69 protein-coding genes and 1 pseudogene are annotated in these 44,919 nt (G+C 35.1%); 13 read left to right on the top strand and 57 right to left on the bottom strand.

The features are described 5' to 3' along the window. Window positions 1–234 precede the first annotated feature (234 nt). The 24 genes from C231_RS08630 to C231_RS0106910 form a co-directional block, all read right to left on the bottom strand. On the bottom strand, window positions 235–378 hold the full coding sequence (locus C231_RS08630) for a hypothetical protein (protein WP_018659921.1): 144 nt from the start codon (window positions 376–378) through the stop codon (window positions 235–237). A 232-nt stretch (window positions 379–610) separates the two neighbouring features. Beyond that, the gene (locus C231_RS08345) at window positions 611–1,618 is read right to left on the bottom strand and encodes a peptidoglycan recognition protein family protein (RefSeq protein WP_018659920.1); all 1,008 of its coding nucleotides are present in this window, start codon (window positions 1,616–1,618) and stop codon (window positions 611–613) included. A gap of 6 nt (window positions 1,619–1,624) precedes the next feature. Then, complete coding sequence (locus tag C231_RS0107020) at window positions 1,625–1,879, bottom strand: phage holin family protein (protein WP_026314406.1); 255 nt, start codon at window positions 1,877–1,879, stop codon at window positions 1,625–1,627. Window position 1,880: 1 nt separating this feature from the next. Beyond that, a complete protein-coding gene (locus tag C231_RS0107015) occupies window positions 1,881–2,162 on the bottom strand; it encodes a hypothetical protein (RefSeq protein WP_018659918.1) in 282 nt (93 codons plus the stop codon). Between the two features lie 15 nt (window positions 2,163–2,177). After that, on the bottom strand, window positions 2,178–2,462 hold the full coding sequence (locus tag C231_RS0107010) for a hypothetical protein (RefSeq protein WP_018659917.1): 285 nt from the start codon (window positions 2,460–2,462) through the stop codon (window positions 2,178–2,180). Between the two features lie 2 nt (window positions 2,463–2,464). Further along, window positions 2,465–2,764, bottom strand: coding sequence for a hypothetical protein (locus C231_RS0107005; protein WP_018659916.1), 300 nt, complete (start codon window positions 2,762–2,764; stop codon window positions 2,465–2,467). After that, complete coding sequence (locus C231_RS08340; RefSeq protein WP_018659915.1) at window positions 2,761–5,691, bottom strand: phage tail spike protein; 2,931 nt, start codon at window positions 5,689–5,691, stop codon at window positions 2,761–2,763. The genes C231_RS0107005 and C231_RS08340 overlap by 4 nt, the downstream gene beginning before the upstream one ends. Then, window positions 5,688–6,455: a distal tail protein Dit gene (locus tag C231_RS0106995; RefSeq protein ID WP_018659914.1), complete on the bottom strand. Its 768-nt coding sequence runs from the start codon at window positions 6,453–6,455 to the stop codon at window positions 5,688–5,690. Before C231_RS0106995 ends, C231_RS08340 begins: the two co-directional genes overlap by 4 nt. Before the next feature lie 11 nt (window positions 6,456–6,466). Then, on the bottom strand, window positions 6,467–8,776 hold the full coding sequence (locus tag C231_RS08335; protein ID WP_018659913.1) for a phage tail protein: 2,310 nt from the start codon (window positions 8,774–8,776) through the stop codon (window positions 6,467–6,469). Window position 8,777: 1 nt separating this feature from the next. Continuing rightward, a complete protein-coding gene (locus tag C231_RS0106985; protein WP_018659912.1) occupies window positions 8,778–9,041 on the bottom strand; it encodes a hypothetical protein in 264 nt (87 codons plus the stop codon). Window positions 9,042–9,121: 80 nt separating this feature from the next. Further along, complete coding sequence (locus C231_RS0106980) at window positions 9,122–9,463, bottom strand: tail assembly chaperone (RefSeq protein WP_018659911.1); 342 nt, start codon at window positions 9,461–9,463, stop codon at window positions 9,122–9,124. Window positions 9,464–9,504: 41 nt separating this feature from the next. After that, window positions 9,505–9,999 (bottom strand): phage major tail protein, TP901-1 family, encoded by a 495-nt coding sequence (locus C231_RS0106975; RefSeq protein ID WP_018659910.1) that lies wholly within the window; start codon window positions 9,997–9,999, stop codon window positions 9,505–9,507. Between the two features lie 13 nt (window positions 10,000–10,012). Further along, entirely contained in the window at window positions 10,013–10,387 is a 375-nt protein-coding gene (locus C231_RS08330) for a hypothetical protein (protein WP_018659909.1), read from the bottom strand. A gap of 2 nt (window positions 10,388–10,389) precedes the next feature. After that, window positions 10,390–10,722 (bottom strand): HK97-gp10 family putative phage morphogenesis protein, encoded by a 333-nt coding sequence (locus tag C231_RS0106965; protein WP_018659908.1) that lies wholly within the window; start codon window positions 10,720–10,722, stop codon window positions 10,390–10,392. Continuing rightward, a complete protein-coding gene (locus C231_RS0106960; RefSeq protein ID WP_018659907.1) occupies window positions 10,719–11,021 on the bottom strand; it encodes a hypothetical protein in 303 nt (100 codons plus the stop codon). The genes C231_RS0106965 and C231_RS0106960 overlap by 4 nt, the downstream gene beginning before the upstream one ends. Continuing rightward, the gene (locus tag C231_RS08050) at window positions 11,018–11,353 is read right to left on the bottom strand and encodes a head-tail connector protein (protein WP_018659906.1); all 336 of its coding nucleotides are present in this window, start codon (window positions 11,351–11,353) and stop codon (window positions 11,018–11,020) included. The genes C231_RS0106960 and C231_RS08050 overlap by 4 nt, the downstream gene beginning before the upstream one ends. 8 nt (window positions 11,354–11,361) lie before the next feature. Next, window positions 11,362–11,631, bottom strand: a complete 270-nt coding sequence (locus C231_RS0106950) for a hypothetical protein (RefSeq protein ID WP_018659905.1) — start codon at window positions 11,629–11,631, stop codon at window positions 11,362–11,364. Between the two features lie 12 nt (window positions 11,632–11,643). Then, window positions 11,644–12,510 carry a hypothetical protein gene (locus C231_RS0106945; RefSeq protein WP_018659904.1) on the bottom strand — a complete coding sequence of 289 codons (867 nt, stop codon included), beginning with the start codon at window positions 12,508–12,510 and terminating at the stop codon, window positions 11,644–11,646. Window positions 12,511–12,525: 15 nt separating this feature from the next. Next, window positions 12,526–13,122 (bottom strand): DUF4355 domain-containing protein, encoded by a 597-nt coding sequence (locus C231_RS08045; RefSeq protein WP_018659903.1) that lies wholly within the window; start codon window positions 13,120–13,122, stop codon window positions 12,526–12,528. Between the two features lie 396 nt (window positions 13,123–13,518). After that, window positions 13,519–13,743: a hypothetical protein gene (locus C231_RS0106930; RefSeq protein ID WP_156808124.1), complete on the bottom strand. Its 225-nt coding sequence runs from the start codon at window positions 13,741–13,743 to the stop codon at window positions 13,519–13,521. After that, entirely contained in the window at window positions 13,740–15,185 is a 1,446-nt protein-coding gene (locus C231_RS08325) for a minor capsid protein (RefSeq protein ID WP_018659900.1), read from the bottom strand. Before C231_RS08325 ends, C231_RS0106930 begins: the two co-directional genes overlap by 4 nt. Window positions 15,186–15,187: 2 nt before the next feature. Next, on the bottom strand, window positions 15,188–16,528 hold the full coding sequence (locus tag C231_RS0106920; RefSeq protein ID WP_018659899.1) for a phage portal protein: 1,341 nt from the start codon (window positions 16,526–16,528) through the stop codon (window positions 15,188–15,190). Next, window positions 16,529–17,734, bottom strand: coding sequence for a PBSX family phage terminase large subunit (locus C231_RS08035; RefSeq protein ID WP_018659898.1), 1,206 nt, complete (start codon window positions 17,732–17,734; stop codon window positions 16,529–16,531). It lies immediately after the preceding gene. Then, the gene (locus C231_RS0106910) at window positions 17,727–18,095 is read right to left on the bottom strand and encodes a terminase small subunit (RefSeq protein ID WP_018659897.1); all 369 of its coding nucleotides are present in this window, start codon (window positions 18,093–18,095) and stop codon (window positions 17,727–17,729) included. The genes C231_RS08035 and C231_RS0106910 overlap by 8 nt, the downstream gene beginning before the upstream one ends. A gap of 99 nt (window positions 18,096–18,194) precedes the next feature. Here C231_RS0106910 and C231_RS0106905 point away from each other — a divergent pair, with 99 nt between their 5' ends. Together C231_RS0106905 and C231_RS0106900 are read left to right on the top strand one after the other, a co-directional pair. After that, the gene (locus C231_RS0106905; protein ID WP_018659896.1) at window positions 18,195–18,380 is read left to right on the top strand and encodes a type II toxin-antitoxin system HicA family toxin; all 186 of its coding nucleotides are present in this window, start codon (window positions 18,195–18,197) and stop codon (window positions 18,378–18,380) included. A 51-nt stretch (window positions 18,381–18,431) separates the two neighbouring features. Beyond that, window positions 18,432–18,818, top strand: coding sequence for a type II toxin-antitoxin system HicB family antitoxin (locus C231_RS0106900; protein ID WP_018659895.1), 387 nt, complete (start codon window positions 18,432–18,434; stop codon window positions 18,816–18,818). 397 nt (window positions 18,819–19,215) lie between these two features. Here C231_RS0106900 and C231_RS08320 read toward each other — a convergent pair whose 3' ends face one another. The 10 genes from C231_RS08320 to C231_RS0106845 all read right to left on the bottom strand — a co-directional run bounded on the left by C231_RS08320 (window position 19,216) and on the right by C231_RS0106845 (window position 24,689). After that, entirely contained in the window at window positions 19,216–19,623 is a 408-nt protein-coding gene (locus tag C231_RS08320; RefSeq protein ID WP_018659894.1) for a DUF722 domain-containing protein, read from the bottom strand. A 127-nt stretch (window positions 19,624–19,750) separates the two neighbouring features. Further along, the gene (locus C231_RS08315; RefSeq protein ID WP_018659892.1) at window positions 19,751–20,401 is read right to left on the bottom strand and encodes a RusA family crossover junction endodeoxyribonuclease; all 651 of its coding nucleotides are present in this window, start codon (window positions 20,399–20,401) and stop codon (window positions 19,751–19,753) included. A gap of 32 nt (window positions 20,402–20,433) precedes the next feature. Next, window positions 20,434–21,390 (bottom strand): Lin1244/Lin1753 domain-containing protein, encoded by a 957-nt coding sequence (locus C231_RS08020; protein ID WP_018659891.1) that lies wholly within the window; start codon window positions 21,388–21,390, stop codon window positions 20,434–20,436. Between the two features lie 33 nt (window positions 21,391–21,423). Then, window positions 21,424–21,837, bottom strand: a complete 414-nt coding sequence (locus tag C231_RS08015) for a single-stranded DNA-binding protein (RefSeq protein ID WP_018659890.1) — start codon at window positions 21,835–21,837, stop codon at window positions 21,424–21,426. A gap of 11 nt (window positions 21,838–21,848) precedes the next feature. After that, a complete protein-coding gene (locus tag C231_RS08010; RefSeq protein ID WP_156808122.1) occupies window positions 21,849–22,805 on the bottom strand; it encodes a PD-(D/E)XK nuclease-like domain-containing protein in 957 nt (318 codons plus the stop codon). Then, the gene (gene bet / locus C231_RS0106865; protein ID WP_018659888.1) at window positions 22,750–23,505 is read right to left on the bottom strand and encodes a phage recombination protein Bet; all 756 of its coding nucleotides are present in this window, start codon (window positions 23,503–23,505) and stop codon (window positions 22,750–22,752) included. Before bet ends, C231_RS08010 begins: the two co-directional genes overlap by 56 nt. Before the next feature lie 44 nt (window positions 23,506–23,549). Beyond that, a complete protein-coding gene (locus C231_RS08625) occupies window positions 23,550–23,696 on the bottom strand; it encodes a hypothetical protein (RefSeq protein WP_018659887.1) in 147 nt (48 codons plus the stop codon). A 13-nt stretch (window positions 23,697–23,709) separates the two neighbouring features. Continuing rightward, window positions 23,710–23,976: a hypothetical protein gene (locus tag C231_RS0106855; protein WP_018659886.1), complete on the bottom strand. Its 267-nt coding sequence runs from the start codon at window positions 23,974–23,976 to the stop codon at window positions 23,710–23,712. A 77-nt stretch (window positions 23,977–24,053) separates the two neighbouring features. Beyond that, window positions 24,054–24,329, bottom strand: coding sequence for a helix-turn-helix domain-containing protein (locus tag C231_RS0106850; protein WP_018659885.1), 276 nt, complete (start codon window positions 24,327–24,329; stop codon window positions 24,054–24,056). Between the two features lie 129 nt (window positions 24,330–24,458). Further along, on the bottom strand, window positions 24,459–24,689 hold the full coding sequence (locus tag C231_RS0106845; RefSeq protein WP_018659884.1) for a helix-turn-helix domain-containing protein: 231 nt from the start codon (window positions 24,687–24,689) through the stop codon (window positions 24,459–24,461). Window positions 24,690–24,835: 146 nt separating this feature from the next. Here C231_RS0106845 and C231_RS08480 point away from each other — a divergent pair, with 146 nt between their 5' ends. Then, on the top strand, window positions 24,836–25,003 hold the full coding sequence (locus C231_RS08480; protein ID WP_018659883.1) for a YjzC family protein: 168 nt from the start codon (window positions 24,836–24,838) through the stop codon (window positions 25,001–25,003). Here C231_RS08480 and C231_RS08005 read toward each other — a convergent pair. After that, window positions 25,000–25,185 (bottom strand): hypothetical protein, encoded by a 186-nt coding sequence (locus tag C231_RS08005; protein WP_018659882.1) that lies wholly within the window; start codon window positions 25,183–25,185, stop codon window positions 25,000–25,002. The genes C231_RS08480 and C231_RS08005 overlap by 4 nt on opposite strands. A gap of 47 nt (window positions 25,186–25,232) precedes the next feature. Between C231_RS08005 and C231_RS0106830 the strand changes: the two genes are divergently transcribed. Further along, the gene (locus tag C231_RS0106830; protein ID WP_018659881.1) at window positions 25,233–25,481 is read left to right on the top strand and encodes a hypothetical protein; all 249 of its coding nucleotides are present in this window, start codon (window positions 25,233–25,235) and stop codon (window positions 25,479–25,481) included. On the opposite strand, the gene C231_RS08620 is transcribed toward C231_RS0106830, so the two are convergent. Both C231_RS08620 and C231_RS08615 read right to left on the bottom strand, forming a co-directional pair. Next, the gene (locus C231_RS08620) at window positions 25,478–25,615 is read right to left on the bottom strand and encodes a hypothetical protein (RefSeq protein WP_018659880.1); all 138 of its coding nucleotides are present in this window, start codon (window positions 25,613–25,615) and stop codon (window positions 25,478–25,480) included. The genes C231_RS0106830 and C231_RS08620 overlap by 4 nt on opposite strands. 14 nt (window positions 25,616–25,629) lie before the next feature. Further along, window positions 25,630–25,794: a hypothetical protein gene (locus C231_RS08615; RefSeq protein WP_018659879.1), complete on the bottom strand. Its 165-nt coding sequence runs from the start codon at window positions 25,792–25,794 to the stop codon at window positions 25,630–25,632. A gap of 102 nt (window positions 25,795–25,896) precedes the next feature. Between C231_RS08615 and C231_RS0106815 the strand changes: the two genes are divergently transcribed. Next, window positions 25,897–26,064: an Arc family DNA-binding protein gene (locus C231_RS0106815; RefSeq protein WP_018659878.1), complete on the top strand. Its 168-nt coding sequence runs from the start codon at window positions 25,897–25,899 to the stop codon at window positions 26,062–26,064. Between the two features lie 126 nt (window positions 26,065–26,190). On the opposite strand, the gene C231_RS08610 is transcribed toward C231_RS0106815, so the two are convergent. Both C231_RS08610 and C231_RS08795 read right to left on the bottom strand, forming a co-directional pair. Beyond that, entirely contained in the window at window positions 26,191–26,334 is a 144-nt protein-coding gene (locus C231_RS08610) for a hypothetical protein (RefSeq protein ID WP_018659877.1), read from the bottom strand. A gap of 152 nt (window positions 26,335–26,486) precedes the next feature. Further along, entirely contained in the window at window positions 26,487–26,615 is a 129-nt protein-coding gene (locus C231_RS08795; RefSeq protein WP_018659875.1) for a hypothetical protein, read from the bottom strand. A 140-nt stretch (window positions 26,616–26,755) separates the two neighbouring features. On the opposite strand from C231_RS08795, the gene C231_RS0106795 reads away from it, so the two are divergent. Next, on the top strand, window positions 26,756–27,124 hold the full coding sequence (locus tag C231_RS0106795) for a helix-turn-helix domain-containing protein (RefSeq protein ID WP_018659874.1): 369 nt from the start codon (window positions 26,756–26,758) through the stop codon (window positions 27,122–27,124). Window positions 27,125–27,307: 183 nt separating this feature from the next. Here C231_RS0106795 and C231_RS08605 read toward each other — a convergent pair whose 3' ends face one another. Further along, a complete protein-coding gene (locus tag C231_RS08605) occupies window positions 27,308–27,451 on the bottom strand; it encodes a hypothetical protein (protein WP_018659873.1) in 144 nt (47 codons plus the stop codon). Window positions 27,452–27,581: 130 nt separating this feature from the next. Here C231_RS08605 and C231_RS08600 point away from each other — a divergent pair, with 130 nt between their 5' ends. Then, window positions 27,582–27,758 carry a type II toxin-antitoxin system antitoxin gene (locus C231_RS08600; RefSeq protein WP_018659872.1) on the top strand — a complete coding sequence of 59 codons (177 nt, stop codon included), beginning with the start codon at window positions 27,582–27,584 and terminating at the stop codon, window positions 27,756–27,758. 176 nt (window positions 27,759–27,934) lie between these two features. Here C231_RS08600 and C231_RS0106780 read toward each other — a convergent pair whose 3' ends face one another. Both C231_RS0106780 and C231_RS08665 read right to left on the bottom strand, forming a co-directional pair. Further along, window positions 27,935–28,126 (bottom strand): helix-turn-helix domain-containing protein, encoded by a 192-nt coding sequence (locus C231_RS0106780; protein ID WP_018659871.1) that lies wholly within the window; start codon window positions 28,124–28,126, stop codon window positions 27,935–27,937. An 82-nt stretch (window positions 28,127–28,208) separates the two neighbouring features. Next, window positions 28,209–28,358, bottom strand: coding sequence for a hypothetical protein (locus C231_RS08665; RefSeq protein ID WP_018659870.1), 150 nt, complete (start codon window positions 28,356–28,358; stop codon window positions 28,209–28,211). A 379-nt stretch (window positions 28,359–28,737) separates the two neighbouring features. Between C231_RS08665 and C231_RS0106765 the strand changes: the two genes are divergently transcribed. From C231_RS0106765 to C231_RS0106745, 5 genes are all read left to right on the top strand, one after another. Then, window positions 28,738–29,451: a helix-turn-helix domain-containing protein gene (locus C231_RS0106765; protein ID WP_018659868.1), complete on the top strand. Its 714-nt coding sequence runs from the start codon at window positions 28,738–28,740 to the stop codon at window positions 29,449–29,451. Window positions 29,452–29,471: 20 nt separating this feature from the next. Beyond that, the gene (locus tag C231_RS0106760) at window positions 29,472–29,681 is read left to right on the top strand and encodes a DUF4177 domain-containing protein (RefSeq protein WP_018659867.1); all 210 of its coding nucleotides are present in this window, start codon (window positions 29,472–29,474) and stop codon (window positions 29,679–29,681) included. 47 nt (window positions 29,682–29,728) lie between these two features. Then, complete coding sequence (locus tag C231_RS0106755) at window positions 29,729–30,205, top strand: DUF6978 family protein (protein WP_018659866.1); 477 nt, start codon at window positions 29,729–29,731, stop codon at window positions 30,203–30,205. Between the two features lie 59 nt (window positions 30,206–30,264). Continuing rightward, a complete protein-coding gene (locus C231_RS0106750; RefSeq protein WP_018659865.1) occupies window positions 30,265–31,047 on the top strand; it encodes a DUF1829 domain-containing protein in 783 nt (260 codons plus the stop codon). A gap of 428 nt (window positions 31,048–31,475) precedes the next feature. After that, a complete protein-coding gene (locus C231_RS0106745; protein WP_018659864.1) occupies window positions 31,476–32,603 on the top strand; it encodes a site-specific integrase in 1,128 nt (375 codons plus the stop codon). 206 nt (window positions 32,604–32,809) lie between these two features. On the opposite strand, the gene C231_RS0106740 is transcribed toward C231_RS0106745, so the two are convergent. The 13 genes from C231_RS0106740 to C231_RS0106680 form a co-directional block, all read right to left on the bottom strand. Further along, the gene (locus C231_RS0106740) at window positions 32,810–34,657 is read right to left on the bottom strand and encodes a BglG family transcription antiterminator (RefSeq protein WP_018659863.1); all 1,848 of its coding nucleotides are present in this window, start codon (window positions 34,655–34,657) and stop codon (window positions 32,810–32,812) included. An 18-nt stretch (window positions 34,658–34,675) separates the two neighbouring features. Further along, the gene (locus C231_RS0106735; RefSeq protein WP_040408088.1) at window positions 34,676–35,482 is read right to left on the bottom strand and encodes a PTS system mannose/fructose/sorbose family transporter subunit IID; all 807 of its coding nucleotides are present in this window, start codon (window positions 35,480–35,482) and stop codon (window positions 34,676–34,678) included. A gap of 7 nt (window positions 35,483–35,489) precedes the next feature. Next, window positions 35,490–36,275 carry a PTS mannose/fructose/sorbose/N-acetylgalactosamine transporter subunit IIC gene (locus C231_RS0106730; protein ID WP_018659861.1) on the bottom strand — a complete coding sequence of 262 codons (786 nt, stop codon included), beginning with the start codon at window positions 36,273–36,275 and terminating at the stop codon, window positions 35,490–35,492. A 13-nt stretch (window positions 36,276–36,288) separates the two neighbouring features. Then, complete coding sequence (locus tag C231_RS0106725; protein WP_018659860.1) at window positions 36,289–36,759, bottom strand: PTS sugar transporter subunit IIB; 471 nt, start codon at window positions 36,757–36,759, stop codon at window positions 36,289–36,291. A gap of 14 nt (window positions 36,760–36,773) precedes the next feature. Beyond that, complete coding sequence (locus C231_RS07995; protein WP_018659859.1) at window positions 36,774–37,190, bottom strand: PTS sugar transporter subunit IIA; 417 nt, start codon at window positions 37,188–37,190, stop codon at window positions 36,774–36,776. An 11-nt stretch (window positions 37,191–37,201) separates the two neighbouring features. Continuing rightward, window positions 37,202–38,245 carry an SIS domain-containing protein gene (locus C231_RS0106715; protein ID WP_018659858.1) on the bottom strand — a complete coding sequence of 348 codons (1,044 nt, stop codon included), beginning with the start codon at window positions 38,243–38,245 and terminating at the stop codon, window positions 37,202–37,204. Between the two features lie 267 nt (window positions 38,246–38,512). Further along, window positions 38,513–39,214 carry a hypothetical protein gene (locus C231_RS0106710; protein ID WP_018659857.1) on the bottom strand — a complete coding sequence of 234 codons (702 nt, stop codon included), beginning with the start codon at window positions 39,212–39,214 and terminating at the stop codon, window positions 38,513–38,515. 2 nt (window positions 39,215–39,216) lie between these two features. After that, the gene (locus C231_RS0106705) at window positions 39,217–40,068 is read right to left on the bottom strand and encodes an ATP-binding cassette domain-containing protein (RefSeq protein ID WP_018659856.1); all 852 of its coding nucleotides are present in this window, start codon (window positions 40,066–40,068) and stop codon (window positions 39,217–39,219) included. Continuing rightward, the gene (locus C231_RS0106700) at window positions 40,061–40,417 is read right to left on the bottom strand and encodes a GntR family transcriptional regulator (protein ID WP_018659855.1); all 357 of its coding nucleotides are present in this window, start codon (window positions 40,415–40,417) and stop codon (window positions 40,061–40,063) included. Before C231_RS0106700 ends, C231_RS0106705 begins: the two co-directional genes overlap by 8 nt. Before the next feature lie 302 nt (window positions 40,418–40,719). Continuing rightward, window positions 40,720–41,937, bottom strand: a complete 1,218-nt coding sequence (locus C231_RS0106695) for a tyrosine-type recombinase/integrase (protein ID WP_001291561.1) — start codon at window positions 41,935–41,937, stop codon at window positions 40,720–40,722. 81 nt (window positions 41,938–42,018) lie between these two features. Further along, window positions 42,019–42,222 carry an excisionase gene (locus C231_RS0106690; RefSeq protein ID WP_000814511.1) on the bottom strand — a complete coding sequence of 68 codons (204 nt, stop codon included), beginning with the start codon at window positions 42,220–42,222 and terminating at the stop codon, window positions 42,019–42,021. 460 nt (window positions 42,223–42,682) lie between these two features. After that, on the bottom strand, window positions 42,683–42,913 hold the full coding sequence (locus C231_RS0106685) for a helix-turn-helix domain-containing protein (protein WP_000857133.1): 231 nt from the start codon (window positions 42,911–42,913) through the stop codon (window positions 42,683–42,685). Then, on the bottom strand, window positions 42,910–43,332 hold the full coding sequence (locus C231_RS0106680) for a sigma-70 family RNA polymerase sigma factor (RefSeq protein ID WP_000804885.1): 423 nt from the start codon (window positions 43,330–43,332) through the stop codon (window positions 42,910–42,912). Before C231_RS0106680 ends, C231_RS0106685 begins: the two co-directional genes overlap by 4 nt. A gap of 504 nt (window positions 43,333–43,836) precedes the next feature. Between C231_RS0106680 and C231_RS0106675 the strand changes: the two genes are divergently transcribed. Beyond that, the gene (locus C231_RS0106675; protein ID WP_018659854.1) at window positions 43,837–44,190 is read left to right on the top strand and encodes a helix-turn-helix domain-containing protein; all 354 of its coding nucleotides are present in this window, start codon (window positions 43,837–43,839) and stop codon (window positions 44,188–44,190) included. A 59-nt stretch (window positions 44,191–44,249) separates the two neighbouring features. Here the strand turns inward: C231_RS0106675 and C231_RS08470 are convergent, their stop codons facing one another. Continuing rightward, window positions 44,250–44,417: a cysteine-rich KTR domain-containing protein gene (locus tag C231_RS08470; protein WP_000336323.1), complete on the bottom strand. Its 168-nt coding sequence runs from the start codon at window positions 44,415–44,417 to the stop codon at window positions 44,250–44,252. 118 nt (window positions 44,418–44,535) lie between these two features. Continuing rightward, a pseudogene (locus tag C231_RS07985) lies at window positions 44,536–44,919 on the bottom strand (hypothetical protein); the annotation flags it as partial.

Genomic DNA, 44,919 nt, shown 5'->3' with positions numbered 1-44,919 from the left:
GTCGGTAACCGTCAACCGTTGCTTTTCTGCGGTTCTTTTTTTCCCATTTACGGCTAGCTCTCAATTGTGCTTCACTCGTTTTATTTGTCATGACGATCACCCTTCTGTTTCACTTGTAGGTATAATAGATACAATAAAATAAGTGTAATGATTTGTGCCATTTGCATTTTCCCCTTTCTTTATTTATAATAAGGGTGTAGGGAGAGCTCTATCTCTCCCATACCCTTTAGACGATTAATTTCCTAGCTGGTGATTATCGTCTTTTTTGTTGCCTTTTTCTAACTCTTTATAAGTTAGATATGCGATATACGCAGTAATTAGATTTGGCAACGATTCAATGAACGCCGTGACAAGTTTTGTTATGTTGTCTTCATTCATTTTCCTCACCTCCTTACAACATTATTATATAACGTTGGCGGTATCTTGTCAAACCTTTTCCTAAACTTTTTTTTAATTATTTGCATAAAAAAAGAGCCCATTTATAATCACTAAATGGGCTCTTTAAGATTGCGGAAACCTTGTATAAAACTCATTAGAAATCAAACAAAAAAAGCGTACCCCTATGAAGAAGTACGCTATTTGAACTATTGGGAATTTCCCAATAGTTTGTTTATTTAATTGTTGCACCAGTATCTTTTCCAGCGTAGATTGCCGCTTTCCCAAAATCTCTTGTTTGAATGAAATAGACATCAGTTAAGGGACTGCCTAAAATATCATAGGTTAGTCCACCAAACTTCGCTGGATTCAAGTATCCAACTTCATTTCCGATGGTATAAGGACCATCTACTTTATAAATGCGCCAACTAGAAGCCGTTTTAGGCAACACCAACTGCTTTGTATTTTTACTAGCTACAGGCTGATTACTTCCTTTTGTAACTTTAGCCCCTGTTTCAGCTCCCGCATAAATCGCCACACGGCCAAAATCTTGCGTGTCAATAAGATAGACGTTAGCAACGGGCGTTCCCTTAATTTCATAAGTCAGTCCGCCAAATTTTGCAGGTCTTAAAAAGCCAACTTCGTTTCCAACAGTGTAAGGACCATTTGTTCTATAAATCCGCCATGTGTCTGCATTGGCGGGTAAATGTAAAGTTTTTCCAGCACTTTTTGAACTTGACGGCCGAGAAGGTGTTACAGTAACTGTTCCTTTCCCGCCCAAGCGTGTTCTCCATGCGTTCATTTGTTCTTTAGTGAATCCATTGCAGCGAGAGTTGTTATTCACTTCCCAATGTGCTTTAACTGCACTTGCTGGCAGATTTAGTTTTTTCATCAGGTAGCGATTAATCCACTCTAACGTATCCAATTGTTCTGAAGTATAATCGTCATAGCTTCCTGCTTCCACACAAATGTGGACACAGTAGTGATTGCAGTTTGCAACTCCCCAAGTCATTTGATCTAGATCGTAATTTTGATAAATTTTTGCATCTTTATCAATGTAAAAATGATAGCCCCCACGATCCCACCCGTGGTGAGACTCCCAATATTTTTCATGGTTTTCAATGCTTGCTCCCGATTTTCGATAAACCGCACTGTAATGGTTGACAATTGTGGTGATGCCACTTAGTGGGCGATTATGTGGTGGGTTTCCAAGCGATGCGTTACGTCTGTCGATGATATTCATCAGCACTCACTCCTCTTTTTTTAGTTGTTTATACATCTGATTTCCAAAAGTAGGCACACCTGCCACTAAAATTGCTTGAACAATAGTATTTGCGTGGTATCCGCCAAGTGCTAGAGGCGTTAATCCCAAGCTAATTACAAGTAAAGTTAGTGGTATCCATCGATTATCTAAAACATTCGTATGCTTAATAATTTCGCCTAAAATAAAAAGAACTGGAATCATCACCAGTCCTTCTTCAACAATGTAACTCATAATATCCATTTTATGCATTCCCTCTCTTTTCTAAAAAGTTAATTTTTTCTTCATGCCGCGCCGCTTTTTCTTCCAATCCATAAATTTTTTTTTGATGTTCGCCAATTTGTATCCACAGTTTTTTTCGATCAGCAGCAGAAGTTTCTAGTCGGTTATTCGACAGTTCAAGTTCATGTTTGATACTTACCAGTGTATCATTTAATGTTTTAATTCCCCGATAACCGCCATAAAAAATACTCATCAAAAAACTGATGAGCGGCATCCATTCTTTCACAAAATACGCAAATTCCACAATGACATCACACTCCTAACCTTGCATTTTAAGCGCTACAAACTTTGTTATTTCGTCTTTTTGTAAAACTTTCATCTCACAGTCGATCCCCGTGAATTTCATAAACATTTCTTGCATTTTAGCTGCTTCTTCTGCACGGTTTTGTTCTTCAAACTCGGTTGCGTTGTTATATTCAGTTGTCCAATAAACCGACCCGTCCCAACGGCTCACTTGTAAAAGTTGTTCCAATTGCTCTTTTTCTTCACCCTTGCGCAGTCGAACGACATAGTACGTAGTTTTTTCTCCAACAAATTTACTCATGGCTATACCTCCTCTTGAATTAATTTTTCAAATGCGAACAGGTCGCTAATTGACAGTTCTACATCTTCTAGTTCCTTTTGCGTAAAAGTAGGAAGTGATACGTCTTGCTCTTCCTTCATAATTTCTTCAATCATTTTTTTATCTTTTTCATCTTCTAATACTTCTTGCAGCGGCTCCAGTAGAAGCGGCAATTCTTTTGCAAGCTTGAACACTTTAAATTTTAGCGCTCCTTTGATAGGTTTTTCTTTCATGTCAAAAACTGTCATGTTTAAGGCTAGCAGCTCTTCATTTTTTAGTTTCATAAATTAAGTTTCCTTTCTAATCTTTCAATACGTTTTTGTTGCTCTTTTACAATCGGAATTAAGTGCACCCACAGTCTGTCATATTCAATCCCCTCAACTTCGCCATCCGCACCGTATGTGACATGCTCATTCAGTCCAATATCACGAACATGTTCCGCAATCAGACCCACATGGCGCTTCATAATCCCCCGATCTGCAAATTCCGCATTCGGATTACTCATTTCTTCTGCGCGTTCTTCAGCTTCTGTCTTGTCAAACCACGATGATACGTTTAACTTCAAAAGATTCATTGAATGCTTGAGTTGTTCTTCATAAGTTTTAAACTGATCTTCAATAAGCAGTTTATATTTTGAAGCAGAGGTTGAACGACCGAGAACACCCGATGAAGTAACGTACATATTTGATGAGTAGGAGTAGGTGCGGTTATAAATCGTTTTTGACTGGATATAAAACCCAGAGGAGTCTAAAGCGGAAGTTATATAGCCAACATTTCCGCTTTTATTAACGGTCACGAGAGAAATTTGTTCGTTTGCGATATGAATTTTTGCACCCAAATCTTTACTTTTATGTTCAATCCATAGCCCATAATAACTACCAAAATTTCCGCCATAAAGGTGTAGTAGTGGCCCGTCATTTGCTTTGATGTAATTCGTATGGAGCACCGATTTGTTTCGAAGTACGAGATCTTCATAAAAATTAATCTCTCGCATAAAATAGTTAATTCGCATAATATCCGTGTAAGCTTTAGAATTTTCGGCTGTTTTTTTAGATATTGCGAAACCCTTTCCATACTCCAATCCTATCGAAACGAAGTGTTCCCACTTATCTCGAATATCGCTTTGAATCCCCATCATTCCCAAATGTTCATTCCCTTGGTTGTAAAACTCAAATCGCCCGCCAGATAATGAAGCACTATATCCAAATGGAGATTTTGTTTTTAAAGCATTTCCTGTAATTTCGATGTCTCCGCCAGAGATGGCATTCCATCGCGTACGTAAAAATTCACTGGTCAAACCCACAATTTTATTAGCGTTTAAGTTAATAATATTGACACGCGCCGCATTTAGCGTTCCAGTGTTGATTTTATCAGCAGTAAGCGATTGAATATGCGATGATTTAATCACCGCATTGTCAATAAGTGAACGCCCGCTTAGATGAATTAAATCGCCTTTAATTCGCACTGAGCCATTATATTGGTTAATTTCAGATAGCACTTTCCCGCTTTTATCAGTTACCGCATTCCAAATGTTGTTCGCATCTTGGCGAACAATAGACATCACATCCGCTTGTGATACCTTTTGCTCGATCAAGTTGGAAAGTTGCGTAATCTTGCTATTTCCTAAACCGTCAAAAACTTCCGATCGAATTCCGTTAAGTGATTGGGTGATCTTGCTAAAGGATTTTTCATTATCCAGTATGTGGCTTTGAATGAGGGAATCACTTCCAGCTAAAGAGCGCTCGAAATCGCTTAAGCGCTTATTTTGTTCAGTGCGAAGTTGCTCAATAGAAGAATTGTTTGTACTAATTTCTTTTTGTAATTCTTTAAGCAATCGCTCGACATCGTCTCTTACTGCAGTTTTTAGAACTTCTTTCCAAATTTCACCATTCCAGATATAAAGAATCGTTTCTTTTTCATTATCTGGGTCAGGTTTGAACCATAAATCGTTGACACGCGGTTTAACATTTAATTGACGCGGATCAACTTCTCCTTGAAAAATTCGATTCAATCCATCCGCCGTTGTCATTGCATCCACTATTTTTTCAACCGTTCCTGGGATCGAATCATTTATTTTAGACGTTGTATCACTTAGAATGCGACGTGCTCTTTTGCCTTGAGATTCGAACAATCGATCTCCCAACTTAATTTCTGTTATTTTATTCGTCAGCACATCGTAAGTTACTTCAAAAACTCTTGTATAATAGTCAAATCCTAGGTCAGGGCGCACCACGCGTACTTTGTCGCCAATTTCCGCATTCAAGTATGCTGTGGTTGTTTTCATCATCACTTGTGGATGGCTCGTTTGTTCTAACGCTAAATAGGTTTGTCTTAGTAAATTTTCTTTGTCCTCTTCTTCGCTAAACTCAATAAACCCAATCTTCGGCTCCAACTTTTTATTTCTGCGGATACCATAACGCTTCGTCAAACTAGGAATTTCAACATATTTTTGACCCAACGGTTTATCGACAGGATCTCCTTTAGATTTTTTCCATTCAACATCTGCAAAGTTTATTTTTCTACCGTAAGTAATGCCCCCATTAGAGGTCTCGCCAACCTCTTCACCTTTCCCACGTCCGATAAGTGCCGTATATACTTCAGATCGGTCAACTTCTTTTAAAATTTCAAGAGCGTTGTGCCCATAGACCACTCGTGCGCCAGAGTTTTTCCCTAACGCTTTTTTAAATTCGATATATCGATTACCAATTCCTTGATTTGTGATTTCAACAATCAATTGAAATTCCACATTCCAAACGCTCGCATATTTTTTTAAAGCAGTAAAGACATCGGTATAGTAGGCGTTTGTACTTCTTTTACCAACCTCAGGAACATAGCCGATGGTCCAATTTGTCCCTTGGACGAGTTGTCTAGCAGCAGTTCTTAAATCTGAATTCCATGGCCTTACATCATAAACAGGTGTTTTTCTTAACTCTTCAATTCCACTATCTACACCTTGTAAAATCGTAATATTTTTTTCTGTTGTATAATCTTTCAACCAGAAGAAGAAATATTTGTAGGCGGCATTTTTTACTGGAATAGCCAAATACTCTACTTCTTTTAATACATCATCTTCTATATTTAAAATTTCAACATATAATTGGTTGGACAAGTAGCCTTCATCTGTTATCGTTTGTTTGTGATCTGCTTTTCGAACCGCCTTTTGAGAGACTCTACGCATTAATTTTTCATGCTTATCAAATAGTAAAATCATAGTTTCTCATCTCTCCAAACTACCAACACCAACGTTCCATTTTTTACCGTGATAAGATCTCCATCACGCAAATAAAATGTTTCAGGATAACTTTGTAACTCCAAATCGCTGGCGATGTTTTTTCTGTTCTTTTGTATGATCACTTGTTGCTCCTCATAAATGATTTCTACTAAGTCACCACTAGAATAACTCCCACGAAGTTTTAACGTTTCTCGACCGTTTGAAACTTCAATCGTTTCTGTTGTATTGGCATGTAAAGTGATTTTTTGTGGAAGTACTCTATCGGCATATTCCAATGAAATGTTTCCCTTGCTCTGTTGTTCTTTTTTAAAAGCAAATGGCTGAAAGCATGTGATCACAAATGAGCCTACCGCAACTAAACCGTTTATTTTCGGAGTACTTGCATCTGTTAGCATGCCGTAGTAATGCCAATCAGGCTCATCATCAAATGTCAAATCTAACTCAGGTTTGAGTGCTTGATTGAGTTGTGCAAACTTCTCTCGAACTTCTAAAGGACTGTTTGATTTCAGTTCATAAGTAACCTCTAATTCCCGAACGGGTAGTTGACGATAATTAAAAAATGCCCCGTTCCTCAAAGGAATTTCGGTGGCATTTACGTTATATCCAATTAATTCTCTACCCATTACAGAAAGTTGCTGATAACCTTCTATATACTGATTTAGCCCTACTCCATTAATATTCATGTTATCAGAGGGAGCTAATATTCCGTTCTTTTCTTCATTCGTGTCTACAAATTGATACATTTTCTCCCTCCTTAATAACTTTCTAGCGATAACTGAATATTTTGTTGAGCAGTTATATCTTCGACGAATGCTTTAAATTCTGCACGTCCCATATTCATGCTAATAACGACGGGCTGTTTTGGTAAACTTCCAATCTCATGAGATATAGCGGATTGAATTTGTCCGCTTGTATGAGCTAACCTACCATTAATATCAATGGTTTGCGATTGATTAAATCCATTATTAATAGATGCAGCCATTCCACGAACCGTTTGCTGGACATTCTTAAAGTTTTCACTCAGTCCTTGATCTAAACCATCCATAATAGCTTTACCTGCAGGAATTAACAGTCGCTTATCATAGCTAATAGGTCCTTTGTTATCTTTAATCCAAGTTCCAATTCCACCAACGAATTTTTTGACGGAACCCCACATAGACCTTAATCCATCTAAGAATCCACCCATTATTGCACTACCTGCACTAAATAGATTGATATCTTTTAGTCCGCTAAATAATCGTTTGATTTTATTAATGATCCCTTCTACTCGGGTTTTTGCACTAGATACGGCATTAGCAAAAGAACTCCAAGCGCCTCTTAAAGTAGCACTCATTCCTTGTCCACTTGACCCTAATGAACCAAAAAAGCTTTTAATCTTTCCGATTACTGTTGAAATTGTTTCTTTAACAGTGGAGATTTTAGTTGAAATAAAGTCCCACGCTGCAGATAATCCAGCTTTTAATACGTTCCCAGATTCTTTTAATGAAGCAAAATTTGTTTTAACCGTTTCTATTGCCCCCATAATGAAGTCTTTTGAGCTTTGAATAATATTTGTAATGTTTTCCCAGGCAGATTTCATTAGCTCTTTTAGACTTGTTCCAGCTTTCCCAAAATTACCGAAAAATCCGATAGCAATTCCTATCCACTCCGCAATTTTAGAAAGTGCTGGCGAAATATAATTAAATACATCTACCAGAAACTGAATAACGGGGGTTAAATACTCAATGATAATTCCCATTAATTCAAATGATCCAACAATTCTTAAGACTATTCCATGGATGATTCCCCCTAATAAGGAACCTAGTATTTCGAACGCCGGAGTCAAAAAATCTGCAATAGCTGAAATTAAAGGTTGAGATTTTTCCCATAATTTAGCAAAAGCTTCTACTAGCATTTCAATAGATGGTCCTACTATTCCTGAAAACTTTTCGAATCCTGCAGAAAGAGCCGGCATAATCGTCTGACCTAATTTCTCTATACCGCTAGTATCTATTCCAGAGAATACCTCACCCACATAGCGACCAAAGTCTGCAATTAAATCAATAATATTCTCTACAGGAGTTGCTAGTGAACTTAAGCTATTTCGAACTCCACTACTAAATGAGTTAATCATTTCTCCCATAGTCTTTAGACCGTTTGACTTCAGAGATTCGTCAATAGGAATTAAAAAGCCGACTCTTATTCCTTCTTCGATTCGCCCTTTCATATTGACTAAGGCTGTACCGATTCCGTCTGTCATATCTCGTGCTTGTTGTTCTAGATTTGCAAAATCTCCGTTCCCATTAACTGAAAGTTCATGTAAAGCATCTCCGAACTCTTCAAAAGAAATCGTGCCATCAGAAAGTCCCTGTTTTAATTCTTCCGTAGACATGTTCATCATTTTAGCCATTTCATTCATTGTAGGCCCCATATTTTGCATCAAGTTTTCCCACTCATGACCATTCATGGTGCCTCGTTGTAATGAACGGCTAAACATCTCTACTGTACTATTGACTTCTTCTTGGCCCTTGCCCGTGGCCAGAATTGCATAGTTCAAGTCTTCAAATAATTTCCCAGCAGATTCAATATCTTGATTAGCCATCGAAATTCGCTGGATATTTTGGATCGCGTCATCCGCTGATGTAGGCAACCCGTCTAACGATTTTTTCATACTTTCGATTGTACGTTCTGTTTCTTTAATCCCAAATCCCATATTTTCAAACACTTTATTTGCGTTATTTAGCGTATCAAATCGAGAAACTGCCCCGCCAATCGAATCTTTAATCATCCCAAAACCTACAGAAACCGCTTTAGTAATTCCAATAGCTCCCGCAATCTGACCGATACCAGACATGAAGCTCTTTAAACCACCAGAAAAACTTTTTTGAGCACTGTCTCCTATGTTTTTTAATCCAAGCTCTGCTTTTCTTGCTTCAGTCATGAATCGACCGTTAGCCTCTCTTAATCTACCTTGTGAATCATAAAATGCACCAACATCTTTTTCAGCTTTTTTAAAACTCTTAGAAAATTGATCCGCACCTGAAGCTTTAAAAATTGCTTCTACTGTAAATGATTGCCCTGCCATCTTATCCTCCTTTCTCGTTCGCTATTCTCAACATTTTCATCAATTTCTTATCTTGTTTCTTAGTAATTTCTAACAATTCTTTCTCATGCTTTTCATAGTTAAAGAAATCTTCAAATTTTTGATATCTAGGAACTTGTTTATTCCCACGGTTTCGTGTGTCAGTCACTGCATGATTCAAGAAAGCTTGTAAATGGATATCATGCATTTCGTCTAATCTCTGTAACTGCTTTGACTTCATTCGAATTTCGTATTCTTCAAACGTCATGTCATCTAATTCTTTTAAAGATTTAACACCCAAATGACGAAAAGCATTGATCGCAATATCTTCATAGGTAATCTTCTTTTTTAGTTCATGTTTCGAAAGGCTTCGAGTGTTCCTTTTACTATAGAAGACTTTCCCATGGCCTCATTAACTTCATTGAATAGTTCATTAATTTCACCGTGTTTCTCTGCATACTTTTCGATAGCATCATCCACTTGTTTTTGTGACGGATTTCCTTGAGCTGAACAACGAATAACATCGGAGAGTGTTGCTGGATTATACTGAGAAAGACCAATTGCTGCCATACCAATTCCGAAATCTACTGCTACTCCGTCTCTTTCAACAGAATAAATTTCATTCAACTTGCGAACAAAACCAATGCCAAACTTTAGCTCTCTTAACTTTCCATTAATTTCAAATTCCATAAAATACCTCCTTATAAAAAAAGGGAAGGGTTACCCCTTCCTTATTCTTGTTTTGCGGTTGTGTCTTCAAATACGTACTGCACCACTTTTGCTTGTTCTTCTGAGAGTGTAGCTTCTCCTCGTGCTCCAGTTCCGTTAATCACAAATTCTAATGAAAGTTCAATATCATCTTCTGCATTAGGATTTTGACTGTAGTCTGTAATGTATCCTTGATAATAGGTTGCCTTAAACTTACCACTTGTCGCTTCTGCGGAGCGATCAATATCCCAAATTTCCACAATCTCGTTTTTTAAGTGAGCGTCCCATAAGTCATCGACTAACTTATCATTTTTAGCTAAGACACTTGTGGCACTAATTGTGATTTCTGCTTGCCCTGCCGACTGAACACGCCCGTCTTTTGTTGCATATGAATCCACATCTACTGAACTAGATATCTCGTGTTCTGTTTGATATGCTAATTTGCTTGCGTCTTTTTCTCCATTTTGAGAAAGAAGACGAAAGAGTAAGATGCGGTCAATCCCTTTTACTGTTTCCATATATTTTTCACTCCTAATATTTAATATTAAAATCGATAATCCCATGTAATAAATCGCTGCCTGTGGAACTATCCACAATAATCCGTGTGTCAGATTGCAAAAGTCGCATTCCAAATTTGTTTCGTACGGCATGCTCTAACTCCGTCATCATATTTGATAAATACCCACGTTTTTTATAGTCGTTATGCCAAACATGAACGGTAATCTGCGTACGACCATTTAGCGAGTCTTTATGAATGCGTTCGTCTTGCTTAAATTGTTCTCCGATAAAAACAAAAGGATAGTCCACTCGTTCATCAGGTAAATAATCATACGTGTCGTATCCCAATTCAACTGATGCCATACGAATGGCTATCCATATTTTTTGCTGTGGTGAAATTGAAATCACCTCTATTTCATCAATCTTTTCATATCTTTTTCTAACTGAATAATTTGTGAATTAAAAGAAGGTCGCATAAAAGGTTGAGCGGTCATAAATCGAGTACCCCATTCAACGTATCCGGAGTATCCTGCCGACGCTTTTACAATTCCAGTAAATCCATTGTCACGAATATCCATTTCAATCATACGTCTCATGTTCCCCGTATCGACTGCTGCCTTTCTTTGCGCTTTGTTTTGCATCTCGCTCGTGTTTTGTAAAATGACTCGTTTTATATCACTATCAGTCGCTTGTTCCTTTAAATATCTACTAATTACGTCCAATCCCGTTATCTTTACACTCATTGTTTCTCACTCACATAAAATGTTGTAAAACGTCGCAATTCACGTTTATTGTCTACTTGATACTTTCTATCATTCATACGAATAAAATCGAATTCATACCCGATTCTATCGTGTACTCGAATGATATAAGAACCACGCTTCAAATTACCGTATAAAAATTGCATTTGCTCTTCACTCGTATCACTAACGCTCGCCCAAACCTCGAAAACTGTCTCTGAAGACTCATCATAATTACCAGTATTCGGATTAAATTGCGGCTTCGATTCTTTAACCATTTCTATCTTCTGATCTGCTCTCATAAGAATCTCACCACCCCAGTTTTAGGTTCACGATATTTATTTAGATAAGCAGTAATCACGCTTTCATACGGTGCGAAGTCGTTAGCTAAATACTGCGCTGAATATCCTTCTACGCTTTGCGAAGAAATGCCTTCTGCTCCGATTCGGTTATAACGCATCACTACTAGCTCTAAAACGATGTAAGAAAGGCTTTTTGGTACTTCCGTTGGTGGTTCTTTTAATTCTTCTAATCTTCCCAAGATTTGTGTTTTTGCGTTCTTAATTAATAGATTCAATAATTCATCTCGTGTGTCATCTTTAATTTCCAAAAGTAATTTGACTTCTTCTAACACTCAATCACCTACTTATCTAGTGATTTTTGTTTTTTCTGAGCCTCTCCCTTTCCCTGAACACGTTCTCCGTTTGATAACTCATACCAACCGCCGCCCGTATGTTTTGGAAAAATTTCTTTTTCTTCGGTTGAAGCTTCTTGAATGAATCCTGATTTTACTAGTTCATCTAATCGCTTTTGTTCGACTTTTAAGTTAAAGCGTGGGTACCAGTCATTGAACTGATACTCACGCTCTTCATCTTTCATATCTTTGAAAGGCTTTAGCACTCTATAAAGCATTTAGACCACTCCTTAAACTCCAGGAGTCGCTTCGATTTTACCAACCACTACTCCGTCAATCACTTCTGCGAACAATACTAAGCCATAAGCAGTGACTGTTTCTGCTTGTAGACGTTGTTTGTTGATGTCATGAGTGACCCCAATAATTCCAGTATCATCTGTGGTGAAATCAAACGCTTTGTCAATTTCTCCACCGTTCATCACTGCAAAAGCAGCTACTAAGTTTTGGTCTGCTGTTGAGTAAATCGTTCCTTGTGGAATATCACCATGCATGAAAACTACACGGTTGTTTAAAAAATCTTGTACATACGTCATTCCGAATGTATTTTGAGTGGTAATTTGTGCATTTCCTAAATATTCTGCCGCATCAAATGGGTTCATAAATGAAATAACTTGCACTTCATCTTCATCAAAGGTTGCATTCACAGTTGCCCAGTTCTGAGCCATGACTTGTTGTAAGTTTTCACCTTTAGCTTCACCTTTACCTGTTGCCAACTGTTGTAATAGCTTGGTTCGAACAGCTTTTTGAATTTCACGGATAAAAGCATTGTCTGAACGAACAATCGCATTTTCAAATCCAAACTTCTGAATATCTTCCATGGTGACTGCCTTACGACGTTTATCCCATGTCAATTCGTGTGAATCTGCTTCTACTAATGAAACTTTAGAAAGTGGAATCACTGCACCTGGCTCCACAGTTCCATCAGCAAGCTCAACGTCTGCTTTCGTGTAAGTTTTTAACAATGTTCCTGCGTGCATTGGCTGTAAACGTTCAATTCCTAATAAATCTTTTAAAGATTTAAATTGCTGATTAAAACGACCTACAAAATCAATAGATAGTGCAGTTCCTAAATTAGTTGATAAGTTTTGTTCTGGCATAATTAAATTCTCCTTTTATTTAAATAAATGTGCGTTCTCCTGAATTGCTTTCAGTCGTTCGCTTGTGTCCTGAATCTCCATAATCTTTTCTTTTGTAATAGGTGGATTGCCAGAGTAGACTTTCGGAGTCTTTCCACTGAGCGCTTCCTTTACTCCTTCTTCTACTTTAGCGTTCACCAACTTTACAAACTCGTTGACTGCGTCTTGTGTCTCTTCTGCAGTGTCTTTTACCACAAATCGAAGAATACCATCCGTGGATTGAATAGAATGTTCAGAAAGCATTTTTGAAGCTTCTCGAGCTAGACCATTGTATGCGTCTTTACGTTTTAATTCTTCTAGTTCTTGTTGTAGCTTCTTGAATTCCTCTTCACGTCGCTCATCGTCGTTTAATTTGGCTAAACGTTTAGCTTCTTCTACTTCAGCTTCTAGTTGCTCTCGCATTTCTTTTTCAAGTTCTTTACGAGCTTCTTCTTTCGCTTTCGACTTATTTTGTGCAATCAATCGATTAACTTCGTCCTGTGTTAATAATTTTTCTTCTGTTTCTCGAGTAGATTCTTGAGTGTCGACTGTCTCAGTTTCTACTTCCTGAACAGTTTTTGTTTCTTCTGCCATATCGTTACCTCCGTTTTGAGACCGTATGTCTATGCCATTTAACGACCGTATGTCGAGAAGTTTTTCGTCATTTCGGACAATAAAAATAGCCACTACTCGTGGAGTAGTAGCTTATGTTTTTTCTGTAAATTTCCCGCACTTCTTACAAGTTGCAAATGACCTGCACTCAATCCCGTATTCTCGCCACTTCCATTCATGGACACATAAAAATTTCTGAATGAACCAGCACTTCAACTTCCATAATTGATACATTATTTTCCCTCCTTACAGATAAGCCGCTTTTCTTCCGAACACGGCGATCACCTCTTTCTATGCTTCGGTATACGTTTTCCACATAGAGCTACAGGCTCACTCCTTTCTGTACATAAAACTAGCACCTAACTTTATAGTTAAGTGCTAGTTATTTATTCCAAGTTTTTTAAGTGCTTCTTCTTCTGAAATTTCTATGTAATCATTTGGACTTTTCGGACTTTCGTCATAAATATCTGCCATAAGGTAATCTGTTAGTATTCCTGTTCGCACCCATTCTCCATCTATCAACATATATTTTTTTTGGCCATATGATTTAACAATTGTTCCTTTATTCTCGTTATCTAACAACTCAAAATATTGAACCATCATTCCACACTCCTAATGTTATTGGGTACTAATAACCTTTTAGACAATTTAAACATTTGATCATCAATTTCTAAATATTTTGGTGAGTTTTTATCTTTAATTTTTCTCTGCTTCTCATACAACTCATGCAACTCACCATTTTTTAAATCAAAGCTTTCTTTCGTGTGATATTGAATCTCAAACTCATAGCCTTCTGGTGAGTATACATTTGTGTTAATACCTTTATACGGGCTCTTAGGATCAATCCACGTGTTCTTTACTTTACTTATAGTATACCCTTTATTCTCAAGCTTATCAATTGCTTTAAAGTATTCAGTCACTAAATTATCTGGTGTCCCAACAAAAGTATAACGTACCACATCTCGCATTTTATCATAAGGGCGGTCATTAACTTTTCTTTTCAGAGAACCAACACTTTTCAATCGATATTCAAGCCCACCTAAATAAGCATCTAATGTTTTTTCAATTGACAACATATCAGTAGTTATTCCTGGTTCCATATCCATCGCTTCTGCTCGATCATTTAATTCTTTTCGACTCGATTTCGCTGCCACCGAACACCGACAATTGGGATGCATAGGTGCTGCATTTTCACCGGGTGCCATGTCTTTCACTTCAAACGTTTTCCCGTCGAGTCCTCCACAGATGGAACAGGTTTTACTATCTGTTTCAGCAATAAATTCATACTTCTGTACTCCAAACTCTTCAAACGCTAGTTTTTGTGAACTGCTCTGTACTCTGGCAGATTCGGTGATAGATATTCGCTCTGAAGCATACCGTTTATTCTCAAAAGCTTCCCGCACGTGTTTTTTAAGGATACGTGACGCTTCATTCGGATGTCGTCCTTGAATTAAAACTTGCTCAATCACCTTTTCTAAATCTCGTTGCATATCAAACATGCTTTTCCATACTCGGTCAGAGTAGTGAGCCCCTTTAAAATCCGCCTGAGCAATTGCTTTTGTTTTACGTATTAAGAGGTTTAAATCGGGAATACTTTGTCCTAATATCCCTGCCTGACGTATAATTTCTTCGTACGCTTCTTGATCCAGTCTTTCTTTTAATTTTCTCTCTTCTTCATCCGCTAAAGCAATCAGTTCTAACCGTATATTTTCATAAAGAAGTCGCAATCGATTCATTCGCATTTTTACGTTGTAGGCTCGTAATTCGTCGTTTGCCCGTGGAGAAAAGTCCTTCTCTTTTACATATTTTTTTGCTTTTGTTTGAAACGCTTCCACGTCCATTTTAGAAATCTTTTCTCGTGCATCCACAATAGACAATTGTTCTCTTCCAGCATATCGTGCAAGCTCCGCTTGAATTTCTTTTTCAATCTCAGATTGCGCTCGTAGATAGATTTCTTGGAGAGTACGGTTATATTCTGCGTCTCTTTTAAACAACGATTCCATATACTGTTTTTCTTTATTCCGTTGTTCCCAATAACCAGTCATGATTACTCACTCTTTTCAAAGTCGTATAAAGCAGGTCCCACATCTTCTGTTTCCATTCGTCCCATTTCATCTTTCGCATTGTCCACAATGGATAATGCTTGTAGTTGCGTTTCTTTAGAAACCACACCGTCAAGACCTCGTGCAATTTCTACTTCCTCACGAATGTTTCGAGGTAAATTTCTAGTAAATGTATATTGAATATCCAGCCATTCGTTGCGGTCAACAGGTGGAACATTTGTTGGCAGCGCAAAAAACATCTTAAAAATTCGATTGAGAGCCTTAATAAACTTACGCTCTTTAACTGCAGCTAGATTACGCATAGGTTGCAATTTAAATTCAAGAGCAACTCCACTCATATTTGTTCCACCAAAGTTAATATCCGAAATATTAGCAATCATACTTGTTTCATAAATCAGACGTTCCAATCGGTCGAGTAGATTTTCTTGTGTCTGATCTCCGTCTGGCTTATCTAAAAATTCTACTACGATGTCTTTTGCTCCAGTAACTCCACCTTGATTAAACATATTAATAATACGATTGTCTCTAATTTTATGGGTTCCTTCTTCATCTAACTCCACGCCTAAAACAGAGAGATAGGCATCTGCAAAATAATCCACATCGTTTGCTTTTTCAGAAATCGCTTTGTTGTAAGCATTTGTTAAAGACTCCGTCACGCCCACTAAACTTAATCGCTCGTCATTCTCCACGAATTCTACAATCGGCACATCTTCATAAAAATGAGGACGTTCATCTGTTAGAACAATTCCGTCTTCCCCGTTTCTGATTTCATAAGAATGCGTCGTTGTATGTAATTGTCCTTCAATTTCGTTATCTTCGTTCTTTATGTAATACACTGCAAAAAGAGGCTCTTGCGCAACTGTTTGCTCATAGACTACAAAGGCATTTTGTGGACGGATTCGTACCGCTCGAGACTGCGCATCTTCATCTTGATACAAATAAGCAAAAGCGTGCCCGTAGATAGAAGACTGCTTACTCATTTCTGAAATTAAATCAGGCATCTCACTACGTCGTTCAAAATCGTTAATAATGTCATCAATCGTTTTATTTTGATCATCCGATTTATCCGGATTATTATAACTAATTTTAGGGGGCACTCCTACAAAGAAACCATTGAAGTTATCCACTTGGTATCTTGGAAAGTTAACAATCAATCGGTTATCTGGCTTATAGTTTTCTTTTTCTTCTTGATTTAATATCGGAGCATTTCCGACATACAAATTATAAAGTTCATCGTATCGCTTAATTTTCTCTTCGTGCTGTTTGATAAAATCTTCTACTACTGACGCAGTAATCTCTGTGTCTTTTGGATAGGTAAAATACAACTATATCCCTCCTTTAAAGAATTTAACTTGAGTTTTGTTTTGAATCATTTCGTTTTCAAGTGCGTACCTTAGCGCATCTAATAAGTGGTTGTTTGCATCTACTGGCTTAGGTATTGCGTTCCCGTCTTTATCTTCTCTCCAGCTGTAGCTGGTCAATTCCTTAATTGTATTGATGCAATGCTCGTCCACGACAAGCTGATAACCTTGAATCCATTTGATACCATGCTCAATACTTCCTGGTCCTTTTTTTGCCGCCAGTGCCCGTATGCCATGCCTTTTTAAATCTGCAATGCTTCGAGGTTCTGAGCTGTCGCACGTGATCATTTCATTGTTAATTTTCATTGCTAGCTTGCGTGCCAGTGCATCGATGTGTTCTTGCACAAGATACATTTCATCAACAATATAAATTCGTTTATGTTTATTGTCTAAATGAACTCTAATAAAAGCTGTCGGATCTTCTGCAAATCCAAAATCCAGTCCATTGAAATGGTTGTCGAATGTGTTTTTAATATCTGATAGATCTTCTTTCTTCCAATTTGTATAAACTAAATTACCCACACTACCCCATTCACCCAAGGCGTATATTTTAAAATACTGCGGATCTGTCGTTTTCATTGTCTGCAACGTTTGAATATATTTATCATCTAAAAACGGATTATCTTTATATGTCGTCTTTAAGACAAACGCTTGCTTATCCCCAATATCAAAAAAACGCTTTTTTAACCAGTGAAGCTCACTAATTGGATTAAACGTGAGGGTCATTTGATAACCCAGTGCGCTTGTTCCTCGCATACGTAAATCTAACTGACTGAAATCGGACTCCGTTATTTCCGACGCTTCTTCTACCCAAATGCGATTAATATTTGCAACAGACTTTAACTTTTCCACATCGTCTAAGCCGCTAGTGATTAAAGATGAACCATTTACACAAGTCATACTCATCTCCGTACGGTTAATTCTAAATAAATGAGTCAAATTGTACTCTGCTATCATTTCCACTAATAATCTAAAAACAGATATTCGAATACTTTTTCCCGTCTTACGAACGACTAAGTATGAATATCTGTTATCTTGCAGCATATTAATTAATGTTTCTTGTGCCAAGAAGTGAGACTTCCCTGAACCAGCACCTCCATAAATAATCCGATATCTCTGCTTTGTTTTTAGTGCAGATTTATAAGAAGGAGCCAACCGAATTTTAGTCATTGTCTGCCCACTCAATTCGAATATCAACGTCACCTGTTTGTTCCACTTGGTCCAGAAATGCCCCATAAGTTTTCGCAATAAGTTCAGACGCTTTAATTCTTTCGTTTAACGTGTTTTCATCATCTCTGACTACATTTGTCCAGAACTCTTTCACTTCTTGCATATCGGCTATCTTTTCAGCGTCTAGCAGCTTGTTGCGCTCTTCAATATAGTCTTGCATCCCAACAATTCCCAACAATCGGTATCCTTGCCGGTCTGCATATTTTTTACTGTATCCAGCGTTAATCGCCGCCTGAGTAATATTTCCCGTGATGATATACTCATCAGCGAATCTTTTTTGTCTTGCGGTTAATTTACTCATATATCATCATCTCATTTTTAATTTATATTTTTTTTAAAAAAGGCTTGCGTCAAACTTTGATACGTGTTATAATACGTATAGAAAGAAAGGAGTTAAGCAATGAAATCTAGAGATTTAATAAAGCTAATTCAAAAAGACGGCTGGTACAAAAAGAATACAAAAGGAAGTCACCACCACTTTATTCACCCCACAAAGAAAGGAAAAGTGACTATCCCACATCCGCGGAAAGATATTCCAATGAAAACAGTAAACAGTATCTTGGAGCAAGCGGGTTTGAAAAAATAACCCGCAAGCTTTTGCTTAACTTCTTTTAAATAAAAATTAGGAGGAATACACATGTCACTTTACTATGCAATTTTTAATTTTGATGTTGATGGTATCAATGTTTCTTTTCCCGATATTGACGGAGCGTTTACCTGTGGTGAAGATATGCACGAAGCCTTATATATGGCAAAAGACTTACTAGAAGGCTTACTTGTTGATATGGAGGACGAAGGAGAATCGTTTCCTGTCGCTTCCACTCCTCAAGATATTGATGTCCCACAAGGAGACCTATTAATTCCCATCGAAGCAAACGTTCAGTTAGCTAGAGAAAGATTTAATAATACGTTAATTAAAAAAACATTGTCTATTCCCAACTATTTAAATATTTGGGCAGAAAAAGAAAATATAAATTTCTCCGCCACTCTTACAGAAGCACTAAAAAACAAACTAGGAGTCTGAGTTTTCAGGCTTCTTTTTTATTCCACAATAAAACCCACCCAGCAATTGACTGGATGGGTAAACAAAGAAAGGAGATGAGGCTATAACTAATAACACTCGTTTGGCCTTGCACATCATAAAGGCCAAGCTCTCGTCCAGGAGTTGCACCTAGAGAACAAATGGCCACAATTTATTCAATCTCATCGAGAGTCTACACGTACGCTTTGAACACAACATATAGCAATTAATAACGACTGCATACGTGAGAATTGCAAGCAGAACGTTCACGGTTCATCTATTAGTTCGGTCTGTCCAGTCAGTCTGCAAGTTTTGTTTTTTAAAATAACTTTTATCTAAATTCCCACACTACCAATTTACCACACAAAAAGTAGCTAAAAGTGCAAAGAAAGTGCAATCATTAATATAGTCCCAACTTTTCTGCAATTTCTTTTAGTACTTTGTCTCTTACATAAAAACAATTTCTACGTGAATAATTTGTAGCCATTGATATTTTCTCCCATGAGTCACCAAACTTTTTAAAATATCTCGCTTCAATCACTTGATATTCAACAGCAGATAATTTAGACAAAACGTTTTCTATAATCTTCCGCTGTCTTTCTAAAGCGTTCAGTCGCATATCTTGGTCTAGCGTTAATACAATTTTTTCAATCGGATTGTTCGGTAAATTGCTTCTCCCGCCTCCAATATTTTCGTCTTCTTTTTTTGTGGGATAGAGGAGTTCCGCTCTTCGCTTTTTAATCTCAGTATCCAGCAAAGGATAATCTTTCAGTAATTGCTCGATAAATCGCTTTGTTGCTTCTTTCACGTGACTCCTCCTAAAATTAATTACTCGTCTACAGGCACTGCGAATGCCCAAAATCTTTCATCAATGTTTTTTGTTTTCTTGTCTAGCACCTCTTCAACCTCTTTTAACATGGGTACACTCCTTATTTTTAATACGGTTTAAAGTCACGTGCGTAATAACATTTTTCACATACTCCGTATCCAAACCCTTGTTCGGTATGGATACGACGACTAGTATACGTATCACCAAACTTCAATTTCTTCCCACACCATGCACAGGAACAAACTTTGTCCATGTCTCTAGAATAAAAGGCCGCTCCGTCTGGCAGTTCGTAACGCTCATATTTTTTAGTTGTGGGCATATACACTTGTGCAAGCTCCATTTTATTCATCTCCTGTTCTTTCTGTTTTCGTTCGATGTTTTGTTCACTCATATAAATTTCTATTCGTGGATTTTTCTTGTCCACATCAAACTTATGAGAGATATTTCCAACCTGTTCCCACCCGTCATTTTCTAGTAACCCCGCTTTAACTAATCCATCAAAGATGAATTTAACGGCACTCGAAATGTTGTCTTTGTCCTTGCGACGATTTTTGACGTACCAAATAAATGTGAAATTGACAGGCAGCTTATCTAAAACAATTCCCTCTCTCATCGCTTTTAATGCATACATTTTTACATGATGATCTGTTTTTTGTTTTAAATGATTTGCTGCATATCGATTCGTTCGATTTGCATGAATAATTTGATTCATTCCAGGAAATTCTCCAGGAATGATAATTTTTTTGATTTTATGCATAAAACTATTAATCTCCCAAAATTAGAATTCGCTTAAGTTCTGACTCGCTCCAGTCTTTTCAATACCTCTTCATTCGGTATTGGTTGTTCTATGTTTTTATACTCACTTTTGTTCTGCTTTTCATTTTTCATCCAGTCTGGTATAGACTCCACTCGTCTACCGTGCATTGTTTTTTTCTTGAAAGCTAAAGATTCTGCTTTCGCTTGTTCTAGCGTTTGAATGTTTTTGTCTATCCAATTTTTCATGATAGCTTTTGCATAAGAATAACTTGCACCTTTTTTGATGGTCAGTTGAAGAGCATACACTACCACTTCCGTATTGAGGTCAATAACCCACTGTTGCAAATCTTGAGCAATTAGTGGAGTAAGGACACCAATATTTTCTTGGTAAATTCTTGAAATCTTTTGAAAACCATTCTCATTTTGGGCACACTTTTCCCTAGGTCGCTGATCATTTTTGACATCCGCATGGTCTTTGTTGTCTTTTATTTTATTTTTATTTATTTTATTTTCTTTTATTTTCTTTTTATTGCCATTTTTTGCCATTGCGATAGTAGTAGCTTTGCTATCATCTTTTGTAGCATTTGCCATAGCTTTGCTATCTTTTGTTATCTTTTTGCCATCTTTATCCTTTTTGTTCCAGCGCTTTTGTGCACCTTTTTTCCCAGCGGCCGCACGCTTAGAACTGATATCCTCCATCATACTCATTCTTCGGTTTAAACTTTCGGAGTAGAAACACTCACCTTTTTCATTTTCGGTGAAGGCAAATAACCCAAAATCTTCAACGACCGATTTTACAACTCCTGCATCTGCACGAAGGTCAAAGGCTAACGCATTGTAATCTTTGACACTCGTATAATCTTCTTGGTCGCGGAGTCTTTCTATAAGCATCCAGTAAATACCATAGCCAGCAGCGCCGTGTTTCATTCTTAGATTCAAGCATTTTTCATCATTTCGCGCATTACTATCATGACTAAAATATTCCGACATAATTCTCCTCCTCTCTAAATGTTTTTTACATTTTTAAAAAGGAAGTTCATCATCTACAATAACTTGTTCATTTTGTTGTTTAAATGAATTATTTGAAAATTTATTAACTTGTTCTTGCGTATTATTCAACGTGGCTTGTTGATTGTTAGCTGGATCTAAAAAATCAATCCAATTTGCAACAACTTCTGTTCGAGCCACTTCATTTCCATTTTTGTCTGTGTAATTATTATTTGTTAATTTTCCACTAACCCCAACTTTGCTACCTTTTTTACAATATTGAGTAGTATTTTCTGCCACTGTGTTCCAAGCGGTTACTCGAATCCAAGTAGTTGGTTCGTTCGAGTTTTCGCTAATGGCCAAATTAAAATTTAGTACATTTTTTCCATTTTGTGTCTGTCTTAGCTCTAAATCGTGACCAATTCTGCCAATTATATGTACACTATTCATTTCTCACTCTCCTATTCAATCAATGCTGATGATTCTATAAAATCTGTGATCGTTTTATGCCCTCTACAGTACTCACATTTTCCGCATTTTTTAGGTTTTTTTTGACCCATTTTTACTTTATCAATGTGATCAATTCTTTCTTCTAACATACTTAATTCAAAGTCCTTTTTATGTTCATCAACATAAATTGCCTCTACGTTACTAGGCGTTTCCTTGCTAACCGCAAAGATAAATCCTTCAAACGGTTTTCCGTAGCGTTTTTCTAGCAGCTTTTCATACACTGCCAGCTGCAACACATAACCAAATGATTCAACAAAACTCACATATCTACCATAATCTTTTGACCAATACCTTTTATCAAATTTAGCATTTGTTTTTAGATCAATGAAATATCCATCTTTTATATTGAGTAAGTCAATTTTACCTTTCCAATCAATTCCAAATAATTTTCCAGTGACGGGTACTTCCCTCTCACCTTTCCATAGATGATGGAAAAGAGGCTCATCTTCCACCCGATTGATCATTTGTTCAGCGATTGAAAAATCGCGATAAATTTTTCCGTGTAAGAAGGGTTTGTCGCCCTCTATAGACTCATAAATATCAACTAATTCTTCTTTCTTTGCAGTCTTTTTATAATCCAGTCCTAAACTATCTAATGCTTTTTTATATTGTGCTACAGTAGCATCTGCATAAATCAACGATCTGTTTTTTTCTTTAAATCGTTCATGGACTTCTGGACTTTCAAAATAGCTATGCACATAATTTCCGACTAATAATGCGATAGGATCACTTTCAGGTTTCCACTCTTCTTTCAACTCTGCTAACGCCGCCGCTTCACATTCTACAAATTTTTTATATTGGCTAACTGACATATACTGCCAGTTAGCTTCTGCACTGTAATAATCGTTATCATTATTTAAGTTCAGCGGGAATGATTGACTCGTCTTCGCCTTCAAACAAGTTTGCATTTTCCATCACCTCGCTTGCTTCTTCAATCTCATCTTCTTTTTCTGTTTCTTCATCATCAGGCGACTTAAACCCTTGAAGTAACTTTTTAGCTTTCGAACCCGTTGCTTGAACCTTTTCTCTTTCTTGCGATTCGTCATAGCGTGGCTCATCTTCTGTATATAACGTCCCGAGCTCTTCTGGGAACGCTTCACGTAGTGCATTGACCAACGCAACTTTTCGAATCATGTTCGCGGGCATATCTTTCCATGTCGCTTGTCCTTTGGAATACTCTGTCAAGCTCGTTTCAACAAAAATAGGATAGTCAATATCTTTTCTATAAACTGCCGCCCAACCCGCCAACAACTTTTCATTTGGATAAACCGCTTGTCCTTCTTTTTTCACAACATCTCCTTGCGAATTCAGCACAGTAATTCCGGCTTTGTATCCGTTGAATTGCGACTGTCGATTTGCTCTTTTCATAAATGCCTCTTTCCCAACAATCATTTGCGCGGGTTTATCGCCGAATTTCACAATATATGCTTCATTTAAAAATGGATTCAACTGTGAATATCGGCACAAATTCATAAAGTTGAACGCTTCATTCATAGTAACTTTTCCATTTCCTTTAGTGATAAATTGGTCGACAATTGTTGGCGAAAGTTTCACCTCGTGTCCATTTGCTTCATATGTTACAATTTGAGATTTTGCTTGATTTGTCATGTTAATTTCCCCCTATTTTTGTTATACTTAGTTTGAATGTTTTTTTATGCGCTCTTGTGTCCAGCAAGAGCCTTTTTATTTTCTTTCATTTCAGCAATAATTCGCTTAGCAGTTTCTAAATACTCGGTTCTTTTATAACGAATGTACATATCTATATTTGCATTCACTTCTTGAATGTAATCTTTTTTCATTTCTTTACTCCTTTCAGTAGCCATATCTTTTTTTGTAGTTGTAAATTTGGTCTTCTAACTCTCTGCTTCGCTCTTTTTCAATTTCTAAGTCGTAATAAATGCGTTCACAGTAATCGAACGCCATAAGTACCATGTCCACTTCTTCTTTATGTTGCGGGGTCAATTCATCATTTTCTAACAGCCGTTCGTATTTATCGATCATCTTTTCAAATTTCGGATCCTTTGTGATATTAATAACCGTTGGATACTCCATACCAGCCATGTAAAAACTCTCTTCCATGAACTTGCTCTCCTTTCTTTAATGCATGGATATGCATTAGAATTTTTGATTAAGCATTCTACCGTTTGTTTTTTCACTTAATCCTCCCCTTTAATTTTTCTTCTAGCCATAAATTCATCCAAGTCTTTTTTATCAAAAAGGTTACTTCCCGTCACATTAATCATTGGCAACGATTCCGTATTCACCCATGCACGCAACGTTCCACGACTTACGCCAAGATATTCTGCAGCGTCTTTTGAATTGAAATATCGGCGATTTTTGTCTGCAGAACGCTTTGTCAACTCATCAAGATATTCTTTCATGCCGTCAACCAATTGGTTGCATAGTGATGTTTCAAATTCTTTGCTAAACATTTTATCCACCCCCTGTTCACTTAAAGCCACCATCCAAGTGGCACGTTAAACGCAAGTAACACTCCAAAAATTCCAAAAAATAACGAAAATAACATCAGTTCTTTAGTTTGTTCGATCGTAAGATCCGCTTCAAAGAAGTGATTCAATTTTGCGTTTACCATTCTCCACATTTTTATCCACCTTTCTAAAAACGATTTCATACCCCAGCGCTTTTAGTAACATTTCAGCGGTTGCCAACTCAATATTTTTTTGTTTTCCATGTACGATTCTGCTTAGTGTAGATTGTGGAATGTTCGTTTCTTTTGATATTTGATATCTTGTTTTTTTAGAGTTATTAATTAATCGTATAATTTGTTTCAATTGAATACCCCCTATATGTTGTTGACAAAGTTATCCATAATACCATAAATGGTTGTGTATAACTAAGTAGTGTGTTATACTATGCTTGCATATCGACCAACTACCAACTGAGCGATATGCCTTTAATTAAAAAGCGAGGTGAAAATATGGCGAAACAACTATTTAAACCCGGCGAAGACAACAAGCCTAAAGGTAAATACAAGGAAGTTGGTCCTCAAGGAGGTAAAGTTTACAAGCCACGGATAGTTACCATTGATCCAGGCGACCGCTTGCCTCCTACTCAAAAGCCAGGGAATAAATGGAAAAAACTCTAAATGTAAAGATATTTTTTAGAGATACAATAACTCTTTCCCAAAAGATCTATTTGTATCCATGATTCAACGATACGTTCATCATTTTCTGTATATTTAGTTTGATAATGATGAACGGATTTGCTCACTCGTCCTACCGCTACCCCAATAGCGACTAGGGCGAGTGTTTTCATTATGTTTTTCATTCTTTCCGTCCTTTCTCTGATATACTCTCCATAAAGGAGGTGAAACGATGAATACTTTCGATACTTTAAAATACGACGCTCAAGGCGCTGCAATTCAATCCAAAGAAGAACGCTTTGACGCGTCAAACAATAAAGTTGTTCGTGTAACTCTAGATAATGGCGTTATTTTCGTATACACAGAAACAAATAAAGGGTTTGAAAACATAGATACTAACTATGCTCTAGAAAAGCAAGCAAACGGTTACTATGTTTCTCTACTCGATGAAACTAAAAAAGATTTTAATGACTATTTTTAATTAAGATTTTTTATCAAAATCTTTTTAGCCGAAAGAGTACCTTTATCAATTTTTTTATTACTCACTCGTTTTACATAATCTAGCCATCTTTTTGCCACTAGAAGTAAAGCGAGTGTTTTTATTAACTTTTTCATTCTCTCCGTCCTTTCTATTCGTTTTTCCCATGCGACTTATTCCACTCATCGACTAATCGTTTACACGCTTCAATAACAACTCTATTTTTACTTAATTGTTTCTCTTCCGATATCTGTTCTATTTTTTTATTCAACTCATTAGAAATTCTTAGAGTAAATCTAATCTGTCTAGACACCACTTATGCACCACCTTTCTAACTCATTATAATGTGGTGTATTTGTGGTGTCAAGTTTCTTTTTAAAATATTCGGTGTTATAATGGTGTCACTAGGAGGTGCCCAATGACAACAGAAATTAAACGCTTTACTTTTAGATTGCCGGTTGACGTTTATGAACAAATTGAAAAAATCGCTAAAGAAAATTATCGTTCTGTAACTGCGGAAATAATTGTAGCTATCCAAGAATACGTTAAAGAACATTCAGACGTTTCAGAACCGCCAAAATCATAAGAGAATTGATTGTTAAACCCGTGCAATCACCAATATCTTTTAACGCTTCGTGTAACTCACTAGGTATGCGAAGTGTTATTTTTTCCCATTCTCGCTTTCCTCTTTCTTCCATCCTCCCCACCCTTTCTATATGCCGGCTCGCTCCTTGGATAATTCAATTCCATGAATAACCCAACTCACTTTTTCTAAGTCTTTTTCTCCTAATTTTTCCAATTGTTCCGCTAACTCTTTTGCTTGTTTTTCTTCTTTTTTGGTGTATTGTTCTTTCATAGCAATTCCTCCTTTTGTTCTTTTAATTTTTGAATGTCTTTAGACAACTTCAAGTCATAAATGAAAAGAATTAAAATGGCTAATGCCATTATGAATAAAATGTATTTCATTCTTTTTTAAAACATGTTAGAATATATCCACCAAAGAGAGATTTACTCTCTCTTTAGTGCTTTAATTTCTAGCTTTAGCTTTTCGATTTCTAACTTTTTAATTCTGATTTGGTAGTACAGATGAACAATTGTTGAAATTGAAATCGCTAAAGCTATTATTTTTTCTAGCATGTTTGTCCTCCTTTCTTGTAATTTCTATTTACATTATATTAAACACAAATTACTATGTCAAGTTTTTTGTAATTTTAATTTACTTTTTGTTGATTGTTCTCCTCTTTTTTCTTATAATGAGTTTAAAAGGAGGTAACATCATGAATGAAAGAGTAAAATTACTACGTGAAACATTAGGATTGTCTGGCGAAAAATTTGGCGAATCTTTAGGAGTTGGCAGAATGGCTATCTCTCAAATTGAAACAGGTAAAAACAACCTAACCGACCAAATGCTAAAACTCATTTGCTATACTTACAACGTCAACGAAGACTGGCTACGCACTGGACAAGGCGAGATGTTTAATCAGACTAAAGATGAATTTTTAGCCGATATTCAAAAACAATACAGCCTTTCAGATTTTTCCATTTCTTTGATTAAGCGATACATGGAGCTTCCAGCAGAAAATCGTTCAACGATTGATGAATTCATAACCTCGATTAGCCAGCAACCCAATAATGATGAAATATAAACGCTTCATATCCTCTGGTGTCAGTAATTCAAACATTTCTATAACATCTTCATAATCAGGCTCTCGTTTAAACTTGAGAGCTTTTTCTTTTATATTTTTTCTCTCTTCCATCTCCCCACCCTTTCTAAAATAATCGTGAGTAATCGTGTGAAAATTTTATTTCAAACATCACTATGAAATCAGCTATTTTTCAGTTGTTTTTGTAGCTTGTCTTAGCTTTTCCAATATCAACGCGTTTTTACTAATCGCTTTATATGCGCTTTCTTTTTTTAGTTTATCGTCTAACCATTTTGGTAATCTTAAAGTAGTTGTAACTAACTTTTTCATTGACTTCCTCCTTAATACTGTTTTAGTGTCACTATAATACTACTATATTGATACTAAGTCAATACTATTTTAAATCTATTTTTAATGATTTTAAAATGATATTATATTCATATCAAAGGAGATGATTATAGTGTCAGCTAAAAAAGTAGCTTTACAACTTAGGCTAGATGAAGAAGTACACGCTAAACTAAAAGAAATATCAGAACAAGAATTACGTTCACTAAATGCCCAAATTGAATATTTTATTTTGATGGGCATTTCCAAATATGAAAAAGAACATCCTCAAGGTTCAATTCATAAAATTTAATTCCTAAATCAATCAACACATTAATTAAAGCGTTTTGAGAAATACCTATCTCATTCGCTTTTTCTTTTATGTAATTATTTCGTTCTTCCGTTAATCTTAAAGATGTGTTTATTATATTTTTTCTCTCTTCCATCTCCCCACCCTTTCTTAAAAAATCTACTATATTAGACAAGATATTAAAAAAATAAATCTTTTACATTCACATCTAGAGCTCGAGCTAGTTTCACTAATGTTGATGTGTTCGAAACTTTTGTATCATTGTTCTCTAGTGAACTAATTGTTGCCCTGCTAACGCCGGATTTATCAGATAACTCATCTTGTGTCATTTTTTTGTTTTCTCTTAACTCTTTAATTTTAAATTTTGTCATAAAAATCACCTCTTTTAAATTCTAACATATTAGACAGATTGCTATATATAAAAGCTATCCTTTCAGATAGCATTTATATCTTTTAAAACATCTTAGAAATTAAGTAGATGACGATTCCAATAAGCAATGCGCTAGGAATAATTCCTGCTTCAAATTCAGCCTCTACATTACGTTTGCCATTTTTTTCGGTGTCTTTCATCCACCAGGTACCCAACCATTTTTCTTTATCCATTATTTTCATCCTTTCTTACGCATTGTAACATACGTCCTTGAAAGGAGTACTCTGAAATGCTAAACTCTTATTAGAGAGTAACCTCCCTTCCAAAGGGGCTTTCGCCCCTTTTAGGGTCTATAGTTACTATCTACTGATTTTTATTTCAAATTCTATCGCTAGCGTTAGTAGCTTGAATTTGATTTTCAAGGAGAAGTCTTTTATAGGCTTCTTCTTTTTTTGTTTAGCCATTTCATTTCCTCCCTTCCTTAACTTCATACATAGTCTAACATACTAGACAAAAGCTGTCAACTATATTAGACAAAAAAGTTGCATTTGCTTATTTTATTTTCTATACTTACATTAGATGTATAATGTGTTAGACAAAGGAAGTGATTTTATGCACCTAGGTGAAATAATTAAGCAATATAGAACAAAACATAATATTAATATGAGAGATTTTGCAGAATTGAGCGACTTAAGTCGTGCTTATATTTCAGTTCTAGAAAGAAATAAAAACCCTAATTCTGGCGACCCAGTTATTCCTTCAATTACGACTATTCATAAATTGGCAAATGCAATGAATATGGATTTTGATGATTTGATAATATCCCTTGATGGTGACCAATTAGTATCACTGGATAATTCTGAAAGTAAAAATAATTCTAAGTCTTCCACTCTTCAAAAAATCAACGATGTCTCAGAACTACTCTCTGAATATCGTCAAGAAAAAGTTTACCACTTCGCAGAACATCAATTGGAGCAGCAGCGACTGGAAGAACATTATGCGGACTACGTGGTGGGGCAGACGGCTGCAGGCGAACCCCTTGTCGGACAACAACCCGTTCCTTTTGTCGGCTTAGAAACCATCCGCCTCATGGTCAACGGCGACTCCATGGAACCCGATTTTTTTGATGGCGATATTATCGAATACAAACCCCAGCCCGTGCTTGAAAATGGCGAATTGGGCGTTTTTGCAGTGAACGGTGGGATTACAATGAAGAGATTCAAAACAAATGGTGAAGTTCGTTTACAGTCGCTGAATGAGAAATATGAAGATCTGGTCATTCAAGAGAAAGACGACTTTAAGATTTTAGGGAAAGTAATTATTTAATTTTTGAAAGGAGCATAACTATGCAAAAATACGTCGTATTACAAGTTGTTTTAAAAGAGAAATTTTTTGGTGTGAATTCAAAAAACTTAACAGAGCTTGAAGATGTTATTAATCAGCAAGCTGAAAAAGGATATCGACTACACACTATTTCTACTACCAATGGAGGTTCAAAAGGTTTCGGCGGTGGAGACAGAATTCAAGCCACTATGGTATTTGAACGAATTGATTAGTTTATGATTTTATAAAAGTTAAATTCATAATATAGAAGGTGAAAAAATTGAAGTCCTTAGCAATAAATGATCAACAAGCTGAAGAACTTATAAAGTTAGTAAAAAGTCTCGAGAAAAAAATCGATAAAACTTTTACATCTCATAAGGAAACTGGAGAAATTAAAATACTGGGCAATAATGGCTATCCTTTTATTTTGAATTACTTTTTCTCAGATTACAGAAAAACAATTAATTTCAGGGAAGCTAAAAATAATATCAATTTAATTAGAGTTAATATCGACAACAACTTCCATAAAAATTCTAACCAAGAAAAGGTTGCAGGCCTACGTATAAACATCTTTTCTGAAGAAGAGTATTTTAACAAAGCTGATGGAGCAACCTATATGAAAGCTCATTCTTTGCCATACGCAAATATTTATAGTATTAATAACTTTATTTTATTATTAAAAGAAGTACTTAAGTTTTTAAACACTGAATACAATGGCTTGTTAAATATTAACATCCAAACAGATTTGTTGGTCTAAATTAAATCATAAAACTATTTTATTTAATGTATACTATAAATATGAAGGGGGTGTTATTCATGGATGCATTAGCGATTAAGGAAAGTTATATGAAATTTATTGAAAAAAACACACAAATTCCTAAAACAAAAGGGCAAAAAACTGAGGTGGTGACCCCTTTTATAAATTCTACAGGAGAAAGCATTTCCTTTGAAGTTAGAGCAGACGGGAAAAAATATATTATTACAGATAATGGATACACATATTGGGACATGAATCTTCAAGATATTAATTTAAATAAAAAAAATAAAAGACGGGAATTGCTTGATTCAAAAATAAATTACTATGGCTTTAGTATTAATAAAGAGAATGAGATTTACAAGATAACGATCACCAATGAATTAGGACAAGCTATTCATGACATGACACAACTTTTACTTTCAATTTATGATTTAACTTATTTATCCCAAAAGAATGTTTATCAACAATTTTTTGACGACGTTAAAGATTACTTTAATACTAACAACCAAAAATATATTTTTTTACCAGAGTTTAATTTAGCCGGTAAATCACATTTAAATCACAAGTTTAATTATGCGTTCCACTCAAATGGTAAAACAAAATTAGTGAAAGTTTTTAGAACTATTAATAAATCTCAAGTTGAAAGCATACTAGCAAGCTGGCTGGATACAGTTGAAGTAAGAAAATCTAATTATAATGACAATGAGGAGTTAAGAATTATTATAAGCGAAGATGGCTTTAATAATCTTTCAGACGATTATAAATTAGCTTTAGAAAATTATAATATTAAAGTAGTGAACTTCAATGATAAGAAAACAATTGAAAATGAATTTGCGGCCTAAATCAAAAACTATTAGTAGCTATTCAGAAAATGTTTTCTCTTCACCGTTGTAATCTCTAAATGTGTTGACTACCTTATTAAAATGTAGTATATTTTTTTATGAGGAAACAAGGTTCGCCCTTGGCTCGTGTAACCCACGGGTTGTGCCGACACATGTTAGGTGTCGGCTTTTTTTATTACAAATTATCCAATAAATTATCATAGTGAAGTCGAAAACGGTTTCACTTCACTATATGAAACAATAGTGAAGTATTCTGGCTTTTACTTCACTATGAAATGGCGAAGTGAAACATTTGCCGTTTCACTTCACTATAAAAAAACAAAAACACACGCCCTGCTCCCCAGCAAATCGCGTGTGTTTATACCAAAATCACCCTTTTAAAAGGGCTCTTTATAATATTCATTATATCATAGAAAGGAGTTTATTTCATGGCACAACCCGAAAAATATCAACTGAAAAGCGGCGAAACTCGGTGGAAAGTTCAAGGGGTATATCTTGGGGTGGATCCAAAGACTGGAAAACAAAAGCGGACCAATCGATCGGGATTTAAAACCAAACGTGAAGCAACGTTGTGGCTGAAAAACACCGAAGCAAAAGTTGTGGCGGGTAAATATTTTGATAGTACACAGGATACTGACAACTACACTTTTGAAGAAGTATATCACTTGTGGAATGACGAGTATAAAAATACGGTTGCGGCCTCGACTTATCTTTCTACGACAAAAATGTTTGAAAATCGTATTTTGCCAGCGCTCGGTCATTTTAAAATACGAAAAATAACCGCTACAGATCTTCAAAAAATTATTAATCAATGGAAAAACTTTCAAAAATGCAGACGATGGGCCTCTGCCATCAAAAGAATTTTTAGATATGCACTCAAGCATTCAATCGTTCACAATAACCCCTCTGAATTAATCACCATCCCCAAACCGCCTATCAAAGAAAGTAAAAAACTTTTCTATGAAAAAGAAGAATTGCGCAAGTTTTTAGAAGTATTAGAAAATAAAAGCCTTCAGCAGCAAGCTTTTTTTAGACTTTTAATTTTCGGAGGATTACGCAAAGGAGAAGCCATCGCGTTAACGTGGAAAAATGTAAATTTTGAAACATGCAAAGTGTCAATTAGCCAAGGCATTTCAAGAAAAATGGGCAAAAACGGTATTTCAGAAGTTTATATCAAAGAACCTAAAAATCTCTCTAGCTTTCGAACAGTTTCTTTAGACCATAAAACGATTCAAATACTTGAACAATTAAAAAAATATCAATTAAACGATTATGTGTTCACTTGCTCTGATGAAAAATTACTTTCTGATAGCATGCCCAGAAAATGGTTGCTACAGATTGCAGCACAAGCACACATTCCACCTATAAAAATTCATGGCTTGCGCCACACACACGCAAGCATCGCGTTTGAAGCAGGAGCTACCATCAAAAACGTGCAGCAACGCTTGGGGCATTCTAACGCCACGACCACGATGAACATTTATACTCATGTTACAAAAGCCAGTGCAGAAAACTTCGGAAAAAGTTTTGCGGAATATGTGGAACGTAACAAATAACGTAACAAATTTATAGAAAAATCTATAAAAACGTTGATATAACAACATTTATAAAAAGTTTTATAGAGCCCGATTATCTCCATAATAAAACACAAAAAGCCGCTATTTAAGCGGCTTTTTATTATGCAATTTTTTAATTAACCATTGAATAAAAAATTATTTACTCTTCAAATGCTATATTTCAAAAATAATTTTTTGTGTTTTTCCTAAATTCCTGGCAGATCCCATAAATTGTAAAAAGGAAAGTTATCTTTCAAATATTCTAATGCATTCGGATGATTCGCAATTTTGGAAAATAAATGACAGAGATAAAATAAATCTTCATCACCATCTTTTTTAGTTTTAATTAAAAAGAGTACACTAATCATTGTTCTATCCCATAGTATAGGTTTTTTTAATTTTACAATTAAGCACAAATTCTTTTTAATATATTTCTTCAAATCTTGAATATGTACCAATCCATTTCCTATTTCACTATAAACAAAATTATTTTTTGCATGATCTTTTAAGTAGTCATTTTCATATAAGTATGAATAAATTTGTTCCTGAGTTTCTACTTTTTTTGAGCTTGAAAGTTCTAAAAATGAATGTGCCGTAATATATTTATTCAATTTTTGGATCTTTGACTTATCTCGCAAATGCTGTAACGCTAGGTTAAATTCATTATAATTATTAAAATCATCAAATTTTAAAAGATATTTTGTTTTTACATTTGAAAGAATCACATTTTTTGTATAAATCAAAATATCTTCTTCTGAACATGCATCAAGATCTTCTAATCGTTTAATAAATTTTAAATTGAAATTATGCTTATTCAACAATTCTTGTTTAATAAACCCTTCCTGTATCATATCATTGCCCGTATATAAAATAATATCTTCTTCTGCCTGAGAAATCATATTCAACCCTGTTTGAAATAGTGGAATAAAATATTCAAAAGCTTCTTCACTAATTTTCATTCCTGTCACATTATAAATTTGATTAAGGGCAGTAATTGTAATTTTTGAGGCGAATATATATCTTCTAAAATAATCATGAATAAGTGATTTTGACTGAAAAATATCAAACTTAGTCATTTTTAAACTAAATTCAATTAGTTTACAGAGCGATTCTATAATATAACGATTGTCTTCAAAACTGATTTTAAAATTTTGTTGTATTTCATCTAGTACTTCATGTGTAAGTTTAAGTATTTCTACATTGATAGTTGAAATCTCTTCCAAACCTTCTAGGTAACACATTAAATATTGAATTGTCAAAGCATCTATGGGATGATGCTCATTTAAAAGCTTTTGAGTGAAAGCTACCATATCTCGAACTTCTGATTCATAATTCTGCGGTTTATTTTGACAAATATATTGCTTTAATTTATTTGCATGCTCATTTCTTTTGATAGCTAAAATAAGATAATAAGTAAATCGCTTTATGCTTTTATCTGTAAGTAAAATGTTATGTTGTGAGAGATATTTCTTGACCAATAAGCTAATTTGTCCTACTTCATTCCCCCAATAGTTTATATGTTGCTCTTCATGCGATAAATTTTTCCAATAACTTTCTTGCGAAAAATAAATAATTGCTTTTCGCCGTTGAAATTCCGGTCCTTTAAGTTTTAAGCCATGATGAGACAATTCTTCTAATGTTAATTCAAAGTCAGACAGAAGCTCCCTAACAGTTTTTATTGCTTTATTCAATGTCGATTTACTAATGTAAAGTTCATCACAAAGAGAATCAATAGTAGCAAAACCATCCATAAATATAAATTTATGGATGATATATGCTACTCTATCATAATTGTTCAAAATAAGATCTTTATTTTTGATCATTTGATTTTTATCAATATTTATATTTAAGAGCTTTTTTAGTATGTACCCCATTCCTTGTTTTGCAATAATATCATTTCCCATTTTTCTAAGGAAAATTTTTAATTTTGAGATGTCATTTACAATTGTTCGCTCAGTCACACTTAAATTCGCACTGAGTTTATTAGAAGTTATAAAATTATCAGGATTCAAATAACATAAAATCAATGTTTCTCTGTTAGAAAGGCCATACATAAAATCTCCCCTTAAATTTTATAAAATACCTAAATAAGCACCTGCTATACCAAAAACAATTGTCACTAATAAAAGAAATGTAGAGTTTCGTTTTCTACGTGCCAACAGCCAATACATAAATAAAGTATAAAGGAGAGGTAATAAATTTGGCATAATTTGGTTAATAAAATCTTGAATCAAATAAGGCGTTTCGCCTAGCGTGAATTGTGTCGTGATTTCCATATTAACCATGCTTGCTGACATTGCCCCTATAACCATTAACCCTACAATCGTTGCTGCTTTTGACACTTTATTCATGAGTGAGGAGCCTGTTGCTTTATCTAATACAGATGTTCCAAGGGTATATCCCCAAACTCCACCATAATATCTTACTAAAAGATGAGGAATATTGAAGGCTAGCAAGAATAAGAGAGGTCCTAATATACTGCCTTGTTCACATAAAGGAATGGCAATTGCCGTTGCAATTATTCGAAGTGTTCCCCAAAAGAATGAGTCGCCTATCCCAGCCAGTGGCCCCATTAATGATACTTTTACACTATTAATAGAACTCAAATCAAAATCAGGACTGGTTGCAGCTTCTTTTTCCATTGCTGATGCGACTCCAGTAATTAATGTTACAACATGTGGTGTAGTGTTAAAAATCTGCATATGTCTGATAAGAGCTTTCCCTTGCTCTTCTTTATTTTTATAAAATCTCTTTATTGCAGGCCACATTCCAATGGCAAAACCTAAAGCCTGTTGTCTTTCATAATTATAGGAGTTCTCAAGTAAAAATGATGACCAAAATATTTCTCTAAAAAGCTTTTTTTCTTCTTTTGTATACATTGATTTCTCAGTCATTGAAAAGCGCCTCCAATTCATCTTCATTTTCTCCATTATTGTCATGTTGGTTAGAAGCTTTTTCTCCTTCAAAAACAATGACAAATGCTAGCACAATTCCGAAAATAGTAATTGCCATAATTGGTAACTCTAAATAAGAAAGCATTACAAATCCTAGGATGAAATATAAAAAATTATGCTTGTTCATCATCGGTTGCAATATGAGCGCAAACCCAACAGCTGGTAATAATTTACCAGCCACTTCTAATCCATGCATTAACGTTTCTGGAATATTTTCAACAAATGATTGAACAACGGGTGCTCCAAAATATAAAGCTAAAAAGACAACAATAAAATACATTGAACATTGGAGAAGAAGTCCCCCCATATTTAGCCAGAACATTCCTCGAATATTCGCTTTTTTAGCAAGTGAAACTGCATAATCCATAAACCAGCTTCTAATAATAAATACTAAAACCTTCAACGACTGAGCTAAAATCGCAATAGGCAATCCTAACGTTAATGCAATTTCTGCTCCTTGACCACTCGTAATTGCAAAAGCGGTTCCTAATGCTGTCCCAACAAGCAATTCAGGAGGCACTGCCGCACCTACTTGAATAGCACCCATAAAAACAAGTTCTAAGCTGGCACCAATAATAATGCCTTGATGAAGATCTCCAAGTGCCAGTCCTGCTAGACTTGAAATAACAATGGGTCTATTGACCATTGATGTTCCTAACATTTTTTCAACGAACCATATGAATGCAACAGCAAGTCCTACTAATAATCCCTCTTTCATAAAAAAAACCTCCTTACTTCACATCCGAATATTTTATTTTCTGATCAGTAGGTACTAATCGAAACTCAATTTCATAACCTTCATCATCTAATTGATCTAATAATGCTTTATCATTTTCATCAATATAAGCAAAGGAAACAATCGGCTTTTTATTTTCATCTTTTTGAATTCCACCAATATTTAACACTACCGAATCCTCAATATTTCTAATCACTTTAGAAGCCGCTTTAATGGTATCTGTAATAACAAATACTTTTTTGCTTTTCAATAGCGGATTATTTAAAAGCTCAATCGCCTCCTCAGTATTTTTTATTGCCATTAAAATACCATCGGGTTTTGCTAATTTCAAAGCAGCTTTTCTAAGTGGATCATTAGATGCCACCTCACTGACTAAGACAATAGCATCGAAATGTAAACTTCCACGCCAACTTGAAACAATTTGCCCATGTAATAATCGGTCATCAACTCTTATATATTGAATCATATTGCGCCTCCTTCTTATTCTATAAATCCAAACTCGTCTTCTTCTATCGTCGATTCCAACAGACTATTAACATAAACGATCTGTTCCCGCGACTCACTTATTATTTTTTTAATGACATTTAGATCTGTAGCATTGGTTCCAATCAGCTCAAGTAGCATGGGAAGATTCATTCCTGAAATAATATAATTGTTGTCCACACCAAAATGTGAGACGACTTTCTGATTGACACTTCCACCATAAACATCAGTAATCACAATCAATTCTTCTTGTAAGCCTACCGTTTTCATTGCTTCATTTAATTTTTCTTCAAATGTTTTGCCATCTACATACATGTCTATGGCAATGATCTTTTCATTTTTTCCTAAGATTACTTCTAAAGCCGATTTCATTCCGCTTGCAAGATGACCATGACTAATTAATAAATATTTCATAATTTTTCTCCCTAAACTTGTTTTTTAAAATAATAATCAATAGAACTATTTAATCTTTCATTCAAATCACGATTGTTTAATATCGCTAATTGATAACTTAATACTTGTAAGAAAGTAACTATCACTAATTCTTTAAAGTATTTCGATGTATGTTTTATATAGTGAAGATTTTCTGCTTCTTCTGATTGTTCAATAGTTGTTAATATAAATGATGTGGTTTGAATTTCATATCTTAAAAATCTGTCCAAGGCGATGGCTTTTTTTAAGTTGTCTTTTTCCATGATTAATGAAATAAAGGACATGCTTGGATTAAATGCATTTTGAGGGCCATGAAATAACTCCTCAAATTCATAGCTTACTGCCATAAGGGGAACCATTTCCATAAATTTTAAACTTGCTTCTTGTGCAACAGGCCATAAATGTTTGTCTGCATAAAATATAATTTTATCCTTTTTCAACTCAACTTGATGATTTTTGCACCAAATCAATGCATCATCAATGGCATGCTTAATATCGCATGACACATGCTTTAAATCATCGATATATTCAAATAATTCTTGCTTTTCTCCAATAAGTGAAACAAAAAAGAGCATCAATGTTATAACAGTCATGGTATATCCAGATGTTCTAAATTTAAAGGGTTCATGAATGGAACCTATCTCTAAATTATAATCACTCGCTTGTGCAATAGGAGAAGTTGCTTCTTCTGTCAAAGACATCGTTTTCGCTCCAATATTTTTAATGCGCTGTATACAATCTAATACTGTCTTTGTCGTGCCTCCTTGAGAGATAAATAGGTACAATATTTCTTTATCAATAAAATCCTCATTAATTTCACTTATAAAATAGTTAGGATAAAAAATGTCAATATTCAATTCTTTATTTTTTAATAACTTACTTTTAACAAAACTAGCAGCATTCCATGAGGTTCCAGATGCTATAATCACTATTTTTTTATATTTCAAATTAAAATATTTTTCAAATGCTTTATGATCCAATTGATCAATTAGTGATGGAATAGATCGAATCGTATCTAATAGTGTTACTTTACTCAAATTACACCAACTCCTTTTCTTAATTTTAGCAAATGCAGTAAGCGTTTCCATACGCTTTTTTTCATTAATGATGATGAAAAAAATACATCCTTACACCACTAACTTGTGAATGATTATCTCCATAACAAAACACAAAAAGCCGCTTAGATAGCGGCTTTTTGTGTTCTTTCTTCTATTTATTATACTAATTTTTTTCAATCATTTTCTCTTTTAAAAATTATTGATAGCATATTTTTTATAATATATAACATTTTGAAATATTTAATTCTAATTTGTAAGTTCAACTTTGTGAACGAGTGTATTATAAATTCCCACCAAAATGACTGCCCCAAATGCATAGAAAAGTTCTTTATAATCCAATATAAATTCAATTAAAGTTGCAACATATGTTGGAGTTTGATAATGAGCAGCAAATAAAGCAGCGGCAACTCCCGAAATCATTGGCGCTACAAGAAAACCAACTAGGATGACAACAGCAGCTTTCCAACCAAAGCGATAATATAAATAGCTAGAAATTGCGTAGCACATTCCTATCATAAATGTCAATAGCAAACTATTTATAGTCAGATTTGATAATGCTTCATTAAAATATTGACCATATGTGCCAGATAATAAGACGGTCTCAAATGAATCGAAAAATTTATAAACAATTGTCAAGAAGGCAAAAATGATTAAATTCAATTTAACATAACTATTTCTTGAAATACCAAAGCGCAAACTTGAATCAAAGTTTAATAATCCATCTGATGCTGTAACAAATATAAAAAGCACTTTCGATATCAATGCCAAAACACTGAATACTTTTGGTAATAATGCTGGACGTAGCATTACACTATCTACATTTATATTTGAATATCGACTTCCTAAAATCGCAAAAATCATAACCATAAAAATCACTAAACTGATAAGCAAAGAACATTTCAAGGCATATGCCATTTGTTTCTTTCTTAATGCCAAAATACGTGTCATCTTTATCCCTCCATCAAGTCATTAAATAATGTCTGTAAATCTAAATGTTCAATTGTACCACCGGCTTTATTGATTGTTTGGCGCTCATCATCCGATAATTCATCATAAATATCATATATGTTATAATTTCCAAGGCTTTCTTGGTGAATGATATTTTTATTTTCTGGATAGTAATTATTAATGCGATACGCTTTTTCCTGAATGACTTCAATCATTTCGTCAAGTAAAACAGTACTATCTTTCAGCATGATGACATCTGTTAGATAATTTTCCACTTCTTGAATCAGATGTGTTGACAGCACTATCATGCGCGGATATTTTTCATAATCAGCCATCATAAAATCAAAAAATTTCTTACGATTAACAGAATCTAATCCGTTCGTTGGTTCATCAAATATACTAATGGACGCACGTGTCGCAAGTCCCATTACATTTTGAACGAGTGTTTTATTTCCAGTTGACAATTTTTTGAATGCTTCATTTTCATTAATCTTATAATCATTTAACATTTTGCGTGCAAATGTTGCATCAAAAGTTGGATACATCAATTGATAATATTGAATCAATTTATTGATTTTTCCTTGGAAAATAAAATTCATTGAATTAATTTCTCCACCGACGTAGACCATTTGCGCAAGTGCTTCATCATTATTTTTTACATTTTGACCATTTAATTCGATAATTCCTTCATAATCAGTGATCATATTAAAGATCATAGTCATCATGGTCGTCTTGCCAACTCCGTTACGTCCAAGTAAACCATAAATTCCATAAGGATTTGAAAATTCTAAGTTGACTCGATCTAACACTACTTTTTTTCCATATTTTTTTGTAACATCTTTTAATTTAATCATGAAATTCACCTCTTATAAGTTCAATTAATTCTTCTTTGCTTAATTTCAACAACGCAGCATCCCGTATTAAAGCGGGTAGCGTATATTTTTTGAATGTGCGTCGTCGCTGTTCAATAATAATCGATTCAGCTTCTTCAGTTACAAACATTCCTAATCCTCTTTTCTTATACAAAATACCACTATCTACCAATTCATTTAACCCTTTACCCGCAGTTGCTGGATTGATTTTCATTATTTTAGAGAATTCATTGGTGGAAGGGACTTTGTCATGCGCTTGAAGCTGATGATTCAAAATCTCATCCTCTATATACTGCGAAATTTGCAAATAGATGGGTAATGATTGATTCATTTTAAGCCTCCTCTTCAATAACCTTATTGGTTCATTAGTTGAGTAACTAACTAACTATCTTTATTATAATCATCTAAAAATAAAATGCAAGCTTTTTTTAAAAATATAATAATAAATATTTTTAAAATAAACAAAGTATAAATTTCTAATTATCTTTTTATATTTTCTTAAATGCTCGTAAAGCCTTATTCTATGTGCTTTCGAGTATTTTTACTGTAGGAAGATACTTCACGTTTCTTTGCATATTTCCTCATGTCTTAGCTGTCAGAAGTGGTAAATAAGTAGTAAATTCATTTGTACTACTAAGCAACAAGACGCTCCTGTTGCTTCTCTTTATTCAAGCGTTTCATTTCTGCCATTGCAGAATCGAATGTTGCATGTGCGTAATAGTTCAGCGTCATGGCTATATTAGCATGTCCCATAATGTACTGTAATGCCTTTGGATTCATTCCTGCATTTGCATAGTTGGTACAGAATGTATGTCGCAAACTATGTGGAGTGATGTGTGGCAATTTATCCTCGTTATACTTATTGTATTTCTTAACAAGACCTTTCATCATGCCGTTGTAATCACTTGCCACTTTTGGATAGTTCTTTCTATTAAGAAAGAGGAAATCACTATATCCATCAATCTCAACACGCTTATCATTCTTTCGATTCGCTAACACTCGCTTAAATGCTTGATAGGCTTCTTCAACCATAGGAACTTGACGTTCGCCACTTTTGGTCTTTGGTGTTTCAATGTAGTACCCAATTTCAGTATCTCTCAATAGCTGATGGTCTATATTGACAAGACGATTCTCAAAATCTAAATCTGGAAGTGTCAAACCACCAAACTCTGAAATACGAAGACCTGTTTTTAAGAGTATCAGAATTTCATCATAATTTTTGCTGTAGGTTTTATCAGCTTTTGCAAAGGCTAACAGTTTTTCTTCCTGTTCTTCTGTTAGTACGGTCTTAGGGACAGTATCATCATCAAGAACTGCTTTCAGTTGAAAGTCAAATGGATTCTTCCGAACACAATCATCTTGTATAGCAATATAGAATGAAGCCTTTAAAGAACGTTTGTAGTTATTGATGGTTTGATAAGCATAACCATTTTCACTCATTCTAATAGCCCATTCTTTAGCGTCTGATGGCTTAATACTGTCAATACTTCTTACACCTAACTTGTCTTTCTTCAAAATATCCATAAGATATTTGCGTCCAGTTTCAGTGTTTTTTCTAACCTTTGGTCTTTGAGCGTTCTGTTTTGCGTAAAGCTGGCAGAGTGTCATTTTCTTTCCTACAACATCAATACCATCATGAATGTCTTTCTGTAACTCTGCGATTTTCTCTCTAAGTGAGATACAATCACGCTTTCCTGCTGGTACTCGGTCTGTAGCCACAAGTTTCCACGAGTAAACAAATTGCGGTTCTCCAAATGAATCTATATATTTGTATAAGTATCTTCCGTCTTTTCGTTGGCTCTCTCCAGTCTTTAAGATTCGACCTTTATTGTCACGTCTTTTTTCTGACATGGCATTTGCTCCTTTCCTTTATGGAAAGAGCCTTGATACGACTTAATACTATTTTATCATATACAAGACCCTTTGGCGACGCTAGATTGCGTCCAATGTATCTATAATTTTTTCAAATTGTTTTCGTTTAATCTGAATACGATTGCCATTCATAATCAGCCAATTTGCATTTTTATTTTCCTCTGCCAAGCGTCGTAGCTTGTTTTCGCCAATACGAAAATATTTTGACGCTTCTTCAATGGTTAGGGTATAACGTTCCCAAATAGGAATGTCAGTCTGCTTCATAAAATCCTCCTTTCCAAATCACTTATTTGGATTTCATAAAAGTTGTTTTACCAGCAATCGAACAGCTTTAGCAAAGCTCACGGGAGTTCCACCCCTGCATGGTTCTCATGTAGCCATACTCATTGCCTGCGACGGTTTTATCACGCTCGGACTATTGACTGTATGGGAGTATCATTATCACGATAAGAATGTCGTTGCAGGCAATCCTGCTAAAGATTGCTTCTCGGATCACTAACATGAATCGCTCGCTATCTTTATAAGATAGGTCATGGCGGTTAGTTCCGTTGGCTCTTTTCTTATCGAAACGTATTCGATTACTTTTATTCAGTTTTCAAAGAACAATGGCTCGTTAGCCTATCAAAACACATTGAAAGCTCAATATGCTTTGGTGGAATAACAAACCTCCCTGTTCGGGAAGCGTGGAATGGTTTAGCACGCTTCCACGAAAGGAGAGAGGATATTACTTAATTTCAAATGACAAAATCTTTGTAATCAGTCTGGTTTCCATTCTTCCACGTAAGACTTCATCAACGACCATACTTTGATTGCCATATTCATCTTTCATAAGTCGTAGGGAACGCTTCGTTATGTACCCTCTGTAATGATGTAGAATCTGGTTAATCGCTTCGGTATCGCCATCTGTTGCCTTTACAATGAGAGGAAAGGGAATCATAGGATATTGTGTTTTCATTCTTCAAATTCCTCCATAAACTTTTTAATTAAGGCTAGTCCACTGGTTCTATGCCGATAGACAGTAGAACGGTTCAATTTCAACAGGTCTGCAATTTCTGAATCGCTCATGTCCATAAAGTAAAACAGCAGTAGAATTTCACGTTTCTTGTCTGGCAACTCACGTAATGCTTCACTCAACAAATCATTTTCAACGCCTACTGATAACCCATTGAGTGTAAAAATCTGAAAGTCAGTTGAATAGTTATCTGTTGTCGCAAACTGGCTAACAAGATAATCGCCAACATCCGAAAAGGACACCTCACGCTTTGCAATCCTTGAAAGATAAAGCATATAATTCTTTCGCTCGTCTTCCATAGCACGTTTACAGATATAGTCAAACTGATTTTCTATTGTGGTCTGAAAAGAAGATGGTTTCATGTTTCTCACCCCCTTTCTGTCTAGGAAAGGAAGTGAGCCTTGCTCGTTTATCTCCTTTCACTCTTAGTCCCAATGTGAAAGGGGGATTTGTTGCATTACTGATAAATAAACTTTGTAAAAAAGTTCTGAATAGCCAAAAAAGCATATAAACAGATTTATTTCTCTGTTTACATGCTTCTGTTATTCTATCTATATGATTTATAAAACCACATTGGTGGACGTACTTATCTATTGCAGATAGACGACTTTTTTTGACAAGAACCCAATGTAAGGAAATTTATTGTATATGATGTACTTCATGGCGACGTTGACCTCCAACAAACCGCCATTTGGAAGTAATATACAATATTTTAACAGCGTAAATAGCACTACCATATAACGGTTTTTTTTATTGGCGTTTAGTAGTGCTTTTTATTAAATATAAACCTATAAACCATATAACACGTTTTTCTATACCTGTTTTTAATTCAGTAGGAACAATAAAATGTATAGAGGTGGTCTACTATGCGTAAAAAAGAAGATAAATATGATTTTAGAGCCTTTGGTTTAGCCATTAAAGAAGCTCGATTGAAACGAGGTTTAACTCGTGAACAAGTGGGAGCATTGATTGAAATTGACCCACGGTACTTAACTAATATTGAAAATAAAGGGCAACACCCCAGCATACAAGTTCTTTATGACCTTGTATCGTTACTTCATGTTTCCATTGATGAATTTTTCTTACCTGCTAATAACTTGGTAAAAAGCACCCGACGATTACAGATAGAGAAATACATGGATAGCTTTACAGACAAAGAACTATCCTTAATGGAATCTTTAGCCAGCGGTATCAACGAAGCAAGAAACATCGAAGACTAATTAAAAGAATCCATACATAACGGAAAGAGCCGATAAAATGAGATTGTATTAATCTCATTTTATCGGCTCTGCGTCTTTGCGTCTGGCTCTGTAATCACAGTTACTTTGAACTGCTTTATTTCAATTAAATTTTCTTGTCTGCATTTCGGACAATAGAGGGGGAATTTTTTTAATTCAGTATCTTCCCTTATCTTTAATCGTGTTTTATTTCCACATACAGGACACAATATCCACTTGTAGTTTATAATAACTATCTCCTCCTTTACACTTTAATTCAAATCTTTATTAAAAAATATTTCATCTTATTTAACAAGAAACCATATTTATATAACAACATAAAATACACTAAGTTATTTTATTGAACATATATCGTACTTTATCTATCCGACTATTTGGACGACGGGGCTGGCAAACAGGTTCACCGGTAGTAACATGGTACCCTTTTAACTCTGTTAAACAAACACTACGTCCATTTGTAAAGAAAGTTAAATCACTACGATATTCTTGAATACACCGAGCAGGGATTTCTCCACTAAGAATGACCTCATTATTTTTCAATTGAGTGTCTACGATGTTCGCACAATATTTAGGAGCATCGTTGTATGCTCGTGAAAGATATTCCTGTGGCGCATAAATTTTAAAACTAAGATATGGCTCTAACAATTCTGTTCCAGCTTTTTTTAAGACTTGTTCCAATACAATAGGAGCAAGCATCCGAAAATCTGCTGG

The organism is Allofustis seminis DSM 15817, assembly GCF_000374325.1.
In the GTDB taxonomy this organism is placed as follows: Bacteria; Bacillota; Bacilli; order Lactobacillales; family Carnobacteriaceae_A; genus Allofustis; species Allofustis seminis.
This window is presented reverse-complemented; position numbering and strand designations above follow the sequence as displayed.

Coding starts and splice junctions, on each gene's coding strand:
- C231_RS0106910 (WP_018659897.1), bottom strand. CDS start 18,095: ATGAGTAAATTAACCGCAAGACAAAAAAGATTCGCTGATGAGTATATC.
- C231_RS0106855 (WP_018659886.1), bottom strand. CDS start 23,976: ATGGAAGAGAGTTTTTACATGGCTGGTATGGAGTATCCAACGGTTATT.
- C231_RS0106690 (WP_000814511.1), bottom strand. CDS start 42,222: ATGAAGCAGACTGACATTCCTATTTGGGAACGTTATACCCTAACCATT.
- C231_RS0106675 (WP_018659854.1), top strand. CDS start 43,837: ATGCGTAAAAAAGAAGATAAATATGATTTTAGAGCCTTTGGTTTAGCC.
- C231_RS0106695 (WP_001291561.1), bottom strand. CDS start 41,937: ATGTCAGAAAAAAGACGTGACAATAAAGGTCGAATCTTAAAGACTGGA.
- C231_RS08335 (WP_018659913.1), bottom strand. CDS start 8,776: ATGGCAGGGCAATCATTTACAGTAGAAGCAATTTTTAAAGCTTCAGGT.
- C231_RS08315 (WP_018659892.1), bottom strand. CDS start 20,401: ATGCATAAAATCAAAAAAATTATCATTCCTGGAGAATTTCCTGGAATG.
- C231_RS08035 (WP_018659898.1), bottom strand. CDS start 17,734: ATGACTAAAATTCGGTTGGCTCCTTCTTATAAATCTGCACTAAAAACA.
- C231_RS08010 (WP_156808122.1), bottom strand. CDS start 22,805: ATGCAAACTTGTTTGAAGGCGAAGACGAGTCAATCATTCCCGCTGAAC.
- C231_RS0106760 (WP_018659867.1), top strand. CDS start 29,472: ATGCAAAAATACGTCGTATTACAAGTTGTTTTAAAAGAGAAATTTTTT.
- C231_RS0106735 (WP_040408088.1), bottom strand. CDS start 35,482: ATGTATACAAAAGAAGAAAAAAAGCTTTTTAGAGAAATATTTTGGTCA.
- C231_RS08015 (WP_018659890.1), bottom strand. CDS start 21,837: ATGAATAGTGTACATATAATTGGCAGAATTGGTCACGATTTAGAGCTA.
- C231_RS07995 (WP_018659859.1), bottom strand. CDS start 37,190: ATGAAATATTTATTAATTAGTCATGGTCATCTTGCAAGCGGAATGAAA.
- C231_RS08620 (WP_018659880.1), bottom strand. CDS start 25,615: ATGAAAAAGTTAATAAAAACACTCGCTTTACTTCTAGTGGCAAAAAGA.
- C231_RS0106975 (WP_018659910.1), bottom strand. CDS start 9,999: ATGGAAACAGTAAAAGGGATTGACCGCATCTTACTCTTTCGTCTTCTT.
- C231_RS0106725 (WP_018659860.1), bottom strand. CDS start 36,759: ATGATTCAATATATAAGAGTTGATGACCGATTATTACATGGGCAAATT.
- C231_RS0106745 (WP_018659864.1), top strand. CDS start 31,476: ATGGCACAACCCGAAAAATATCAACTGAAAAGCGGCGAAACTCGGTGG.
- C231_RS08045 (WP_018659903.1), bottom strand. CDS start 13,122: ATGGCAGAAGAAACAAAAACTGTTCAGGAAGTAGAAACTGAGACAGTC.
- C231_RS0106815 (WP_018659878.1), top strand. CDS start 25,897: ATGACAACAGAAATTAAACGCTTTACTTTTAGATTGCCGGTTGACGTT.
- C231_RS08480 (WP_018659883.1), top strand. CDS start 24,836: ATGGCGAAACAACTATTTAAACCCGGCGAAGACAACAAGCCTAAAGGT.
- C231_RS0107010 (WP_018659917.1), bottom strand. CDS start 2,462: ATGAGTAAATTTGTTGGAGAAAAAACTACGTACTATGTCGTTCGACTG.
- C231_RS08325 (WP_018659900.1), bottom strand. CDS start 15,185: ATGACTGGTTATTGGGAACAACGGAATAAAGAAAAACAGTATATGGAA.
- C231_RS0106705 (WP_018659856.1), bottom strand. CDS start 40,068: ATGATTAAATTAAAAGATGTTACAAAAAAATATGGAAAAAAAGTAGTG.
- C231_RS0106905 (WP_018659896.1), top strand. CDS start 18,195: ATGAAATCTAGAGATTTAATAAAGCTAATTCAAAAAGACGGCTGGTAC.
- C231_RS0106795 (WP_018659874.1), top strand. CDS start 26,756: ATGAATGAAAGAGTAAAATTACTACGTGAAACATTAGGATTGTCTGGC.
- C231_RS0106780 (WP_018659871.1), bottom strand. CDS start 28,126: ATGACAAAATTTAAAATTAAAGAGTTAAGAGAAAACAAAAAAATGACA.
- C231_RS08625 (WP_018659887.1), bottom strand. CDS start 23,696: ATGAAAAAAGATTACATTCAAGAAGTGAATGCAAATATAGATATGTAC.
- C231_RS0106740 (WP_018659863.1), bottom strand. CDS start 34,657: ATGTATGGCCTTTCTAACAGAGAAACATTGATTTTATGTTATTTGAAT.
- C231_RS0106900 (WP_018659895.1), top strand. CDS start 18,432: ATGTCACTTTACTATGCAATTTTTAATTTTGATGTTGATGGTATCAAT.
- C231_RS0106950 (WP_018659905.1), bottom strand. CDS start 11,631: ATGCTTTATAGAGTGCTAAAGCCTTTCAAAGATATGAAAGATGAAGAG.
- C231_RS0106945 (WP_018659904.1), bottom strand. CDS start 12,510: ATGCCAGAACAAAACTTATCAACTAATTTAGGAACTGCACTATCTATT.
- C231_RS08020 (WP_018659891.1), bottom strand. CDS start 21,390: ATGTCGGAATATTTTAGTCATGATAGTAATGCGCGAAATGATGAAAAA.
- C231_RS08005 (WP_018659882.1), bottom strand. CDS start 25,185: ATGAAAAACATAATGAAAACACTCGCCCTAGTCGCTATTGGGGTAGCG.
- C231_RS08605 (WP_018659873.1), bottom strand. CDS start 27,451: ATGAAAAAGTTAGTTACAACTACTTTAAGATTACCAAAATGGTTAGAC.
- C231_RS0106750 (WP_018659865.1), top strand. CDS start 30,265: ATGGATGCATTAGCGATTAAGGAAAGTTATATGAAATTTATTGAAAAA.
- C231_RS0106850 (WP_018659885.1), bottom strand. CDS start 24,329: ATGTTTAGCAAAGAATTTGAAACATCACTATGCAACCAATTGGTTGAC.
- C231_RS0106680 (WP_000804885.1), bottom strand. CDS start 43,332: ATGAAACCATCTTCTTTTCAGACCACAATAGAAAATCAGTTTGACTAT.
- C231_RS0107020 (WP_026314406.1), bottom strand. CDS start 1,879: ATGGATATTATGAGTTACATTGTTGAAGAAGGACTGGTGATGATTCCA.
- C231_RS0106685 (WP_000857133.1), bottom strand. CDS start 42,913: ATGAAAACACAATATCCTATGATTCCCTTTCCTCTCATTGTAAAGGCA.
- C231_RS0106930 (WP_156808124.1), bottom strand. CDS start 13,743: ATGATGGTTCAATATTTTGAGTTGTTAGATAACGAGAATAAAGGAACA.
- C231_RS0106995 (WP_018659914.1), bottom strand. CDS start 6,455: ATGTATCAATTTGTAGACACGAATGAAGAAAAGAACGGAATATTAGCT.
- C231_RS0106980 (WP_018659911.1), bottom strand. CDS start 9,463: ATGGAATTTGAAATTAATGGAAAGTTAAGAGAGCTAAAGTTTGGCATT.
- bet (WP_018659888.1), bottom strand. CDS start 23,505: ATGACAAATCAAGCAAAATCTCAAATTGTAACATATGAAGCAAATGGA.
- C231_RS0106830 (WP_018659881.1), top strand. CDS start 25,233: ATGAATACTTTCGATACTTTAAAATACGACGCTCAAGGCGCTGCAATT.
- C231_RS0106965 (WP_018659908.1), bottom strand. CDS start 10,722: ATGAGTGTAAAGATAACGGGATTGGACGTAATTAGTAGATATTTAAAG.
- C231_RS08340 (WP_018659915.1), bottom strand. CDS start 5,691: ATGATTTTACTATTTGATAAGCATGAAAAATTAATGCGTAGAGTCTCT.
- C231_RS0106710 (WP_018659857.1), bottom strand. CDS start 39,214: ATGACACGTATTTTGGCATTAAGAAAGAAACAAATGGCATATGCCTTG.
- C231_RS08345 (WP_018659920.1), bottom strand. CDS start 1,618: ATGAATATCATCGACAGACGTAACGCATCGCTTGGAAACCCACCACAT.
- C231_RS08795 (WP_018659875.1), bottom strand. CDS start 26,615: ATGCTAGAAAAAATAATAGCTTTAGCGATTTCAATTTCAACAATTGTT.
- C231_RS0106985 (WP_018659912.1), bottom strand. CDS start 9,041: ATGACGTTTGAAGAATACGAAATTCGAATGAAGTCAAAGCAGTTACAG.
- C231_RS0106765 (WP_018659868.1), top strand. CDS start 28,738: ATGCACCTAGGTGAAATAATTAAGCAATATAGAACAAAACATAATATT.
- C231_RS08610 (WP_018659877.1), bottom strand. CDS start 26,334: ATGAAAGAACAATACACCAAAAAAGAAGAAAAACAAGCAAAAGAGTTA.
- C231_RS0106700 (WP_018659855.1), bottom strand. CDS start 40,417: ATGAATCAATCATTACCCATCTATTTGCAAATTTCGCAGTATATAGAG.
- C231_RS0106730 (WP_018659861.1), bottom strand. CDS start 36,275: ATGAAAGAGGGATTATTAGTAGGACTTGCTGTTGCATTCATATGGTTC.
- C231_RS08665 (WP_018659870.1), bottom strand. CDS start 28,358: ATGGATAAAGAAAAATGGTTGGGTACCTGGTGGATGAAAGACACCGAA.
- C231_RS08630 (WP_018659921.1), bottom strand. CDS start 378: ATGAATGAAGACAACATAACAAAACTTGTCACGGCGTTCATTGAATCG.
- C231_RS0106960 (WP_018659907.1), bottom strand. CDS start 11,021: ATGAGAGCAGATCAGAAGATAGAAATGGTTAAAGAATCGAAGCCGCAA.
- C231_RS0107005 (WP_018659916.1), bottom strand. CDS start 2,764: ATGAAACTAAAAAATGAAGAGCTGCTAGCCTTAAACATGACAGTTTTT.